This is a genomic window from Tistrella mobilis (assembly GCF_039634785.1).
Taxonomy (GTDB): Bacteria; Pseudomonadota; Alphaproteobacteria; order Tistrellales; family Tistrellaceae; genus Tistrella; species Tistrella mobilis.
Genome location: NZ_JBBIAB010000010.1, coordinates 173,014 through 216,035 on the forward strand (window position 1 = coordinate 173,014; position 43,022 = coordinate 216,035).

Genomic DNA, 43,022 nt, shown 5'->3' on the forward strand with positions numbered 1-43,022 from the left:
CGTGCTCGGGGCCGCCCTCTACGGCTGGGGCCGCTATTCCGGCGTCATCTCCATGGACTGGGTGGGCCTGCTCTGCGGCTGAGCCGCAAGGCCAGGCCCGGCCCCCATCCCTTGGGTCACATCCCTTGGGTCAGACCCTCTCGACAATCAGCGCGATGCCCTGGCCGATGCCGATGCACATCGACACCAGGGCATAGCGCCCGCCGCGACGCTCCAGTTCGCGCAGCGCCGTCAGCGTGATCCGCGCGCCCGAAGCCCCCAGCGGATGGCCGACGGCGATCGCGCCGCCATTGGGGTTCACGCGGGCATCGTCATAGGCCAGATCCAGCTGCTTCAGGCAGCCCAGCACCTGGGTCGCGAAGGCCTCGTTGATTTCGATCACATCCATATCGGCAAGAGAGAGCCCGGCGCGGGCCAGTGCCTTGCGTGCCGCCGGCACCGGCCCCAACCCCATCACCCGGGGCTCCACCCCGGCCACCGCCGCCGCCACGATCCGCGCCCGGGGCTTCAGCCCGAAGCGCGCACCGGCCGCTTCGGTGCCCAGCAGCAGCGCCGCCGCACCGTCATTGATGCCCGAGGCATTGCCCGCCGTGACCACGCCATCGGCCGCCAGCGGCCGAAGCTTCGTCAGCGCCGCCATAGTGCTGTCAGGGCGCGGGTGTTCGTCGGCCGTCACCTCCAGCGCCGGCGCCTTGCGGCCCTGGTCGACGGTGACCGCCGTGATCTCGCCCTCGAAAAAGCCGGCCGCGCGTGCCGCTTCATAGGTCGCCTGCGACCGCGCCGCGAAGGCGTCGCTCTCCTCGCGACCGATGGCCAGGTCGCGGGCGATATTGTCGGCGGTCTCGGGCATGGTGTCGCCGCCATAGGCCGCGATCACCTTCGGGTTCGGGAAGCGGGCGCCGATGGCGCTGTCATAGACCTTGAAGTCGCGGCCGAAAGCCTGTTCCGATTTGGCGACCACGAAGGGCGCGCGGGTCATGCTTTCCACCCCGCCCGCGATCATCAGTTCGCCATCGCCCAGGCGGATGGCACGCGACGCATCGATCACCGCCGCCATGCCGCTGCCGCAAAGCCGGTTGACGGTCTGTGCCGCCACCTCCACCGGCAGGCCGCCCATCAGCGCGCCGTGGCGGGCGACGTTGCGGGCATCCTCGCCGGCCTGGCAGGCGCAGCCGGCGATCACATCCTCGATCGCGGTCGGGTCGACGCCGGTCTTTGCCATCAGCGCCCGGATCACCTGGCCCAGCAGGTCGTCGGGGCGGATGCGCGACAGCACGCCGCCCTGGCGGCCGAAGGCACTGCGCAGGCCGTCGAAGATGAAGGCGTCGGTGGTGGCGGACATGGGAACGGTTCCTCCGGGCTTTTCTCTGGTCTTGTCTCAGGCTTCGTCGCGGGTCAGCGGCAGGCCCAGGCGGGCGCGGCGCGACAGCCAGGGGCTGGGCCGGTAGCGCGGATCGCCGGTGGCCGCCAGCAGCCCGTCCAGCACCGTCAGCACATGGGCAGCCCCCAGACTGTCCCCCAGGCGGAGCGGCCCCTTGGGATAGCCGAGGCCCAGCTCCACCGCCGGGTCGATATCGGCCGGGGCGGCGATGCGCATCTGGGCGATTTCGCAGCCGACATTCACGATCTGGGCGGCGATGCGCTGGGCGACGAAACCGGCACTGTCGCGGATCCGCGTCACCGGCACGCCGCCCTGTTCCAGCCGCACCGCCATGCCCTCTGCCAGCGCTGCATCCGTGGCGGGCGAGGTCATCAGGGTCAGCCGCCGCTCGAAGCCGAACAGCGGGTCGATCGCCAGCGCCCGGGCCGGATCGACCCCCGCCTCCAGCGCCGCCGTGGTGCAGTCGGTTCCAAGCGGCAGCAGCAGGGCGATCGCGCCCTTGCCCGGCCGGTCGCCCGCATCCACCTCCATGCCGGCCCGCGCCACCAGCTCCTGCGCCGCCGCCCGCCAGGCCGGATCGGCGGCGGGCCCCACCCAGACCGGCCCGTCGACCGCGCGGCCGGCCAGCGGGTCGGGCTCGGGGTCCGGCTCGATCCGCGCGCGCCCGTTCTCATACGTATAGAAGCCCGCGCCGGATTTCCGCCCCAGCAACCCGGATTCCATCCGGTTGCGGCCGATCGGCGACGGGCGGAAGCGCGGCTCCTGGAAGAACTGATTGTAGATCGATTCCATCACCGGCTGCGAGACGTCGAGCCCGACCAGATCGAACAGCTCGAACGGCCCCATGCGGAACCCGGCCGCGTCGCGCATGATCCGGTCGATATCCACCGGCCGCGCCACCCCGTCCTGCAGGATGCGCAGCGCCTCCACCCCGAAACCGCGGCCGGCATGATTGACCAGAAAGCCGGGGCTGTCGGTGACATTGGCCGGCAGATGGCCGGTACGGCCCGCCAGATCGGTCAGGGCCGCGGTCACCCAGGGGGCGGTGCGGGCGCCCGCCACCACCTCGACGATCTTCATCAGCGGCACGGGATTGAAGAAATGGAAGCCCGCCACACGCTCGGGCAGCGCGCAGGCCGCCGCGATCGCAGTCACCGACAGCGACGAGGTGTTGGAAGCCAGGATGCAGTCCGGCCCCACCGCCGGTTCCAGATCACGGAACAGCGTGCGCTTGACCTCCAGCGCCTCGACGATCGCCTCGACCACCAGATCGGCGCCTGCGAACGAGGCCGGAACGGCCTCCACAACCTTCAGCCGACCCAGGGTTGCATCGATGTGATCCTGGTCACACTGGCCCTTTGAAGCCTTGCGTGCCAGCATGTCGGCGATGAAGCCGCGTGCCGCATCGGCTGCGCCCGGCTTCGCATCGGCCAGGCGGACCTCGACCCCGGCTTCGGCCAGAACCTGGGCGATGCCGCGGCCCATGGATCCGGTGCCGATCACCCCGGCGATATCGATCCGGCGGGGGGCGGAAGTCTCGGTTCGGGCAGCGAAATCGGTCACGGGCGGGGTCCTCCGGCAGGCGCCGCCATGCGATTTCCGCAGGGCGGACTCATATTCCATCGCGTTGACGGGGAGGTTAGGCAGTGTCAGATTGGCCTGCAACCGCAATCCATCAGCATGCGCATCCGCGGAATTTGCCCGAGACCAAGCTTCGTCCGGACAATTTTCACGGGTAAACGACGGAGCGGCGGGGTATGAATTCCGGCAGACGATCGGAAGCGCCCCAGGGGAGGAAGTTGGGAGTACAGGCATGCGCAAACGTGCCGAGATCGAGCCCATTGCAGAGCTCGACCCGGAAGAAGCCGCCCGCGATCGGAATTTCGTGACGGCATTGGCCCGCGGGCTCGAGGTGCTGCGCGCCTTCCGCGTCGGCAACCAGCCCATGGGCAATCAGGAACTGGCCGAGATCACCGGCCTGCCCAAGCCCACGGTCTCGCGGCTCACCTATACGCTGACCAGGCTGGGCTATCTGTCCTATAACGAGCGGATCGGCAAGTACCGCCTGGGTTCGGCCGTGCTGACGCTGGGCTACAGCATGCTGGCCGGGCTGACGGTGCGCGACATCGCACGTCCCCTGCTGCAGGAGATCGCCGACTATTCCGGCGTGTCGGCAGCCTTGGGCGACCGCGACCGGCTGAACGTGCTCTATGTCGAATGCTGCCGGGCCGATACCGCGGTCACGCTGCGCCTCGACGTGGGCTCGCGGATCCCGATTGCGACCAGCGCCATCGGCCGCGCCTTCCTCGCCGGCCTGCCCGAGCAGGAGCGCGGCTTCCTGATGGAGCACATCCAGCGCCGTTCCGGCGCCGAATGGCCCAAGATCAAGGAAGGTATCGTGCAGGCGCTGGACGAGGTGAATGCCCGCGGCTTCTGCACCTCGATCGGTGAATGGACCACCGGCGTCAATGCCGTGGGCGTGCCGCTGCGCCGGCCCTCGGGCGGACTGATGGCGATCAATTGCGGCGGCCCCAGTTTCATCGTCCATCGCGAGCGGATCGAGAAGGATATCGGCCCCCGTCTGGTGCGCATCGCCCAGCAGATCGAAGCCTCGCTGGTCCGCCGCTGACCGCCACCCCCCCAGGACCGACGCCCCCAGGAGTTGCAGACCCGACATGACCGGACGCCCCACCATCGTCTCGCCCGCCTCCCCGCCCGATGCGGTGGAACTGGCCGCAATCCTGGCCGAGGGTGAGCCGCCGGGGGCCTATAACGGTCTGATCGGCACCAGGCTCGTCCGCTGGCAGCCCGATTACGCCGAGGTCTCGATCGCGCTCGGCCCCCAGCACCTGAACCGTGCCGGCGTGCCCCATGGCGGGGTGATCGCCTCGATGCTCGACAGCGCCTGCGGCTATGCCGGCAATTACTGCCCCGACCCCGCGCGGGCGCGCTATTGCGTCACCCTGTCGCTCACCATCGGCTTCATCTCCCAGACCCGCGGCAGGCTCCTCACCGCCCGCGGCCGGGTGATGGGCGGCGGCCGCAAGATCTTCATGGTCACGGGCGAAGTCACCGACGAGACCGGCGCGCTCATCGCCTCGGCCCAGGGCACCTTCCGCTATCGCGGCGGCAGCGAATCGCTCGAAGGCGTGCCGCGGGGCTGACCGCCGATCAGATCCCCTGAACGATCCGCCTGACCGGCGCCCCATCCAGCCAGGCGGCCACCGCCTCGGCGGTCTGGCGATAGAAGATGCGGAAGTTCTCGGCCGTCACATAGCCCAGATGCGGGGAGACCACCACCGTCGGCAGCTGCCGGAACGGGTGGTCGGCGGGCAGCGGTTCCCGGTCGTAGACATCGAGGCCCGCGCCGGCCAGGCGGCCGGTCGAGAGGGCGTCGATCAGTGCCGCCTCGTCGACGATCGGCCCGCGCGAGGTGTTGATCAGCACCGCCCCCGGTTTCATCATCCCGAGCGCCGCCGCATCGACCAGCCCGCGCGACCGGTCGCCCAGTTTCAGATGGATGGTGACGATATCCGCCGTCGCCAGCAGATCCTCTTTCGAGGTCAGCGCTGCGCCCACCTCCCGGCACCGCGCCTCGGTCAGATTGGGGCTCCAGGCCACGACCTTCATGCCGAAGGCCTGCGCCACCTCTGCCACCCGTCCGCCCAGCCGGCCAAGGCCCAGCACGCCCAGGGTCTTGCCCTCCAGCCCCCGTCCCATCACCGTCTGCCAGGGCTGCCCCGCCTTCATGCGGGCGCTTTCGGCGCCGGCCCCGCGCATCACCTCCAGGATCAGCGCGAAGGTCAGCTCCACCGTGGGTGCCGCCAGGCCTTCGGTGCCGCAGACCGTGATGCCCTGTGCCCCGGCCGCCTCGGTGTCGATCGCGGCATTGTGCATGCCGGTGGTGACTATCAGGCGCAGATCCGGCAGCCGTTCCAGCACCCGTGCCGGCAGGGGCGTGCGCTCGCGCATCACGCAGACGATGTGGAACCCGGCGAGCGCCGCCACCACCGCCTCCTCGTCGGCAAAGCCGGTATGGAAGACCGTCAGCGCCGCCCGGTCTTCCACCGCCGACCAGTCGGCGAAGCCGGTTGCGACATCGTGGTAATCGTCCAGGATCGCGCAGCGATACCGCATCGGTCTTCTCCTGCCTGCAAACGCCACGAACCGCCGCGGCACCGGCCGGCGGCGGTTCGACAGGGATGATACAGGAGATCGGGGCGGAAGGTTCCGGTCAGATGAACAGCTTGCGCAGCTGGCTTGAAATCACGTCCAGCAGGCTGACCATGACGATGATCATGATCATCACCGCGCAGGTCTCGGCGAAATAGAAGCCGCGGATCGCTTCCCACAGCACCACGCCGATGCCGCCGGCACCGACCATGCCGACCACCGTGGCCGAGCGGACATTGCTTTCGAAACGGTAGAGCGAATACGACACCCAGAGCGGCAGAACCTGCGGGATCACGCCATAGATCACTTCGGCCAGCGGCCCGGCACCGGTGGCGCGGATGCCCTCCACCGGCCGCGGGTCGATCGCTTCCACGGCTTCCGAGAACAGCTTGGCCAGCACGCCGGTGGTATGGACGAACAGTGCCAGCACGCCGGCGAAGGGGCCGAGGCCCACCGCCACCACGAACAGCATGGCGAAGACCATTTCGTTGATGGCGCGCAGCGCATCCATCATCCGCCGCACCGGCTGCACCACCCAGACCGGCGCCACGTTCGACGACGACAGGATGCCGAAGGGAATGGCAAAAACAACCGCCAGCACCGTGCCCCAGAGCGCCAGCTGAATGGTGACCAGCAGCTCGTCCAGATAGAAGCGCCACTGGTGGAAATTCGGCGGGAAGAACTCGGCCCCGAACACGCCCATATTGCCGGCATCGCGGAACAGGTCCAGCGGCCGCATCTCGGCGCCGTCCCAGGACCAGACCAGCACGGCGGCGAGCAGGCCATAGGTAACGTAGCGCAGCAGCGATCCCTTGAGGTCGCGCGGCGGCGTGATGCCGGGCGTGCGGGGCTGGGCAAGATCGGTCATGGCGGCCGGAACTTTCAGAGAAAACGACGTCGATGGTCGAGACTGGTCTGACATGAAGAACGACCGGCGGCGCGGGGAGCCGCCGGTCGCTTGAGGCCGATGGATCACGAAGCCTTGGCGGCCTTCTCGATCTCGGCGGCGCGCTTGTTCAGCGCGTCGAGCTGGGCGTCGATCTCGGCGATCTTCTTCGCCTTCTCGTCGGCGGCCATGGCCGTATCGGCCTCGAGCTTCGCCTTCGAGCGGAACAGCTCCAGCTGACGGATCGGGATCAGCTGGTCGTTGCTGCTCTTGCGGAACGGCGCCCAGGTCAGACCCTGCAGAACCGCCTTTTCCTTCTCGGCGTCCGGGCCCTCGACACCATAGGTCAGGAAGAAGCTCGCGATCTTCTCCTTGGCCTCGGCCGGCAGGCTGGTGCGCCACACGATCGGGTCGGCCGGGATCAGCGGCGACTTCCAGATCACCTTGATCTGCTTGGCCTTCTCGGGGAAGGTCTTCTCAAGGCGGGCCATGTTCTCGGTGTTGTTGGTCGCAACGTCGACCTGGCCGTTGGCAACCGCCAGCGCATTGGTCTCGTGGTTCGCCGCCAGCGTCCGCTTGAAGGCGGTGCGGGCATCCACATTGTTCTGGGCGAAGACGTAGTAGCTCGGCACCAGGAAGCCCGAGGTCGAGTTGGGATCGCCGTTGCTGAAGGTCAGATCCTTGGCCTTGGCCAGCATGTCCTCGACCGAGTTCAGGTCGGTGCGGTCGGCCTGGGTGATCAGCAGCGACCAGTAGCCGGGCGACCCGTCGGCCGCAACCGTCTGGGCGAAGATCTCGCCGCCGGCGCGGTCCACCGCTTCCATGGCCGACTTGTTGCCGTACCAGGCGACGTCGACCTTGTCGAAGCGCATGCCCTGGATGATGCCGGCATAGTCAGGCGCAAAGAAGGCCTTCACCTCGACGCCCAGCTTGCGCGACATGTCGGCCAGGAACGGGTCCCACATGGTCTTCAGGTTCTGGGTCGACTCGGTCGAGATGATGCCGAAGTTGATCTCCTTCATCGAGGTGATCTTCATGTCTTCGGCAGCGGCGGCCGGCAGGGCCGAACCGACGGCGATGGCGGCCGCCACGGCCACCTGGGTCAGACGCTTCAGGAACATGGGGTGCATGCCTTCCATGGGGCGTGGGATGCGTGAGGCGGAAGCGTTGGGTGGCAGGGCGCGGCGTCAGACCGCCAGCGCCTGCCCCGCAGAAGCAGAGGCAGCGGCCGGTGCGGCGCGATCGCGCGCAGGCAGGCCGATATCCTCGATCTCGGTCCCGTAAAGACGGGCGAGCATGTCGTTGGTCAGCGCGGCAGACGGGCCGTCATAGACCAGCCTGCCCTTCGAAAGCGCGATCACCCGCGAGCAGTAGCGGAGCGCGTAATCCACCTGGTGCAGCGAGACCACGACGGTGGTGCCGTCCTCGACATTGATCCGGGCGAGCGTGTCCATCACCCGCCGGGCGCTTTCCGGGTCCAGAGACGCGATCGGCTCGTCGGCCATGATCACCTCGGCCTGCTGGACCAGCGCCCGGGCGATCGCCGCCCGCTGCTGCTGGCCGCCCGACAGGGTGGAGGCGCGGCGATGAGCCCATTCGGCGATGCCGACCCGCTCCAGCGACGCCAGCGCCCGCATGCGGTCGTCGCGCCGGAAGCGCCCCGTGATCACCCGCCAGAGCGGCAGGTTGCCGAGCGTGCCGGTCAGCACATTGGTGATCACCGTCAGCCGGCCGACCAGGTTGAACTGCTGGAAGACCACGCCGATCCGGGCGCGGCGCCGGCGGATGTCGCGGGCGATGCGGCCGTTCTTCTGCACCGAACCGCCCAGCATGCGGATCTCGCCGCCTTCCGTGCGGTCCGAGGCGATCAGGCCGGAAAGATGGCGCATCAGCGTCGACTTGCCCGAGCCCGAGGCACCGATCAGGGCGACCATTTCGCCCCGGGCGACCTGGAAGCTCACGCCGTCCAGCGCACGATGGCCACGGAACGTCTTGGTCAGGCGCGCCACCTCGATGGCGGGTGCGCTGGCGCTGTCGGTCATCGCCGGTCGGTCCTTCCGAATGTCCTGCATCGGGGGGCAATGTCGTCCCGCGCAGGGGTTCCCCCCGTCGGATACGTCCCGGTCGGGCCGGCCAGGCGGGTTCAGATCACCTGCGGCCGTACCCCGGGCGGCCACATTGCGCGGCCCCGTCGGCTATCTGATTAGCCGGCTTCGATGACGTTTCGGTGACGACGCGGTAAAGCATTGATGAAGGGCCGCCCCCATGGCATCACGGAGCTGCCGGAGGGCCCCGCCCCCTAGACAAATCCTTGATACACATCCGCAATTCCGGATCTATCCGGAAGGATGTCGCCCCTTGGTCTTCAGGAGATCCGCGCCGATGCCGGTACCGTACCGTGCCGCCCTTTACGTCATGCCCGGCACCTCGGATCCGCTGGGGGCCTTCGGGGCTGCCTGGCTCGGCCGCGCGGCAGATGGCGGGCCCCTGGCGCCGCGCCCGGCGGTACCGGAGAACTGGTCCGTCGACGCCCTCGATGCCGTGACGGCAGAGCCGCGGCGCTATGGCTTCCATGCCACCCTGCGCGCGCCCTTCCGCCCGGCCGAAGGCGTCGATCTGGACGCCATCGAGGCCCGGGCGGCGGAGCTTGCCGCCGCCCTGCCCCGGGTGGTGATCCCGCAAGGGCTGCAGCTCCGCCGGATCGCGCATTTCCTGGCGCTGGTGCCGGCCGCGCGCTCGGACGCGCTGCAGGATTTCGCCGCCCGGATCGTGGAGGGCACCAATGATCTGCGCCGGCCGCTCGATGCCGGGGACCGGGCGAAACGGCTGGCCAAAAGCCGCCTCACCCCGCGGCAGATCGAACTGATGGACCGCTGGGGCTACCCCCATGTGCTGGAGGATTTCCGCTTCCACATGACCCTGACCGGCCGGTTGCCCGAAGACGAGCCGGCGGTTGCCCGGCTGTTCGATGCCCTGGCCGGCGCCACCGCGGCTTTTGCCACCCGGCCCTTCGTCATCGATGCCATTGCAGTCGCCGTGGAAGCCGCGCCGGGCGCGCCCTTCATTTGCCACCGCCGCTTCGCGCTCCGCGGTTGATGCGGCAGACGCAGGATGGGATGCTGACACGTCAACGACAACGACGCAAAAGCGCGACATCCCCCTACCGCATCCGAAGGCAGAATTTCCATGAAGGGCAAGGTCATCGGCTTCGACAGCCGGACGGGCACGGGCGCCATCGAAGGCGAAGACGGCCTGCGCTATGAATTTTCGGGCACCGAATGGCGAAGCGTCATCCGCCCCGAAAGCGGTGTTCCGGTCGATTTCCACCCCGAGGGCCAGATGGCCCAGGCGATCTTTCCGGTGCAGGCGCCGGCCGCCGCCCGGGGCGGGGACGGCTTCTCGTGGTGGGCGTTCTATTTCTCGTTCCGCGGCCGCACCACCCGCAAGCCCTATTGGCTGTATCTGATCCTGCCGGTCTTCGTGATCAGCATCCTGTTGACCCTGCTCGATGTGGGCCTCGGCACCTACAATGCCGAAACCGGGGGCGGGCTGTTCAGCGGGCTGTTCTCTCTGGCCGCAATCTGGCCCAGCCTCGCGATCGGCGCCCGCCGCTGCCATGATCGCGGCCGCAGCGGCTGGTTTCAGCTGATCATGCTGATCCCGCTGATCGGCTGGATCTGGCTGCTGGTCGAAATCGGCTTCCTGCGCGGCACCGAGGGTCCGAACCGGTTCGGTCCCGACCCTCTGCACACCGGCTACTGATACATTACCCGCGGCCGACGCATACAGACGACCGGCAGCCGTCAGCCGTCGATCGCGCGGATGAAGGCGGCAACGGCGTCGTCCAGCGCGCCGCCATTGTCGACCACAACCACATCGGGCCCGGCGGGCATCTCCGCCCGGGCCCGGGCCAGGCGGCGCCGGATATCCTCCGGCGTCTCCCGGCCGCGGGCGGCCAGCCGTTCGGCCAGCACCGCATCAGGGGCATCGACCACCACGATCCTGACCGGCGCCGCCCGCCGCCGGGCATCGTCCAGCACCGCACGCGACACATTGGCGACCACCGTCAGCCCGTCGCGCCGCGCCGCCGCAACCGTCGCCGGAATGCCGTAGCAAAGGCCGTGGGCCTGCCAGTGCAGCAGGAAGTCGCCGGCCGCCGCCCGGGCCTGGAAGCCGGCGACGGTTTCGGGCTCGTGATCCTCGCCCCCGGCATCAGCCGGGCGGGTGATCACCCGCCGGACGAAGAGATGACGGCCGCGCGGGGCCAGTTCGGCCCGCGCGCGCTCCATCAGCGTATCCTTGCCCGCACCCGACGGCCCCACCACCAGGCAGAGCAGGCCCCCGGTCTCACCTTCGGCCGCATCCATGATCAGAGCACCTGCCGGCCGCGCCGCCAGACGTTCCGGATCAGCGGCACATGGCCATCGACCACGGCGAAGCGCACCAGATCGGCCTGTGCGCCGGCCGCGATCCGGCCGCGATCGTCCAGCCCGACCGCGCGTGCCGGAATGTCGGTGACGGTGCGAATGGCGGCTGCCAGCCCCACCCCCTCCACATCCGCCAGCATCATGGCCGCATGCAGCAGGCTCGCCGGCACGTAATCCGACGACAGCACGTCGAGCAGCCCGGCTTCGGCAAGCGCCCGGGCCGAGACATTGCCGGAATGAGAGCCGCCCCGCACCAGATTGGGCGCCCCCATCAGCACCGCCATGCCGGCGGCCTTCGATGCGCGCGCCGCCTCGATGGTGGTCGGGAACTCGGCCACCGAACAGCCATCGGCCTCGGCCTCGGCCACATGGTCGGCCGTGGCGTCGTCGTGAGAGGCGAGCGCATAGCCGCGGGTCCGCGCCTGCGCCACCACATAGGCGCGGTTGGCGGGCGCGTATTCCGCCTGCATGCGCTTCTGGTTGACGATCATCTCCTCGATCTCGTCGGGACCCACACCGTGCTTGCCCATGTAGTATTCGCGGTATTTCGCCTCGTCGACGAACTGCCGCTGGCCGGGGGTGTGGTCCATGATCGACAGCATGCCGGTCAGCGGATGACCGACCAGCGGCTCGACCAGCGCCTGCATCCGTTCATGGGCGATCTCGCAGCGCAGATGCAGAAGATGGTCGACGCGGAGCAGGTCGCGGGCCTTGGCATCGGCCACCGCCTCGATCATGTCGGCCAGATCGCGCGCCCGGTTGCCCTGTTTCAGATCGCCGATGGTCACGGCGTCGAAGACCGTTGTGATGCCGGCCGCAGCCAGTTCCGCATCATGTGCCCGCACGGCCGGCAGCGACGGCCAGCGCACCCCCGGCCGCGGCGCGAAATGCCGCTCCAGATTGTCGGTGTGCAGCTCCACCAGCCCCGGGATCAGATGATCGCCCTCAAGGTCGATCGCGCCGGCAAGGCCCGAAACCCCTTCGGCCAGTTCGACGATACGACCCTCTGCCACCACCACGGTCGCCCGCGGCAGCACGGTTTCGGGCGTCACCACCCGGGCATTGGTCAGGATGGTCTGGGCGGTCATGCGGCGGCTCCGGCGGGGGTGAGGGGCAGAAGGCGGGTCGCCAGGCGGTCGCGCACCGCCCGGTCGTGGAAGATGGCGACGATCGCGGCACCATTGCTGCGGGCGGCTTCGATCAGCCCGCAGGCCGCATCGACATTGCCGGCATCCAGAGAGGCGGTCGGCTCGTCCAGCAGCAGCACCGGATGGCCGGCGGCCAGGCCGCGGGCGATGTTCACCCGCTGCTGCTCGCCGCCCGAGAACGTAGCGGGCGGCAGCGACCACAGCCGTTCGGGCAGGTTCAGCGCCGTCAGCAGTTCGGCCGCGCGCGCCTCGGCCTCGGCCGCCCCCGCCCCGCGCCGACGCAGCGGCTCGGCGACGATCCTGAGGGTTGCGACACGCGGGATCACCCGCAGGAACTGGCTGACATAGCCCATGGTCCGGCGGCGGACATCCAGCACCTCGCGCGGCTCCGCCCTGCACATGTCGACCACATCTGCGCCATGGCGGACCAGAACCCGGCCCTGATCGGCCAGATAATTGGCATAGAGGGTTTTGAGCAGGGTGCTCTTGCCGGTCCCGGAAGGGCCGTCCAGCACCACGCATTCGCCGGGCGCCACTTCCAGATCGACCCGATCGAGCACCGGCAGCCGCACGCCGCCCTGGGTGTGGAGCACGAAGGTCTTGGAGATGCCTTCGGCCTTCAGCCGCCAGCCATCCGCGACCGGCATCGCCGTTCCGGCCAAATCTTGCGTCATCGGGGTCACCATCGGATCAGACCTGGAGCACGGAAGAGACGAGCAGCTGGGTATAGGGGTGCTGCGGGTCGTCGAGGATCTGGTCGGTCAGCCCCTGTTCCACCACCCGGCCGCGGCGCATCACCATCAGCCGGTCGGCGAGCAGACGGGCGACCGCCAGGTCGTGGGTGACGATCAGCACCGACAGGCCCAGATCCTCGTTCAGTTCGCGGATCAGGTCGAGCAGCCGCGCCTGCACCGAAACGTCGAGCCCGCCGGTCGGCTCGTCCATGAACACCAGCCTGGGACCGATCACCAGATTGCGGGCGATCTGCAGGCGCTGCTGCATGCCGCCGGAAAAGGTGCGCGGCAGGTCGTCGATCCGCCCGCCGTCGATTTCCACCCGTCCCAGCCAGTCGAGCGCCCGGTCGCGGATCCGGCCGTAATGCCGCGCACCGGTCGCCATCAGCGGTTCGCCGACATTGGCACCGGCGGAAACATCCAGCCGCAGCCCGTCGCGCGGGTTCTGGTGGACGATGCCCCATTCCTCGCGCGCCAGCCGGCGACGCTCGGCCTCGCCCATGGTCACCACGTCATGGGTGGCGCCGGCGCGGTCGGTGTAAAGCGCCCGTCCGCCATCGGTCTCGATCCGCCCCGACAGCATGCCGAGCAGCGTGGTCTTGCCCGACCCGCTCTCGCCCACGATGCCCAGCACCTCTCCCGGCCACATCCGGAACGAGACGTCGGTGCAGGCGATGGCGGTGCCGTAGCGCTTCTCCAGCCCCTCCACCGCCAGCAGCGGCCGGGCGGGGGACAGGGTCTCGGCGGCCTTTGCGATCGCGTTCATCGCGCGCCCTCCTCGCCCGGATGGAACGGGGCATCCATGCCCGGCCCCTCATGGCCGGCCTCGCGCCGGCTGGTGCAGTGATCGGTGTCGGAACAGACGAAGATACGCCCGCCCCGGTCGTCGACGATCACCTCGTCCAGATAGCTGTCGGTGGCACCGCACAGCGCGCAGGGCCGGTCCCAGCCTTCCACGTCGAAGGGGTGGTCCTCGAAATCCAGGCTGCGCACGGTGGTATGGGGCGGGATCGCATAGATCCGCTTCTCGCGCCCGGCGCCGAACAGCTGCAGGAAGGGCGCATCGTCCAGCTTGGGGTTGTCGAATTTGGGAATGGGCGACGGCCGCGCCAGATGCCGCCCCGCCACCATCACCGGATAGTCATAGGTGGTGGCGATGCGGCCATGGCGGGCGATGTCTTCGTAGAGCTTCACATGCATCGCGCCATATTCCGCCAGCGCATGCATGCGACGGGTCTCGGTCTCGCGCGGCTCCAGCCAGCGCAGCGGTTCCGGGATCGGCACCTGATAGACCAGGATCTGGTCTTCCGTCAGCCGGGCCTCGGGCACGCGGTGGCGGGTCTGGATGATGGTCGCCTCGCGCGTCCGCTCGGTGGTCGCCACCCCGGCGGTGCGGGCGAAGAAGCGGCGGATCGACACGGCGTTGGTGGTATCGTCCGCCCCCTGGTCGATGACCTTGAGCACGTCGTCCCGGCCAAGCACGGCGGCGGTCACCTGGATACCGCCGGTGCCCCAGCCATAGGGCAGCGGCATTTCGCGGCTGGCGAAGGGCACCTGATAGCCGGGGATGGCGACGCCTTTCAGGATCGCCCGGCGGATCATCCGCTTGGTCTGCTCGTCCAGATAGGCGAAGTTGTAGCCGTCGGCGCTGCTGCCATCGGCGTCAGCGGCAAGAACGGTGGTCGTCGCGGGGGAGGTCATTCTGCCGCGTCCCTGTCCTGGTCGTCAGCGTCCTGGTCGTCAGCGTCCTGGTCGTCAGCGTCCTGTCGGCCACCATGCCGCTCGCCATGCGCGCGGCGCAGGCGGCGGACCATGTCGAGTTCCGACTGGAAATCGACGTAATGCGGCAGCTTCAGATGCTGCACGAAGCCCGAGGCTTCGACATTGTCGGCGTGGTAGAGCACGAATTCCGGATCCTGGGCCGGGCCCATCACCGCCTCGCCCAGCTCGCCCGCGCGCATCGCCCGGTCGACCAGCGCCATGGCCATGGCCTTGCGTTCGACCTGGCCGAAGCCCAGCCCGTAGCCGCGGGTGAATTGCGGCGGCGCCGCCGCCGTGCCCCGGAACTGGTTGATCATCTGGCATTCGGTCAGCTCGATCTCGCCGATCTCGACCGCAAAACCCAGCTCTTCGGGGACCATCTCGACGGCGACCCGGCCGATGCGGATCTCGCCCGCGAAGGGATGGCTGTTGGCATAGCCGCGCTGGGTCGAATAGCCGAGCGCCAGCAGAAAACCCTCGTCGCCGCGGGCCAGGCTCTGCAGCCGCAGCGCCCGGTCGGCCGGGAAGTCCAGCGGCTCGCGGGTGAGGTCGGGGACCGTCTCTTCGTCCTCGTCCACGGCGGGCAGCTCGCGCTCGATCAGCCCTTCATGGTTCAGCAGATCGGTGACCCGCGGCATGGCGTCGTCCAGGGGCTCGGCCAGCGGCAGAACCGGTTCCGGGGCGCTGCCGCCCGCCAGCAGGCCGAAATCCAGCAGGCGATGGGTATAGTCGAAGGTCGAGCCCAGCACCTGGCCGCCCGGCAGATCCTTGAAGGTGGCCGAGATGCGCCGGGCGATCGCCATGCGCGCGGTATCGACCGGCTCCGTCGCACCGAAGCGCGGCAGGGTGGTGCGATAGGCCCTGAGCAGGAAGATCGCTTCGACCAGGTCGCCCTGGGCCTGTTTGATGGCGAGCCCGGCGAGTTCGGGATCATAGACCGAGCCTTCGGTCATCACCCGGTCGACCGCCCGGCCCAGCTGGCCGGTGATCTGGTCGACGCCAAGCTCCGCCACCTGCGGGTCGCCGCGGCGGTCTTCCGCCAGCAGCCGGTGGGCATTGGCGATCGCCGCCTCGCCGCCCTTGACCGCAACATACATCGGATCAGCCCTCCGGGGTGATGCGGGTGGTGCGCGGCAGGGCCGCCAGCCGGTCGCCCGCCGTCAGCACGATATCCAGGCCGCGGGGATAGAGCGGCGCCAGCGCCGCGCGGGCGGCAACGAAGCCGGCCGGCAGCCCGGTCACAGCCAGATGCGCCGCCCCGTCGATACCGGGCCCTTCCAGCCGCCAGCCGGCGGCCGTTGCGGTCGACAGCGTCTCGACCTCGATCACCAGCGTGGTGGAGCGGTCGGGATAGGCATCGGTGCCGAGGGCGAAACGATCGGGCGCCGGCATCGTCTCGGGATCGCCGATCACCGCGAAGGCCGCCTTGTCGGGGGCGACCGCCAGCGGTGCGCCGGTGTGAAAGCGCAGATAAGGCAGCGCCGGGGCCGAGACCCGGTCCAGCCAGACGGGGGTGTCGTGATCGGCCAGCGCCAGCAGCACGGCGGCGGCGGCGCGCGACAGCGGCCGGTCCAGCCCCGGCACCGCCGTCACCCTGGCGATACGGCCGGGGCGGGCCATGGCGTCCAGCACGGCGCGAAAGGTGGTCTGGGCATCGCCGACCGGGTCGGGGAAGCCGGGGGCAAGGCTGGCGAGCGGGGCCGCCGCCGGCATGTCAGGGCTCAGGCTCATCCGTGTCACTCCCCGCGCACCATGGTGAAGAACTCCACCCGGCTCGCCGCCGCCTTGCGTGAGGCCAGGGCCCGGGCTGCGGCCTGTTCCGCCGCCAGCGGCTCGACCAGGTCGCGCATCAGCTGCGGGCCGTGGGACCCGGTCTGGAGCAGCGCGTCCAGAACCGCCACCAGTTCGGCCTTCACCCGGTCGCGCCCGGCGACATAACCGACCCCGGCCTCACCGTCCTTCAGCCGCACCACGGCGCGCGAGACGGTCATCTCGCCCAGATTGAACCGGGCCCCTGCCCCGCCCGCGCGGCCGCGGACCATGGCCAGACCGGTTTCCGGGCGGCGCAGGGCCACCGCCCCCGCCAGCACACCGGCCCGGCCGCCGGGCAGATCATCCAGCGCCGCCTGCAACCGGCCACGATCGGCACGGGCCAGCACCGCCAGCCAGCGCCTGCGCGCCACCTGATCCGCCGCCTCGCCGGCCGTTTCCGCCGTGCCGCCGGCCGTTTCCGCCGTGCCGCCGGCCATTCCCGCCGTCATCGTCATCGGACTTGTTCCTTCCGTACCCGCGTCGAAGCGGATGTCGACAACCTGGTATATTTGTATAGACATCCGTATCTCTTATGGGCATGATGCCTCCATCACCGCCCGAGGGCAAGCCCGGGAGGGTGACGTTTGCATGACGCTGCGGTACCGCAGCAGGACCAGAAGGGGGATCGGATGGCCATCGACCGGGAACCGGGGGTGACGCTCTGGCGGCAGATCGAACGGGTGCTCGCCGACGAGATTCAGCGCGGCATCATGACGCCGGGTGCCCAGCTCGCCACCGAACACCAGCTGGCGGAACGCTTCGGGGCCAACCGCCACACCGTCCGCCGCGCGATCCGCGAATTGAAGACCCGCGGCTTGATCCGGGTGGAACAGGGTCGCGGCACCTTCGTGCATGAAAACGTGATGGACTACGCCCTGGGGCCCCGCACCCGGTTCAGCGCCAATCTGAAAGCGCAGGAGCGGCGCCCCGCCGGCATGCTGCTGGAAGCGGCCGCCGTTGCCGCCACCGGCCGCATCGCCGAGGGGCTGGGCGTTCCGGAAGGGGCGCCGCTGATCTATCTCACCACCCTCTCCTTCGCCGACAACGTGCCGGTCAGCCTGGGGCGGCATTACCTGGATTTCGAACGCTTCCGCGGCATCGACGAGGTGTTCCGCGAGACGCCCTCCATGACCCTCGCCCTCACCCGTTTCGACATCCACGACTATACCCGCGGCCGCACCCGCATCACCGCGCGCATGCCCTCCGCCGAAGAGGCCGGCCTGCTGCGCCAGCCGCCGAACCGGCCGGTGCTCAAGACGGAATACATCGACGTCGATGTAAATGGCCGCCCCGTCCAGTACGGCATCACCCTGTTTGCCGGCGATCGGGTTCAGATCGTCACCGACCCGCGCCATCCGGACGCCGCAGACAGAACCGATGCATCGACATCGATGTAAATCGCCCGCAACGCCGCCGACCGCGGCATGACCCCGGAGAATTTCCCGCCCCGGGTCAATAACTTACGGCAGATCCCCGCAGCGAATTTCGGTCCACGGGTTGGTTTCGGCGTGCCGATCCCCTATATTTCGCTCGAACCCGCCACAACGACCATGATCAGGACCCCTCGCTTGGTGACGATCAGCCGACGCGCGGCCCTCGGCCTTCTTGCCGGCGCCGCAGCTGCCACGGGTATCGCAGGAAACGCCCTGGCCCAGACCAACCCGGCCCCCGCAGGGGCACCGGATCCCGAGAACACCCTGGTCATGACCCTTGCGTCGGGCAAGGTTCTGATCCGCCTGCGTCCGGACATCGCGCCGGGGCATGTGGCGCGGATCAAGGAACTCACCCGGCAGGGTTTCTATGACGGCGTGGTTTTTCACCGCGTCATCCCCGGCTTCATGGCCCAGACCGGCGACCCCACCGGCACCGGCCGTGGCGGGTCGGGCAAGAAGCTGAAGGCGGAACTGTCGAACACGCCCTTCCGGCGCGGCACCGTGGGCATGGCCCGCGGCAGCGACCTGGACAGCGGCGACAGCCAGTTCTTCATCTGCTACGACCGCGCCGGCCACCTCGACGGCAGCTATACCGTCTGGGGTGAAGTGGTCGAAGGCATGGATCTCGTCGACCGCATCGCGCCCGGCGAACCGCCGCGGCGCCCCGACCGCATCGAGAAGATGCAGGTCCTGGCCGACGCAGCCCCGAAGTAATCCCACAGCCGCGGCGGCCCGAAAGGCCGCCGCGGGCCGTTCCATCTGTCCGTTTATCAACTCGAAGTTGATAGGTGATGCAGCAGACTTTCCGGATCAACAAGCAAGGAGGATCTCCCATGAACAGCGGCCGTCCCGATACCAGTCTCTGGGGCCCCGGCAAGGCCATGTTCGATGATGTGTACAACCTCTCGGATCCGGCAGCGTACTGGCAGCGCCTGGCACCTCTCGATTACCAGACCCCCGAGATCGCCGCAGGCTTCTACCGCTCGCTGCTCGGCAGCCTGGCGGTGGCACGTGGCCGCGGGTCGCTGAAGCTGATCGATCTGTGCAGCGGCTACGGCGCGCTGCCGATGATGTTGAACCACGACCTGCAGCCTGGCACGCTGCACCGGCTCTATACCGATCCCAAGCGCGCAGCCCAGCCTGATGATGCGGGCCGTATCGCCTATGACCGCAACATGCTCCAGCGCCGCAAGGCGGCGGCCCAGCACCGCATCGCCGGTGTCGACGTGGCCGAAAATGCGCTGCGCTATTCCCGCACCGTCGGCCTGATCGAACGGGCCTTCGTCGAGGATCTGGAGGCGGCGGCGCCGAGCGACGAGCTGGCCCGCTGGGCGGCCGATACCGACGTGATCGTCGAGGCCGGCGGCATGGGCTATGTCGGCGAGGCGACCATCGCCAGGCTGATTTCGGCGGCCGAAGACGGCCGCAAGCCCTGGGTGCTGTCGATGCCGGTGCGCACGGTCGACACACGCGACCTGGAAGAAATGCTGGCCGATCACGGCTATGCGGTGGAACACAGCTCCAAGACGTTCCGCCACCGCCGCTTCCACGATCAGAGCGAGCAGACCGCCGCGCTCGACCGCCTGGCCGATTTCGGCATCGACACCGGCGGCGCCGAAATCGACGGCTTCTACCGCGCCCGCCTGCTGGTCGCCCGCCCGACGGCGGAAGCCGCAGCCTGGCCCATCCAGGCCCTGCTGCCGGCAGCCTGACCTGCAGGATACGGCCCGGCTTTCAGCCGGCCAGAACGACGACGGGTGATCGCCACAGGCGGTCACCCGTTTTTTGTGGGGTGCGCCCCGCTACCAGGCCGGCAAGTGCCGGTCGGGGGCGGACAGTCTGCAGCAGGCCGCTCGTTTGCCCCTGCGCTCGCAGCTGATATGATCGGACCTAAGAGAGGTGCGATCATGTCCAATGTCCATCTGACGGAACCGATGCGGGACTATGTCGACGGCCTGATCAGGTCGGGGGCCTATGCCAATCTCAGTGAAGTTGTACGCGCAGGGATCCGCCTGTTGATGGAGAAGGACGACGCCCGGCAGTTTTATGCGTTGAAAGCCGAGCTTGGAACCGCCGCTGCTGCGGCGGAGGGTGGAGCTTGCGTCGAATTCGACCCACGAGGATTCGAACCCGATGCCTTCAAGCGCTGATCGTCTGAATGGCGGTCAACCTCTCTGATCTCGCCCTGCGGGGTCGGAGAACAGTGGCTTCTATATCCGGACCTTTCGACGCATTCCGCCGCCGATGCCCGCGACCGCACACCTCACCGCCGCCGCCTTTTTCACCCCTCCGGCTTTTTCGCTCGCATCGGCGGATGATCGGGCTAGGATGGGGCGCGTCAGCGGTGAACCCGGTTGCGGGTGGTGCCGTATGGCTTTTTGACGATCCTGCATCCACATCCTTCCGACCACCCGTTACGGAGCCCTCCGCTCATGACCGACACCGCGCTCGACCCCGAGAACACGCTGGTGATGACCCTGGACCACGGGACGGTGGTGATCCGCCTGCGTCCCGACCTCGCGCCCGGCCATGTCGCCCGCATGAAGGAACTTGCGCGCGAAGGCTTCTATGACGGCATCGTCTTCCATCGCGTGATCGAGGGCTTCATGGCCCAGACCGGCGACCCCACCGGCACCGGCCGGGGCGGTTCGGGCAAGAAGCTCAAGGCCGAGTTCACCAAGACCCCGTTCGAGCGCGGCGTGATCGGTGCGGCCCGCACCCCCGATCCGGACAGCGCCGACAGCCAGTTCTTCATCTGCTTCGCCCCCGCCCGCTTCCTCGACGGCCAGTACACCGTCTGGGGTGAGGTGGTCGAGGGCATGGAGGCGATCGACAAGATCGCCCGTGGCGAGCCGCCGCGGAAGCCGGATGCGATCAAGAGCCTGAAGGTCAAGGCCGACATCCAGGGCTGACGCGCAACCTTGGATACGCCAGACACCACGTCCGGGGGCGGCAACGCCCCGGACATCACGACCGGTTCGAAGGCCGCGACGCGCGACCCGGCCGAAGTCCTGCACGAGGTCTTCGGCTACAAGGCGTTCCGCGGCCTTCAGGCCGAGATCGTGGACCACGTCACCCGGGGCGGCGACGCCCTGGTGCTGATGCCGACCGGCGGCGGCAAGTCGCTCTGCTACCAGATCCCGGCGCTCTGCCGGCCGGGGGTCGGCATCGTGGTCTCGCCGCTGATCGCGCTGATGCAGGATCAGGTGGAGGCGCTGCGGCAGCTGGGCGTGCGCGCCGCCGCACTCAACTCCACCATCCCCTTCCGCGAGGCGATGGCGATCGAGCAGGCGATGCGCCGGGGCGAGATCGACCTGGTCTATGTCGCGCCCGAACGCCTGCTGACCGAACCCTTCCTGCGCCTGCTCGACGAGATCGAGATCGCGCTGTTCGCGATCGACGAGGCGCATTGCGTCTCGCAATGGGGCCACGACTTCCGGCCGGAATACCGCCGGCTGACGGTGCTGCACGAACAGTGGCGTCATGTCCCCCGGGTGGCGCTGACCGCCACCGCCGACGCCCCCACCCGCGCCGATATCCAGACCCATCTGGACCTTGGCCAGGGCCGGGTGTTCCTGTCGAGCTTCGACCGCCCCAACATCCGCTACCGCGTGGCGCCCAAAGAGACGCCGCGCCAGCAGATCAAGGATTTCCTGGATCGCCACCAGGGCGAGGCCGGCATCATCTACTGCATGTCGCGGGCCAAGGTGGAAGAGACCGCAACCTGGCTGACATCCGAGGGCATCGACGCCCTGCCCTATCATGCCGGGCTCGACAAGGATGCCCGCGCCCGCAACCAGGACCGGTTCCTGAAGGAAGACGGGCTGGTGATGGTCGCGACCATCGCCTTCGGCATGGGCATCGACAAGCCGGATGTGCGCTTCGTCATCCACCTGGACCTGCCGAAATCGCTGGAAGCCTATTATCAGGAAACCGGTCGCGCCGGCCGCGACGGGCTGGCATCGGAAGTGCTGATGCTCTACGGCACGCCCGATATCGCCCGGATCTATCAGCTGATCGAGGCGTCGGAAGCGGCCGACACCCAGAAACGGGTGGAGCGGCGCAAGGTCGATGCCCTGGTCGGCTTCTGCGAGACCACGCGCTGCCGGCGTCAGGTACTGCTGGACTATTTCGACGAGCACGGCACCCAGCCTTGCGGCAATTGCGACACCTGCCTTGAGCCGGCCCGCACCTTCGACGGCACGGTCATCGCGCAGAAGGCGCTGTCGGCGGTGTATCGCACCGGCCAGCTGTTCGGCGCCGCCCATGTCATCGACGTGCTGACCGGCACAACCACCGACAAAGTCCGCCAGTTCGGCCATGACAAGCTCAGCGTCTTCGGCATCGGCAGCGAGTTGGACAAGCGCGGCTGGAAAGCGGTGTTCCGTCAGCTGGTCGCCCATCGCCTGCTGGTGGTCGACACCGCCGGCCATGGCGGGCTCAGGCTGGGCGACAACGAGACCTGCCGGCCGCTGCTGCGCGGCGAGACCAGCCTGACGCTGCGCGAAGACCCGGCACCGCGTCGCCGCGGCCGGGGCCCCGCCCGCGACCGCAGCCGGCCCGAACGCCCGAGCCTGGCGGGCGAGGACGAGACCATGTTCCAGGCACTGCGCCGGCTGCGCCTGGCGCTTGCCCGCGCCCAGGGCGTGCCGCCCTATGTGATCTTCCACGACGCGACCCTGGTCGAGATGGCCCGCAACCGGCCGCTGGACGAACGCGCGCTGGCCGAAATCCCGGGCGTCGCCTCTACCAAGCTCAGCCGCTATGGCGACGCCTTCCTGGCGGTGCTGCAGGGCGAGGATCCCGAGACGGTCGCCGACGGGTTCTGACCCGCCCGGACCGATCCGGCGATGAAATCCCGGTTCAGTTCGCGAAGTCTCGGTTCAGGCGATGAAATCGCGGTTCAGGTGATGAAATCCCGGGCCGGCACCGGCCGGCCGAAGAACCAGCCCTGCCCCAGCGCATCGGGATGTTCCACCGCCAGATGGCAGGCCTGGGCCTCGGTCTCGATGCCTTCGACGATCACCTCGGCCCCCAGAAGACCCGCAAGCGCGAAGATCTGCGGCACGATCGAGGCGCTGATCGCGCCGGTGCCGATCGCCCGGGTGAACAGCCGGTCGATCTTGATCGCATCCACCGGCAGCTCGCCCAGATGGGCCAGGCTGGAATAGCCGGTACCGAAATCGTCGATATGAATGCGATAGCCGCGGTGGCGATACCGGGCCGCCGCCGGCGCCAGCTGCTGATATTCCGCGGTCGATCGCTCGGTGATCTCCAGCGCGATCCGCTCGGGCGCGATGCCGAGCCGGCGGGTCTCCGTCTCCAGCAGATCGAAGATGTCCGGATCGAGCAGATCCATGGTGGTGACGTTGAGTGCCAGGCGGAAATCGCCCGGCCCTTTCAGATGCGGTGCCATTTCATCCAGCGCCCGGATCAGAACATAGCGGGCAAGCTCGCCACTCAACCCCGTCCGTTCGGCAACCGGCACGAAGATATCGGGCGGGATCTCGCCGCCATCGGGCCGGTCCCAGCGGATCAGCCCTTCGGCCCCCACGACCCCCCCGTCGCGGACCCGCACCACCGGCTGATAGACCAGCCGCAGACGCCCGGCGGCCAGCGCCCGGCGCAGATCCTGTTCGATCGACCCGCCCGGCCGGCGCCATTGGGTCATGGCCAGGGCCGAGGCGGCACCGGCCAGCGCCCCCAGCAGCCCCACCCCGGCCACCACCGGCATCGGCTGGCCCAGCATGCCGCGATCACCCGAGGCGATGGCGACGCAGATATCGAACCGTCGCGAGCAGGCGGCGGGATAGATGCGGCCTTCCAGCAACACCCCGCCCGCCGTCGGGCGCACGTTCAGGCTGCGGGTCGGCGTGCCGTCGCCGGTGCGGAAAACCCGGCCGGTGCTGCGGGCATAGCTGAAAACCAGCCGACCTTCATCGCGCATGAAGTCGTAGGCGGCATCCGAGATGAACACGATCGTCCGCCCGAGACTGACCATGTCGGTGGTGATGCGCCGGGCCGCCGGATTGCGGGAGGCGGTCCAGACCCGCGCGCCGCTCGGCGCTTCGTAATCCGGCGGATCCAGCGGGGTCGGCAGGTCCAGCTGCCCCCAGGCTGCCGTGCACAGGATCCGGTCGCCATCCAACCGGCCGACATCGCGGATGAAGCGCGAAACGAAGATCCGCTCGCGCAGCAGGGCCAGATCGAGCTCGGAACAGGCGGCCGCCATATCCGTGTTGGCGGCCACCAGCATCCGCGCCGCCTCGTCGGCGATCTCGTCCGATCGGGCCACCATCTCGGTCAGATGTGTCTCAAGCGTCGCATCCGACATTCGCCGGGCGACGAATTCTCCGCCCGCGAGCGCAAGCGCCGCCCCGGCCAGGGCCGCGGCGAACAGAAGCGGCATCAGCCAGCTGCGGCGAGCCCCCGTCCGATCGATCCATCCATAAAGACCCCGCGACAGCAGTGACACCTTAAACCCCTCGCCCCCGGATCGAGCACCGTTGCATCCTGCAACCCGGTGGCTCGCGATTGGGAGTGTATATGTATAGATGCCGGAACGTACAGAGGCAGGCAATGGAATTTATGGAGAATTTTCTTAAAAACCAATCGAAATCCATTATTCATCCGCGACGCGCAAGGCGAACACCTGTAATAACCACAGCTGCACCCAAAAGACGGGCGAGGGTCAGCTCTTCCCCCAGCAGCAGAACCGCAACCGCAACCGCGATCACCGGGGTCAGATAGGTGAAGACCATGGCCCGGGCGACACCCAGCCGGGCGATACCTTCGTACCACCAGACGAAGGCAAGGGCAGAGGCGAAGACGACGCTGAACCCCCAGGCGGCCCAATCGGCGGCCCCAAGCGCCGCCCAGGGCTGATCGGCCAGCCCCGGCAGCGCCAGCAGACAGAGCGCCAGGGCGCCGAACAGCATGGTCCAGGCGGTCACTGCCAGGGCGCCCAGCCGCGCCAGCAGGTGGCGCGACAGCGCCGAATACAGCGCCCAGGCCGCGGCGGCCCCCAGCATCACCAGATCGCCGGCCAGATCACCGGTTTCGAGATGAAGCCCCGTCAGGCTGTTGTTGACCACCAGCGCCACACCGGCAAAGGCGACGAGAATGCCGGCCCAGGCCCGCGGCCCCGCCTTCTGGCCGGTCAGATGGCCGAAGATCGCCCCGAAGATCGGCGCGGCCGACATCACGATCGCGGCACTCGACGCGCTGGTCATGTGCAGGCCGGTGGCCCAGAAGCCCTGAAACGCGGTGATGCCCACCAGCCCCAGCCCGATCAGCGGCAGAATATCGCGCCGCTGCAGATGCAGACGCACGCCGCGCAGCCGCAGCAGGATCAGCAGCAGCACCGCGCCGGTGATATAGCGGGTCGCCGAGAAGGCGAGCGGAGACATCTGATCCAGTACCGATTTCGCGATCGGAAAATTGACCCCCCAGATCGCCGCGACCGTCAGAACCTGCAGAACCCCACTCTGGAACGGCCCGAGCCTGTCGCTGTCCGATGCGCCGGCGGCTTCTGCCCGCATCGCCCCTTTGCCCTCCATGAGTCTCTCCTCCCGATCCTGTTGGTTGCCTGCTTGTTGGTCGCGCGCGTGGTCATCGACCGCGGCGACGGGTGATCCTGGGCCGCGCCCGACCAGGGCGTCAAGCAAACGTATGATCGGTGAATCAGCGCCGGACGCGACCGGCGGCTGGCGGATGTCTCTTCAAGGTCACAGCGGGCGGGGTTTTGACACGCCCAGGGCACGGTCTGCCGGGGCATGATCATCCCGATGGTGAGCGGTCGATATGCCTCGCCCGGCAATCGACCCTGACCGCGACGCCGACCAGGCCGAGTGGACGCACGCTCTCCAGCAAGCCTCAACCCTGTCGCCTCTCGCGGCGGCCGCATTGCGCGGCCGCCGTTTTTTTTTTGGGGAAATGACGGGCGGCGATGGTTGCGGCACAGCCACAACCCGTGGCATTCCGGGCGCGGGCTCACCAGCAGACTTTGCACGACCCCCCGTCTGCGCCTATATCGCTTGGGTCAGCTTTCGTGCCGCAATGCGGCACCCGGGTTCCGGCGGTTTCCGGGACGATGAGGGGCAGGAACGACCGCATGACCGACCGCGCGCCCGACCGCCGGGTCAGAGACCATGTCGACGATCCGGTGGGTGACACTGCGCAGGTGACGGATGGCCGGCACCGCCCGCAGACCCATGCCGAGCGCGAGGCGCGCTCTCCCGCAAAGACCCGACCGATCACACTGGCGCTCCAGGGCGGCGGATCGCATGGCGCCTATACCTGGGGCGTGCTCGACCGGCTGCTGGAAGACGACCGTTTCGGCGTCGAAGCCGTCAGCGGCACCAGCGCCGGGGCGCTGAACGGGGCGGCCCTGGTCGCAGGATTTGCGACCGGCGGCCGCCAGGGCGCCCGCGACGCCCTGAACCGGCTGTGGGAGGCGGTGATGGAGGCCGGGCGCTACAGCCCGCTTCGCCGCACCCTGCTCGACCGGCTGATGGGCGGCTGGAACATGGATATGAGCCCGGCGCGGATGCTGTTCGATCTGACCAGCCGGGTGCTGTCGCCCTATCAGCTGAACCCGCTCAACATCAACCCGTTGCGCGATGTGGTCTCGGAGGCGATCGACCTCGATGCCGTGCGCAAATGCGGGGCGATGAAGCTGTTCGTGTCCGCAACCAACGTCCGCACCGGCAAGATCAAGGTGTTCGAGAACGAGGCCATCACCGCCGAAGCCCTGCTCGCCTCCGCCTGCCTGCCCTATGTCTTCCAGGCGGTCGAAATGGACGGCGACGCCTATTGGGATGGCGGCTATATGGGCAATCCGGCGATCTTTCCGCTGATCTACGGCGCCCGCAGCGCCGATGTGGTGATCGTACAGGTCACCCCGATCAATCGCGACGAGATCCCCAAGACCGCGACCGAGATCTGGGAACGCGTCAACGAGATCAGCTTCAATTCATCGCTGATGCGGGAAATGCGCGCGATCGGCTTCGTCGCCCGCCTGCTCGACGAGAACCGCCTGGATCCGCAGCGCTATAAGCGCATGCGGGTTCACTGGATCGACGGCGAACAGGAGATGGTGCCGCTGGGCAGTTTCTCTAAGATGAATGCCGATCGGGACTTCATTCTGCATCTTCGCGACATCGGCCGCGCCTCTGCCGACACGTGGCTGACCGCCAATGCCGATCTGGTCGGCAAGCGGTCGAGCATCGACCTTGTGGAGAAATTCCTGTGACCACGGTCCCTGCCGCTCTCCGATATCTGACCGCCGCCGCCCTGATCGCCGCCGCGGTCGGCGCCGCCATGCCTGCCCAGGCCCAAGGCGTTGCCGCAGGCGCCACGGGGGCCGCCGCGCAAAAGGCGGCGGCGGCAAAGCCCGTGCCCCAGGGACCGCGCGGCATCATCGGCCGGATCGAGACGCTGACCGCGAAGCATGAAGACACGCTGGTCGATCTGGCCCGCACGCTGGGCATCGGCTATGTCGAACTGCTGGCGGCCAATCCGGGCGTCGAGCCCTGGCTGCCGGGCGAAGGCACGAAGATCACGGTGCCGGCCGCCCATCTGCTGCCCGATGTGCCGCGCGAAGGCATCGTGGTCAATATGGGCGACCTCAGGCTCTATTACTTCCCGAAGGGCGGCGGGGCGCCGCTCAGCTTCCCGATCGGCATCGGCCGCGAAGGCTTCGCCACCCCCTATGGCGTAACCCGCGTCACCATGAAGCGCGACGGGCCGACCTGGACGCCGACGCCGTCGATGCGCGCCCGCAACCCCAACCTGCCCGCCTTCGTCGGCCCCGGCCCGAACAACCCGCTGGGCACGCATGCGATGAATCTGGGCTGGCAGAACTATGTGATCCATGGCACCAACCGGCCCTATGGCGTGGGCCGCCGGGTCAGCCAGGGCTGCGTGCGGCTTTACCCCGAAGACATCATCAAGCTGTTCGGCATGACCGAAAGCGGCACCAAGGTGACGGTGATCGACCAGCCGGCCAAGGTGCAGGTGATCGACGGCCAGCTTTATCTTGAGGTCCACCCGACCCAGCTGCAGGTCGATCAGATCGAGGAAGTCGGCCGCTTCACCCCGGAAGCCATGCCCGAGGTGGAGCCCAAGGTGGCCGCTGCCGCAACCAGGGCCGGCATCAAGGTCGATTGGGAAGCCGTGACCCGCGCCGTCATCGAGCGCACCGGTCTGCCGGTGAAGGTGAGCGTCGGCGGCGGCACGATCCCCGAACTGGCGGCACTGCCCGTCAATCCGGTGCGGACGCCGGTTGAAAAGACCCTGCCCGGCCAGCAGTCGGTGCCGGCGGAAGATGGCGGACCGGCACGGATGACGCCGGTCTCGGCCACCGCGGCCCCCCAGGCACCCGCGGGCAGCCTGCCCAAGCCGGCGGTCGATCCGCGGAAGGATCCGCTGACGGCCCATACCTTCCCGGCCGAGCTGAAGCCCGCACAGCCGATCGCCCGACCGGCGGAGCCTGCCAATGTGGTGACGCTGAGCGTCTCTCCCGCGGCACGCGCCGCAGCCGAAGCCCGGGCAGTGCAGCCGGTGGCGGCACCCACCACCGCCCCCTTTCCGGCGGCCGCCGCCATCCCGCCCGTCACCGCCAATGCCGCACCGATCACGCAGCCGGCACAGCCGGCGGACATCGACACCCGCATCCCGCGCGGCGCGCCGGTGCAGCTGATCCAGCCGGTCGCGGACTGATCGGGACTGCCCCGGTTGCAGCCTTGCGACACGGGGCAGATCAGCCTCTGGAAACAAGAAGGGCCGGCGGAACATGTCCGCCGGCCCTTCTTTTCGTCGACGTCCGGTGATACCCGGATCCGGTGGACGTCCTCCGCCGCAGCGGAAACCGGATCCAAGCGAAACCCCCGGCAGAACCAGGTCTGACCGGGGGCTTCCGTCGCGCCGGTTACCCGGCGCGAGCGATCACTTGCGCTGGCCGGCGCTGAAGGCGCGCTCGGCGCGCTCGGCGGCCCGCTCGGCGCGATCGGCCGAAGCGGCAGAGGCCTGGGCGCTGCGGGCGCTCTCGGCGGCCGAAGCGCGCGAGGCATCGGCGCTCTGCTTCGCCGAGGTGGCGGCAGCCTTCGCCTCGTTGAGGAGCATACGATCCTCGTCCGAGAGGTTCGCGCAGCCGGCGACCGCGATCAGGGCGGTGGCGCCGAAGAGGGGCAGCGCAACGCGCTTGATACGGTTCATGGTCATGGCACATCTCCAGTTGTCTGGGCAGCATGTGGCGCACCCACATGCGTACCGAGGCGACCGTAGCACAACACCCGTCACGTTTCACCGGTCTGCGGAGGGCGGACCGCACGGCATCGCATCACACCCGGGCTCTGTTGCCCGGATGCAACAGGACTGCGGCATCTGTAGCAAATGTCCGTTTATACTGTGGACGCAGGGCGTCTGAGACCACACCCTCATATGCCGCTGATAAGTCTGCCGGTGGTCATCATCACGGCCCGACCCGCCAGGCGCACCGCGGAAATCCCGGTGTGGTCCAGATCGATCTCCAGATCCAGACGGCTGGGGCGGCCCATCGCCTCGCCCTGCAGGATGGTCCAGGCGACGGTTCCGGGCACCAGAACCGGCTCGATCCCCGCCAGCCAGGCCGCCAGCGCCATCGCCGCCGATCCGGTGGCAGGATCCTCGCCGATGCCGGCGGCGGCCCCGAACATCCGGGCGCGGACCCGCCGCGCCGCCCGATCCACCACCATCGGATAGATCAGCCGCGAGGGCGCGCCCTCTGGCAGCAGCCGGGCCGCGGCCGCGGCATCCGGCCGGCAGCGGTCCAGATCGGCATCCTGCGCCAGCGGCACGAACAGGAAGGGCATGCCGGCGGAGGCGACCAGCGCCCCATCGGCAATCGCACGCTCCGGCAGCGACAGAAGTGCGGCCAGATCCGCGCGCGCCGGGGCATCGGCTACCGGCTCGGGCCGGCGCGGCGCGCCCATCACCGCCCGCGGCAGACCGCCCCCGCCATCGGCCAGGATGTCGACCGGCACGGGGCCCGCCGCTTCCTCGATCACCACCCGGACGGGGCTGCCGTCACCGGGGGGGCTGATCCGCCCCAGATGGACCAGCGCCAGCACGCCGCCGATGGTCGGGTGCCCCGCGAAGGGCAGCTCGATTTCAGGCGTGAAGATCCGGAAGCGCAGATCGCAATCCGGCCGGGTCGGCGGCAGGACGAAGGTCGTCTCCGACAGGTTGAATTCGCGCGCAATCCGCTGCATCGCCCCCTCGTCCAGCCCGTCGGCATCGGGCAGCACCGCCAGCGGATTGCCGCCGAAGGGCTGATCGGTGAAGACGTCGGCAGTCAGAAAGGCGCGCCCCGGGACGTCGGCAGCGGACATGGGCTTCTCCCCTTATGGTGGATGGCGAGGCAGGACGAACGCGCCGATCTTGCACCGGCCGCGCGATCCGCGCCACCCCGTCCCGCCAGCTTCCGCGCTGGCCGCGCCACCGGGAGCGTGGTTTACTCGACGGCCGCCCGAAAATGCGGGTGACGGGATGAATGGTCCGCCATACGGACCCGGTGTGATTGGACGGATGACGATGACGACGATGACCGCGCGCGTGTCCTGGCTGGACGGCATGATGTTCGTGGGCGAAAGCGGCTCGGGACATACGGTGGTGATGGACGGGGCCGCCCAGCATGGCGGCCGCGATCACGGGATCCGGCCGATGGAGATGCTGCTGCTCGGCATGGGCGGCTGCAGCGCCTTCGATGTCGTCCAGATCCTGAAGAAGGGTCGCCAGCCGATCCAGGGCTGCCGGCTGGAGATCGAGGGCGACCGCGCCGAGACCGACCCCAAGGTCTATACGAAGATCACCGTGCGCTATGTGGTCTATGGCGACGGGCTGGACCCGGCCAAGGTCGACCGGGCAATCAAGCTGTCGGCCGAGAAATACTGCTCGGCCTCGATCATGATGGGCAAGACCGCCGAAATCGAGCACGTCTTCGAGATACGGCCGGCAGCGGCAGCCCGCGATGCCGAGGTCTGACACACCGCCCGAACTGCGTGCAGCGACCGTCGGCGGCCCGGCGGACGGCAGGCCGGGTCGCGACGCGCCGCTCTGGATCCTGGTGGTCATCACCGCGATCGGGCCGGTGGCGCTCAACCTGTTCGTGCCGTCGATGCCGGCGGCGCAGCGCGGGCTGGGCCTCAGCGATGCCGCGATCCAGCTGACGCTCACCCTTTATCTGGTGGCGCTGGCCGGGGCCCAGCTGATCTATGGCCCGGTCTCCGACCGCTTCGGCCGCAAGCCGCCGCTGATCTTCGGCATGCTGTGCCTGGCGCTGGGCAGTGTCGTCGCGGGCTTTGCCGAAGATGCCGTGCAGCTGGTCAGCGGCCGGGTGCTGCAGGCGATCGGCGGCTGTTCCGGGCTGGTGCTGGGGCGGGCGATGATCCGCGACCGCCATGATCCGTCCGAGGCGGCGTCGCGGATCGCCACCGTCACGCTCGCCATGATGCTGGCGCCGATGCTGACCCCCGCGGTCGGCGGCTATGCCGATCAATGGCTGGGCTGGCGGGCCGGGTTCTGGGTCATCACCTCGATCGCCGCCGCGATCTTCCTGGCGGTGACCCTGCGCCTGCCCGAAACCCATCACGACCGCCGGCCGATGCCGGGGCTGGCGCCCATGCTGCGCGCCTATCGCGGCCTTCTGGCCGATCGCGGCTTCCTGGGCCATGCCGGCGCCGCCGGTTTCGGCACCGCCGCCTTCTTCGCCTTCGTCGCCGGCGCGCCCTATGTGATCATCGAACTGATGGGCCGCACCCCGGCCGAATTCGGGCTCTGGTATATCGTCGCCTCGGGCGGCTACATGATCGGCAACATCATCACCGCGCGTCTGGCCTCGCGCGTCGGGCCGATGCGCATGCTGGCCGCGGGCGCGATTGCGGCGGTTGCCGGCTACGGCTCGCTGATCCTGGCAGCCGGCCTGCTGCCGATGGCGCCGATGACCATCTTCCTGCCGATGACCGGCATCGCACTCGCCAACGGCATCATCCTGCCCAATGCCACCGCCCGCGCGCTGGTGGCGGGCGGCACCGGCAATGTCGGTGCGGCGGCGGGGCTGGCCGGGTTCCTTCAGATGGGCGGCGGCGCCGTGGCCTCTCAGGTGATCGGCTGGACCCGCGGCGACGATGCCTGGCCGCTGGTCTTCGTGCTGGTCGGCTGCGGGGTCGGCACGCTTCTCTGCACCCGGATCGCCTGGGGCGCAGAGCGCCGTCCCGCCTGAAAACACGATCCACATAAAAAAAGGGACCGCACCGAGCCAGAAGGTGCGGTCCCCGAAGTGTCGGCCGCGCCGGTGGTCCGGTAGACCGGCGGCGACCGGAGACGTGGGTCACGAGAGACAAGATGCCGCCTTGCGTGGGTGCCGGCTTTGACCTGTATCAAGAACCCGGGACATTCCTGAAAAATTCCGGCGATCCCGTCCCGGGCCGGTCACCGCCGGGCTTGCCGCCCCTTTCGCACTGCGCGACGATGCAGGCCAGAGCCAAGCGCCGCGGCAGAACGGCGCCGGAAGGACCCGGGGGAAATGCGCGAGATCGAACTCAGGCTGGCGGTCGTCTGCTTCGGCGGCATCTCGCTCGCCGTCTATATTCATGGCGTCACCCGCGAACTGGCCGGGCTGGTCAGGGCGTCGGAACGTGTCGGCGCCGCCCGCCACGGCCGGCCTGAGGGGCGTCTCGACCCGGTCGAACAGGTCTATGCCGGGCTGCTGGCGGATATCGGCCGCGACCGGCCGATCCGGGTGGTGATCGACATCCTGTCCGGCGCTTCGGCCGGCGGCGTCAATGCCGTCACCCTGGCCCGCGCGCTTGCCCATGACCTGACGCTGGAGCCCCTGCGCGCGCTCTGGCTGGACGGGGCGGATGTCGATGCGCTGACGGCCGAGCGCAACCGCGCCGGCCCGTTTTCCAAGCTGGTGCTGCGACCACTGCTGCCGATCGCCCGGCGGCTGGCGCTCGGCCCCTCGGCCGCGGCGGAAGCCGATTTCGCCGAAAAGCTCTCGCGCTTCCTGCGGGCCCGCTGGTTCGAACCGCCTTTCGACGGACCGGGCCTCGCCGGCCGGTTCTTCGATGCCCTGACCGCCCAGACCCCGGCCGATCCGCATCTGGTCGCCGCCGGTGCGGCGCCATCGCTGATGCCGCGGGGCGTGCCGCTCGATCTGGTCGTCACCGCCACCGATTTCCACGGCCATCCCCGCCGGGTGGCGGTGGGCGACCCGCCCTGGGTGACCGAGCGCGACCACCGCCACCGGCTGGGTTTCGCCTATCTGCAGGACGGCAGCGGCGTGCGGCGCGATGATTTCGGCCCGGGCAGCCTGCCGGCGCTCGCCTTCGCCATGCGCGCGACATCATCCTTCCCCGGCGCCTTTCCGCCCGCCCATCTGGCCGAAATCGACGAGGCGCTCGCCGCCCGCGGCCTCGGCTGGCCCGACCGGCAGCGCTTCGTCGCCGGCTGCTTTGCGGCCCAGGCGCGCGGCGGGGTGGACCCTGAAAAGATCTGGCTGATCGACGGGGCCGTGCTCGACAACAAGCCTTTCGGTGCGGCGATCGAGCGGATCCCGGTCCATCCCGCAACCCGGCCGGTGGACCGGCGGCTGGTCTATGTCGACCCGCATCCCCGCGACCATCTGGCGCTGGAAAACGGCCATCTGCGGGCGCCGGGCTTCCTGGGGGCGATGAAGGCGGCAATGACCGACATCCCCCGCCACGAGCCGATCCGCGACGAGCTGGAGCACATCGCCGAAGGCAACCGCCGCGCCATCGAGATACAGGATGCACTGAGCCGGACCTGGCGGCGGATCGAGGCCCGGGTCCATGACGTCGCAGGGCCGGCGCTGGACGCCGGATCCGATGCCGAAGCGGTGGCGATCGCCCGCGAGGCCGGCCACGAGGCCGCGCGTGCCGATGCCGGTTTTACTTATGACGCCTATCTGCGGCTCAAGACCGGCCGCGAGATCGAGACGCTGGCCCTGCTGATCGCCCGCATTTCCGGGCTGGCGGGCGATGATGCCGCACCCCTTGCCGGCACGGCACGGGCCGAGCTGGTCCCCGCCGTGCGCGCCCTGGCCGAGCGCGACGGGCCGGTCGCCTTTCTTCGCCGCTTCGATGCGGCCTTCGCGGGGCGGCGGCTGCGCTTCCTGCTGCGGGTGGTGAACATGATCGCCGATGGCGACAACCCGCCGCCGCCCGACGCCCTCGCCGGCCTGAAAGCCGATCTTTATGCCCTGCTCGCCCGGATCGAGCGCAGCGCCGGCGGCGGCGAGGCGGCGGCCGGGGTTGCGGGCCTGACGCCGGAAGAGGCGGCGGGCGAAGTGGCGGGGATGCTGGCGCTGATCGACGCCACCCGGGCGCTGGATGCGCGGCTGGCCGCGCTGGATGCCGGCAAGGGCTTCGGCCTGATCCACCGCCGCCGGCTGATCGCCGCCCATGTCGGTTTCGCCTGGCTGGACGTGCTGCTGCTGCCGCTGCTGGACGGCGCCGAACAGGATCCGTCGCAGACCGTGGGCGTGATGCGGATCAGCCCCGACGATGCCCGGCTGCTGGAGCCGGGCGGCGCCGCCGCCACGCTGAAGGGCATCGGCATGCAGCATTTCGGCGCCTTCTTCAGCCGGGCCTGGCGCGAGAACGATTATCTGTGGGGCCGGCTGCATGGGGCAGAACGCATGGTCGACCTGCTGGTCGATGCCGCGACCAAAGCCGGTGTCGCAACGCCCCCCGATCCGGTGCAGGCGAAATGCCGGCTGTTTCGTGCAATCCTGGAGATGGAAGCCCCCCATCTGCCGCAGGCGGCCGATCTGATCCGCGACCTGCGTATCCGCATCGATCAGATCGAGGACAGCCGCGCATGACCGACGACCGCCACCGATCGAGCCTCTCTGCCGCCGATGCCGAAGCCTTCGTGGCCGGCGCCACGCTTGCCGCAGCACCGCCGCTGCTGCCCGAAATCCGCTTGCATCTGGCAAGCGAGATAACCCCACTTTGGGAGGCGACCGAGACCCGGCTGGCCGAAGCCGGCCTGCCGCCGCCCTTCTGGGCCTTCGCCTGGGCCGGCGGCCAGGCCGTGGCCCGGCTGGTGCTGGACCGGCCCGAGCTGGTGCGGGGCCGGCGGGTGATGGATTTCGCGACCGGCGGCGGGGTTGCCGCGATCGCGGCCGCCCTTGCCGGCGCGGCACGGGTCGATGCGGTCGACATCGACCCCTTCGCCACGGCGGCGGCGCGGCTGAATGCCCGCATCAACGGCGCCGACATCGCCACGCTGACCGAAGATCTGGTCGGGCAGCTGCCGCCGCCGGGCAGGCCCGAGGTCGTGATGGCGGGCGATGTCTGCTACGAAAAGCCGATGGCGGAACGGGTTTTCGCCTGGCTGCGGGCGCTGGCCGGCGATGGCGTTCTGGTGCTGCTGGGCGATCCCGCCCGCGCCTATGCCCCGCGCGACGGGGTGGAGGCGCTGGCGGTGATCGACGTGCCAACGGTGATCGAGATCGAGGACAAACCCCAGCGCCGGACCACGGTCTGGCGGGTGCTGCCCGCCCCCATGGGCTGACGACGTCGCAAACATTCCCGCGGCACCAGATTGCGCAGCCGGACCTGAATGCCTAAATATCAGGCGACAGCTCGCGCCGGCAGGCGACGCGCGCCATACCGTGCGGACAGATCCGTCCGGCGGCTGGCCGCGCGGCACCGCCCGTTCACCGGGAGGCCCCGCCAGGGGCACCCGGCAGGGGATGCAGCCCGCCGGCACGCACGCATGGCTTTGACACGAGAGAGCATGAGGAGCATCGAGCGGTGAGCCGGATCCTGTACGACCGTCTGGGCGTCGCGTCGACCGCGAGTGATGCCGAGATCAAATCCGCCTATCGCAAACTGGCCAAGAAATATCACCCGGACAGCCGCCCGGGTGACAAGGCGGCCGAAGAGAAATTCAAGCAGATCAGCGCCGCCTGGCACATCCTGGGCGACCCGGCGCAGCGCAAGCGCTATGACGCGGGCGAGATCGACGAGGAAGGCCGCGAGCGCGTTGCCGCCGGTTTCGGTGGCGGCGGATTCGGAGCCGGCGGCTTCGGCGGTGGACGCAATGCCGGGTTCAGCGGCTTCGAGACCCATTTCGACGGCCGCAATGGCGGCTTCGGCGGCGGGTTCGCCGACCTGTTCGAGGAAATCCTGGGCGGGCGCGGGCCGCGCGCCGGTGGATTTTCGGACATGGGAGGTGCCGGCATGGGCGGTGCCGGAATGGGCGGTCCCGGAAGGGGTGGTCCCGGTATGGGCGGCAGCGTGCCCGACACGGAAGCGCGGATCACGGTCAGCTTCACCGAGGCGGCGCTGGGCGCCACCCGGCGGATTTCGCTGAGCGGGGCCGGTGAGCTGGACCTGAAGATCCCCGCCGGCGCCACCGACGGCACCAGGCTGCGCCTGCGCGGCAAGGGCCAGGGCGGCGGCGACCTGATCGTGCGCCTGGAGGTGGCCCACCATCCGACCTTCCGGCGCGAGGGCAACGACATCCATCTGGACCTGCCGGTGACGCTCGCCGAAGCGGTGCTGGGGGCCAAGGTCGACGTGCCCACCCTGGACGGCCAGGCCCGGATCACCGTGCCGCCCTTCAGCAGCAGCGGTCGCAAGCTACGGCTGAAGGGCAAGGGCGTGCCGGCACGCAGCGGCGCGGGCGATCTGTACGTGCATCTGAAGATCGTGCTGCCCGACCAGCCCGACCCGGCGCTTCAGGCCGCGGTCAAGGACTGGGCCGAGGCCCATCCCCAGCCCGACCCGCGGCGCAACCTTAAGGGCTGACCACCGGCGGTCACGCCCCCTGCCCCTCGCGCCCCTCGTGATCCACGATCACGGGGGGCCGTTTCGTTGCAGCCAGCGCCAGAACGATCCGCGGCTTTGCATAGGCACGGTCGGCAAAGGCGCCGAGCGCAGGGCGCGAGCCCAGGCCCAGCCCGACCCAGTCGGCCCGGTGCAGCCAGGCCATCAGCCGCATGTCGGCGACCGACCAGCGCCCGGCCAGGGTCGGCCCGTCTTCGAGCGCCGCCTCGACCCGGGCCACCCGGTCCTTCAGCACCTGGCGGGCCTGCTCGATCGCCTCGGGCAGATGGCGGGGCGCCAGGCGGCGGAGTGCGATCGACGCCATCATCGGCGGCACCAGATCGGTCTCGATCCAGGCCGACCAGTGTTCGGCCACCGCCCGCTCGGCCGGACGCCGCGGCAGCAGCTTCGACGGCTCCGCCGCGGCCAGGGCCACCAGGATCGCCGCCGCACCGACGATCGGCGCGCCGCCTGCGATCGCCACCACCGGCGGCCGGAAGGCCATGGGGCAGTCGCCCATGAAGGCCGCGACCGCCGGGTCGATCACCGGATCGGCCGGCGCCAGATCGACCACCGGCCGGCGCAGTTCGGCAAGCGCGAGCGAGACCGCCCCGCCATCGGGCGTGTCGCCCGGATGAAAGGCGATCGCGCGTGCAGGATTGGCACGGGCGGCGTCGGCAGGCTTGCGGGTCATGACGGGAAAGCGGTCCTCAGAGCGGCCAGAACAGAAGTAGCAGCGGCACCGAGACCGCCGCGACAACGATCTCCAGCGGCAGGCCGACCCGCCAGTAATCGCCGAAATGATAGCCGCCCGGGCCCATGACCAGGGCGTTGTTCTGGTGCCCGATGGGGGTGAGGAAAGACGAAGACGCGCCGATCGCCACCGCCATCAGGAAGGGATCGGGCGAGACGTCGATGCCCTGGGCGACCGCGATCGAAATCGGCGCCATGATCACCGCGGTCGCGGCATTGTTCAGAATGTCGGACAGCGTCATGGTCACGACCAGCAGGGCGGCGAGCAGAACCCAGACCGGCACGTCGCCGCCGAGACCGACGATGCCGTCGGCGATCAGCCCGGTCACGCCCGTGCTTTCCAGCGCCGCCCCCAGCGGGATCATCGCGCCCAGCAGCACGATCACCGGCCATTCGATACCGGTATAGAGTTCGCGCACCGGCAGGGCATTGGTCACCACCAGCCCCAGCACGACCATGGCGAAGGCGACCGCCGCCGGCAGCAGGCCCGAGGCGGCAAGCGCAATGCCGGCGCCGAACAGACCGAGCGCGATCCGTCCCCGGCGCTGGTCGTGCTTGATGATGTCGCGTTCCACCAGCGGCAGGCAGCGCAGATCGGCCATCACCGCCTGAAGCCGGCGGGAATCGCCCTGCAGCAGCAGCACGTCGCCGATCTGCATCCGCACCCGTCCGAGACGGGAGCGGATGGCGGCGCCTTCGCGCGACAGCGCCAGCAGGTTGATGCCATAGGTCTCGCGCAGGCCCAGCTCGCCCGCATGGCGGCCGATCAGCGGCGAGCCGACACCCACCACCACTTCGGCCATCACGACATCCTGGGACTGAAGATGTTCGGCCGAGGGGCGTTCGGACGCCGCGAAATCCAGCCCCGCCGCCCGGGCGCGGCGGGTGATCGCCTCGCTTTCGCCGCGGACCAGCAGCACGTCGCCGGTTGAAATCTTCTGCCGGGCCATGGCGCCGAAAATCCGCCGGTCGTCGCGGATCAGGCCCACCACCGTCAGATCGCTGTCGGTCCAGGATGCCTCGGCCTCGCCCACCGTCCGGTCGATCAGGCTGGAGCCGGGCTTGACGGTCAGTTCGGTCATATAGGCACCGACATCCATCAGATCGGCGACGGCCCCCTTGCCCATCCGGTCGCCCGGGATCAGCCGCCAGCCGAGCAGCGCCATATAGACCAGCCCCGCCAGCGCCGCCGGCAGGCCGACCCAGGCGAAATCGAGCAGATGATAGGGCTCCCCCATCGCCTGGGCGCGAAAACCCGAGACGATGACGTTGGGGGGCGTGCCGATCAGCGTGACCATGCCGCCCAGCACCGTGGAGAAGGCGAGCGGCATCAGCACGCCGGCCGGCGACCGCCCGGCCTTGGTGGTGCTCTGGATGGCGATCGGCATCAGCAGGGCCAATGCGCCCACATTGTTCATGAAGGCCGAAATCACCGCGCCGATGCCGCAGAGAACCAGGATATGGGTAACGGTGTTGGCCGAGGCCTTGCGCACCAGCCCGGTGAGCGGTTCCAGCGCCCCGGTCAGGGCCAGCGCCCTGCTGATCGCCAGCACGGCGGCGACGGTGATCACCGCGTCATGGCCGAAGCCCGAGAAGGCCTCTTTGGCCGGGACCAGCCCCAGCACCACGCCTGTCAGCAGCGTGCCCAGGGCTACGAGGTCGTAGCGCGGCCGCCCGAGCACGAACAGGACCAGCGCGATGACGAGCAGCGCACTGATCAGGATCTGGTCCAGGGTCATTCAGGTGTCTTTCCGGGCGGCCATGCTTGGGTTCGAGGGTTGCCGATGCGCCGTCTTCGGTCAACGCTGTTGTGCCGGACGGCTGCTTGTCGCAGGCTTGGCGCACCTCATCTCCCTCTGCAGTTCCATCGAATTCTCGCGAGGATCGCATGACCAGCCCGATCGACCTGTTCTACTGGCCGACCCCCAATGGATGGAAGATCTCCATCGCGCTTGAGGAACTGGGCCTGCCCTATACGGTCAGGCCGGTCAACATCGGTGCCGGTGATCAGTTCCAGCCCGACTTTCTGAAATTCAGCCCGAACAACAAGATGCCGGCGATCATTGATCCCGAGGGTCCGGAAGGCCGGCCGATCTCCATCTTCGAATCCGGGGCGATCCTGATCTATCTGGCCGAGAAGACCGGCCGGTTGATGCCGGCCGCCCCCCGCGGCCGCTATGCCGTGCTGGAGTGGCTGATGTTCCAGATGGGCGGCGTCGGGCCGATGCTGGGCCAGGCACATCATTTCCGCCAGTACGCGCCCGAGAAGATCCAGTATGCCATCGACCGCTACACCAACGAGGCAGGCCGGCTTTACAACGTGCTGGACAAGCGGCTCTCGGAAACCGAATGGGTCGCGGGCGACGATTATTCCATCGCCGACATCGCGATCTTCCCCTGGATCGTGCCGCATGAGCGCCAGGGCCAGTCTTTCGACGAGCGCCCGCATCTGAAGCGCTGGTACGAGACCATGAAGGCACGGCCCGCGGTCTCCAAGGGGCTGGACGTCGGCAAGGAGCTGCGCAGCGGCAGCGCCACCGACCCCAAGGCCTTCCAGACCCTGTTCGGTGCCGCCCAGTATCAGAAGCGTTGATATCAGAAGCGTTGATGGCCGGCGCGCTGATCCGGGCCCCCGATGACGGCGTAAGTTGAGTGAGACGGTTCGGGGTGTGCCGATCGTCACCATCCTGCCTCATCTCCTGGTGCAGGATGGACAGGCCCACCCCACCTCTCTTATCCATCGTCCCGTCGCTGTCCGACCAGGCCGGAGCCCGCGCATGACCGATCGATCGACCGCCCCTGCCCGCCGCCGCCGGCCGTTCCGCCGGCCCGCCGGCAGGCGCGCCCGCACCTTCGCGGCCCTGGCGGCCCTGATCCTGCCGGGCTGCGCGGCGCTCGACCCCAGGCCGGTCACGGTCGATCAGCGCATCGCCGCCTTCCCGACCACGGGGCTCGACCTGGAACGGCCGGTCACGCTGCGCTGGTCGGACGAACAGGTGCCGTTCATCGAGGCCGAAACCGATCGCGACCTGGCCTATACGCTGGGTCTGGTCCATGCCCATCTGCGCCTGGCGCAGATCAGCCTGATGAAGCGGGTATCGCAGGGCCGGCTGTCGGAAATGGGCGGGCCGGTCGCCAACGACATCGACCATGCGCTGCGCATCCTGGGCTTCGGCCGCGGCTCGGCCGCGACCGCGCAGGCGCTCGCGCCCGATACCCGCATCTGGGTCGAGGCCTTCGTGAAGGGGCTGAACGACTATCAGGACCGCCTGGCCCGGGCCGGTGGCCCCTGGCCGCCGGAATTCGGCCTGCTGGGCATCCGGGCCGAGCCCTGGACGGTGGAAGACGTCCTCACCATCGGCCGGCTGGCCGGCACCGACATCAACTGGCTGGCCTGGGCCGGGCTGCTGCGCGAGCGCGCCCGCAACGGCCCGCAGGATCCGCGCTGGCGCGAAACCTGGGCCCGCGCCACCGATGCCGGCCATGGCAGCGTGGTCAGCTTTCCCGCAAACGAGACCCATGCGCGGCTGGAACGTCTGCTGACCGAACTCGCCGGCCTGTCGCGTACCGGATCGAATTCGGTGGCCGTTTCGGGGCAGATGACCGAAAGCGGATCGGCGATCATCGCCAACGACCCGCATCTGGGCATGAGCCTGCCGAATTTCTGGCTCCTGGCGGGCATGCGCTCCCCCTCCTACCAGGCGGTGGGCATGATGCCGCCGGGGCTGCCCTTCGTCGCCGTCGGCCGCAGCCCCTGGCTCGCCTGGGGCGGCACCAATATGCGGGCGCTGTCGAGCGAGCTGTACGATGTGTCGGCCCTGCCCGCCGATGCCTTCCGGACCGAGACCCACACCATCCGCACCCGCTTCTGGTTCGATAAGACCGTGACCGTCCGCGTCTCGCCCTATGGCCCGGTCGTGTCCGACAGCGAGATGATCCCGTCGCGCCCGGGCGAGGCGATCGCGCTGCGTTGGCTGGGCCATGACGTCTCGGACGAGATCGGCGCCCTGCTCGGCGCCATGCGCGCCCGAACCGGCGAGGAATTCCGGGCGGCCTTTGCCGGCCGCTATGCGGTTTCGGCGCAGAACATGCTGTGGGTGGACACCGACGGCCATGTCGGCCAGGTGCTGGCGGCCCGGCTGCCGGTCCGGCCCGACGGCATCCCCCAGGATCTGGTGGCGCGCGCCGGCGACCCGGATCGCGACTGGGCACGCTTCGTCGATGCCGGCGAACTGCCGGCGGCCCGCGACCCCGCGGCAGGGTTCCTGGCCAGCGCCAACAACCGGCCGACCGATACCGACCGGCTGGTGCCGATCGGGCTGTTCTTCTCGGCCGATGAACGGGTGCGGCGCCTGCAGAGCGTGGTGCGCGACACCACGCCGGTGTCGGTCGACGATCTGAAGCGGTTGCAGCAGGACGTGACCTCGGATTTCGCCGAAGCGCTGGCGGCGATGCTGGCCGCAGCCGCGCGTGACGCCGGTGTCGCCGGCGATCACCGCAGCCTGGAGCTGATCACCGGCTGGGACGGCGCCTATGCCGCCGATGCCGCGGCACCGGTCGCCTTCGAAGTGCTGCTCTCACGCGTGGCGGCGGGGGTCTATGGCGGGGCCGAGGCGAGTGACGGCCGCTTTGCCTTCGCCTCCAGCTGGACCCAGCTCAACCGCTATCTGGCGGCCGACCTGGCGGCCCTGCCCGAAGCCGAACGCCGCCGGATCCTGGAGGACGGCCTCGCCGCCGCCGATGCGGCGCTGGACGACTATCCCGCCTGGGGCGACATGCACCGGTTGCGCCTGTCGCATCTGCTGGGCCAGGCGCCGATGATCGGCAGCTTCTTCACCTATGGCGACTGGCCGGTCGGCGGATCGCGCGAGACGCCGATGAAGACCGCCCATGATCTGGTGGAAGAGCTGCACGCCGCCCGCTATGGCGCCCAGTCGCGCCATGTCTCGGACATGGGCGACCCGGATGCCAACTGGTTCGTGCTTCTGGGCGGCCAGGACGGCTGGCTCGGCTCCAGCACCTTCGCCGATCAGGTGCCGCTCTGGCGCGGGGGCGACTATCTGAAACTGCCGCTGACCCCGCCCGCCGTGGCCGAACGCTTCCCGCGGCGGCTGGACCTCACCCCCGATCAGAGTTGATCGGCAATAACCAGTCTGGCAGCGATCAGCGCTTCGCCCGATAGCCAGGCTCCCACGGCGCTGGCCGCCTGAGCAATTCGGCTATGTCGGCAACCGGCTCGGCCGGACGGGACAGCGCGGCCAAAAAGTCGGCAAGAGAATCCGGTGTCATGCCGATTATCCCCCGGTCCAGGGCCGAATCCTGGGTCACGAGCGGACTCGCCCGCATCAAGAAGTCCTTATGGTCATGGGCATTCATGGTCGCCTCCTTCCTGCCGAAGGATGCCCCTCCGTCTCGCTGAACGCAATACGGGCAGGCTGCCGCCCCAGGGCAATCGGGTGAAACTGTGCGTGACAGGACGGAAAAAGTCTGAATCTCTCATTGTCGACGTTGTTGGCTTGGGAGGGATGGATGGAACCGTGTGGGGCCTTGGGCGAAGCGATTGGGTTTCTTGAGCATTTTGAGGAGCTTCCGGACGGGCGGCAAGCTGGCAAGATTGTGTATCCGCTTGATGAGGTTCTGCTTCTGAGCCTTCTGGCGGTGCTGGCGGGAGCGGA

42 protein-coding genes (1 of these 42 running past the window's edge) are annotated in these 43,022 nt (G+C 69.1%); 21 read left to right on the forward strand and 21 right to left on the reverse strand.

All coding sequences use genetic code 11. From position 1 onward, the window contains the following. On the forward strand, positions 1 to 82 hold the 3' end of the coding sequence (locus WI697_RS16190; protein WP_345959157.1) for a hypothetical protein. It extends 125 nt beyond the left edge of the window; only the last 82 of its 207 coding nucleotides appear in the window; its start codon lies off the left edge, out of view; it ends in the stop codon at positions 80 to 82. A 48-nt stretch (positions 83 to 130) separates the two neighbouring features. Here WI697_RS16190 and WI697_RS16195 read toward each other — a convergent pair whose 3' ends face one another. Together WI697_RS16195 and WI697_RS16200 are read right to left on the reverse strand one after the other, a co-directional pair. Next, positions 131 to 1,342 carry a 3-oxoadipyl-CoA thiolase gene (locus WI697_RS16195; protein WP_062762795.1) on the reverse strand — a complete coding sequence of 404 codons (1,212 nt, stop codon included), beginning with the start codon at positions 1,340 to 1,342 and terminating at the stop codon, positions 131 to 133. Positions 1,343 to 1,378: 36 nt separating this feature from the next. Further along, positions 1,379 to 2,944, reverse strand: a complete 1,566-nt coding sequence (locus WI697_RS16200; RefSeq protein WP_345959158.1) for a 3-hydroxyacyl-CoA dehydrogenase — start codon at positions 2,942 to 2,944, stop codon at positions 1,379 to 1,381. Between the two features lie 250 nt (positions 2,945 to 3,194). Between WI697_RS16200 and WI697_RS16205 the strand changes: the two genes are divergently transcribed. After that, positions 3,195 to 4,010 (forward strand): IclR family transcriptional regulator, encoded by an 816-nt coding sequence (locus WI697_RS16205; protein WP_062762798.1) that lies wholly within the window; start codon positions 3,195 to 3,197, stop codon positions 4,008 to 4,010. Between the two features lie 46 nt (positions 4,011 to 4,056). Beyond that, entirely contained in the window at positions 4,057 to 4,545 is a 489-nt protein-coding gene (locus tag WI697_RS16210) for a PaaI family thioesterase (RefSeq protein ID WP_062762801.1), read from the forward strand. Between the two features lie 7 nt (positions 4,546 to 4,552). Here the strand turns inward: WI697_RS16210 and WI697_RS16215 are convergent, their stop codons facing one another. The 4 genes from WI697_RS16215 to phnC form a co-directional block, all read right to left on the reverse strand. Further along, on the reverse strand, positions 4,553 to 5,518 hold the full coding sequence (locus WI697_RS16215; RefSeq protein ID WP_062762804.1) for a D-2-hydroxyacid dehydrogenase family protein: 966 nt from the start codon (positions 5,516 to 5,518) through the stop codon (positions 4,553 to 4,555). A 97-nt stretch (positions 5,519 to 5,615) separates the two neighbouring features. Continuing rightward, positions 5,616 to 6,422 carry a phosphonate ABC transporter, permease protein PhnE gene (phnE, locus tag WI697_RS16220; protein ID WP_014745606.1) on the reverse strand — a complete coding sequence of 269 codons (807 nt, stop codon included), beginning with the start codon at positions 6,420 to 6,422 and terminating at the stop codon, positions 5,616 to 5,618. Positions 6,423 to 6,526: 104 nt separating this feature from the next. After that, positions 6,527 to 7,561, reverse strand: a complete 1,035-nt coding sequence (phnD, locus tag WI697_RS16225) for a phosphonate ABC transporter substrate-binding protein (protein WP_062762807.1) — start codon at positions 7,559 to 7,561, stop codon at positions 6,527 to 6,529. Between the two features lie 66 nt (positions 7,562 to 7,627). Next, positions 7,628 to 8,482: a phosphonate ABC transporter ATP-binding protein gene (gene phnC / locus WI697_RS16230; RefSeq protein WP_345959159.1), complete on the reverse strand. Its 855-nt coding sequence runs from the start codon at positions 8,480 to 8,482 to the stop codon at positions 7,628 to 7,630. Between the two features lie 340 nt (positions 8,483 to 8,822). Between phnC and WI697_RS16235 the strand changes: the two genes are divergently transcribed. Together WI697_RS16235 and WI697_RS16240 are read left to right on the forward strand one after the other, a co-directional pair. After that, positions 8,823 to 9,536, forward strand: a complete 714-nt coding sequence (locus WI697_RS16235) for a DUF1045 domain-containing protein (RefSeq protein ID WP_345959160.1) — start codon at positions 8,823 to 8,825, stop codon at positions 9,534 to 9,536. A 90-nt stretch (positions 9,537 to 9,626) separates the two neighbouring features. Further along, positions 9,627 to 10,202, forward strand: coding sequence for a DUF805 domain-containing protein (locus tag WI697_RS16240; RefSeq protein WP_156503083.1), 576 nt, complete (start codon positions 9,627 to 9,629; stop codon positions 10,200 to 10,202). 41 nt (positions 10,203 to 10,243) lie between these two features. On the opposite strand, the gene phnN is transcribed toward WI697_RS16240, so the two are convergent. The 8 genes from phnN to phnG are packed head-to-tail and all read right to left on the reverse strand — an operon-like array spanning position 10,244 to position 16,777. Continuing rightward, on the reverse strand, positions 10,244 to 10,807 hold the full coding sequence (phnN, locus tag WI697_RS16245; protein ID WP_345959161.1) for a phosphonate metabolism protein/1,5-bisphosphokinase (PRPP-forming) PhnN: 564 nt from the start codon (positions 10,805 to 10,807) through the stop codon (positions 10,244 to 10,246). Between the two features lie 2 nt (positions 10,808 to 10,809). Continuing rightward, positions 10,810 to 11,955 carry an alpha-D-ribose 1-methylphosphonate 5-triphosphate diphosphatase gene (locus WI697_RS16250; RefSeq protein ID WP_345959163.1) on the reverse strand — a complete coding sequence of 382 codons (1,146 nt, stop codon included), beginning with the start codon at positions 11,953 to 11,955 and terminating at the stop codon, positions 10,810 to 10,812. After that, the gene (phnL, locus tag WI697_RS16255; RefSeq protein ID WP_345959164.1) at positions 11,952 to 12,689 is read right to left on the reverse strand and encodes a phosphonate C-P lyase system protein PhnL; all 738 of its coding nucleotides are present in this window, start codon (positions 12,687 to 12,689) and stop codon (positions 11,952 to 11,954) included. Before phnL ends, WI697_RS16250 begins: the two co-directional genes overlap by 4 nt. Positions 12,690 to 12,705: 16 nt before the next feature. Then, positions 12,706 to 13,515: a phosphonate C-P lyase system protein PhnK gene (gene phnK, locus WI697_RS16260; protein WP_345959165.1), complete on the reverse strand. Its 810-nt coding sequence runs from the start codon at positions 13,513 to 13,515 to the stop codon at positions 12,706 to 12,708. Beyond that, positions 13,512 to 14,450, reverse strand: coding sequence for an alpha-D-ribose 1-methylphosphonate 5-phosphate C-P-lyase PhnJ (locus WI697_RS16265; RefSeq protein WP_014745615.1), 939 nt, complete (start codon positions 14,448 to 14,450; stop codon positions 13,512 to 13,514). Before WI697_RS16265 ends, phnK begins: the two co-directional genes overlap by 4 nt. Next, positions 14,447 to 15,607 (reverse strand): carbon-phosphorus lyase complex subunit PhnI, encoded by a 1,161-nt coding sequence (locus WI697_RS16270; RefSeq protein ID WP_345959166.1) that lies wholly within the window; start codon positions 15,605 to 15,607, stop codon positions 14,447 to 14,449. The genes WI697_RS16265 and WI697_RS16270 overlap by 4 nt, the downstream gene beginning before the upstream one ends. A 4-nt stretch (positions 15,608 to 15,611) precedes the next feature. Next, complete coding sequence (gene phnH, locus WI697_RS16275) at positions 15,612 to 16,241, reverse strand: phosphonate C-P lyase system protein PhnH (protein ID WP_082828367.1); 630 nt, start codon at positions 16,239 to 16,241, stop codon at positions 15,612 to 15,614. Between the two features lie 5 nt (positions 16,242 to 16,246). Beyond that, positions 16,247 to 16,777 carry a phosphonate C-P lyase system protein PhnG gene (gene phnG / locus WI697_RS16280; protein WP_345959167.1) on the reverse strand — a complete coding sequence of 177 codons (531 nt, stop codon included), beginning with the start codon at positions 16,775 to 16,777 and terminating at the stop codon, positions 16,247 to 16,249. Between the two features lie 174 nt (positions 16,778 to 16,951). Here phnG and phnF point away from each other — a divergent pair, with 174 nt between their 5' ends. The 6 genes from phnF to recQ all read left to right on the forward strand — a co-directional run bounded on the left by phnF (position 16,952) and on the right by recQ (position 22,584). Beyond that, entirely contained in the window at positions 16,952 to 17,719 is a 768-nt protein-coding gene (gene phnF, locus WI697_RS16285; protein WP_345959169.1) for a phosphonate metabolism transcriptional regulator PhnF, read from the forward strand. Between the two features lie 174 nt (positions 17,720 to 17,893). Beyond that, on the forward strand, positions 17,894 to 18,469 hold the full coding sequence (locus WI697_RS16290; RefSeq protein WP_345959170.1) for a peptidylprolyl isomerase: 576 nt from the start codon (positions 17,894 to 17,896) through the stop codon (positions 18,467 to 18,469). 119 nt (positions 18,470 to 18,588) lie between these two features. Further along, the gene (locus WI697_RS16295; RefSeq protein WP_345959171.1) at positions 18,589 to 19,467 is read left to right on the forward strand and encodes a hypothetical protein; all 879 of its coding nucleotides are present in this window, start codon (positions 18,589 to 18,591) and stop codon (positions 19,465 to 19,467) included. A gap of 195 nt (positions 19,468 to 19,662) precedes the next feature. Continuing rightward, positions 19,663 to 19,905, forward strand: a complete 243-nt coding sequence (locus WI697_RS16300; protein ID WP_345959172.1) for a type II toxin-antitoxin system ParD family antitoxin — start codon at positions 19,663 to 19,665, stop codon at positions 19,903 to 19,905. Positions 19,906 to 20,187: 282 nt separating this feature from the next. Next, positions 20,188 to 20,667, forward strand: a complete 480-nt coding sequence (locus WI697_RS16305) for a peptidylprolyl isomerase (RefSeq protein WP_062762839.1) — start codon at positions 20,188 to 20,190, stop codon at positions 20,665 to 20,667. 54 nt (positions 20,668 to 20,721) lie between these two features. Next, a complete protein-coding gene (recQ, locus tag WI697_RS16310; protein WP_062762865.1) occupies positions 20,722 to 22,584 on the forward strand; it encodes a DNA helicase RecQ in 1,863 nt (620 codons plus the stop codon). Between the two features lie 74 nt (positions 22,585 to 22,658). Here the strand turns inward: recQ and WI697_RS16315 are convergent, their stop codons facing one another. Together WI697_RS16315 and WI697_RS16320 are read right to left on the reverse strand one after the other, a co-directional pair. Further along, the gene (locus WI697_RS16315) at positions 22,659 to 24,164 is read right to left on the reverse strand and encodes an EAL domain-containing protein (protein ID WP_345959174.1); all 1,506 of its coding nucleotides are present in this window, start codon (positions 24,162 to 24,164) and stop codon (positions 22,659 to 22,661) included. Positions 24,165 to 24,381: 217 nt separating this feature from the next. After that, positions 24,382 to 25,314 (reverse strand): DMT family transporter, encoded by a 933-nt coding sequence (locus WI697_RS16320; RefSeq protein ID WP_345959175.1) that lies wholly within the window; start codon positions 25,312 to 25,314, stop codon positions 24,382 to 24,384. Between the two features lie 554 nt (positions 25,315 to 25,868). Here WI697_RS16320 and WI697_RS16325 point away from each other — a divergent pair. Together WI697_RS16325 and WI697_RS16330 are read left to right on the forward strand one after the other, a co-directional pair. Beyond that, positions 25,869 to 27,008 carry a patatin-like phospholipase family protein gene (locus tag WI697_RS16325; RefSeq protein ID WP_345959176.1) on the forward strand — a complete coding sequence of 380 codons (1,140 nt, stop codon included), beginning with the start codon at positions 25,869 to 25,871 and terminating at the stop codon, positions 27,006 to 27,008. After that, positions 27,005 to 28,477, forward strand: a complete 1,473-nt coding sequence (locus WI697_RS16330) for a L,D-transpeptidase family protein (protein ID WP_345959177.1) — start codon at positions 27,005 to 27,007, stop codon at positions 28,475 to 28,477. The genes WI697_RS16325 and WI697_RS16330 overlap by 4 nt, the downstream gene beginning before the upstream one ends. Positions 28,478 to 28,702: 225 nt before the next feature. On the opposite strand, the gene WI697_RS16335 is transcribed toward WI697_RS16330, so the two are convergent. After that, on the reverse strand, positions 28,703 to 28,978 hold the full coding sequence (locus WI697_RS16335) for a hypothetical protein (RefSeq protein ID WP_345959178.1): 276 nt from the start codon (positions 28,976 to 28,978) through the stop codon (positions 28,703 to 28,705). A gap of 215 nt (positions 28,979 to 29,193) precedes the next feature. Further along, positions 29,194 to 30,126: a PhzF family phenazine biosynthesis protein gene (locus WI697_RS16340; RefSeq protein WP_345959179.1), complete on the reverse strand. Its 933-nt coding sequence runs from the start codon at positions 30,124 to 30,126 to the stop codon at positions 29,194 to 29,196. Between the two features lie 211 nt (positions 30,127 to 30,337). Here WI697_RS16340 and WI697_RS16345 point away from each other — a divergent pair, with 211 nt between their 5' ends. The 5 genes from WI697_RS16345 to WI697_RS16365 all read left to right on the forward strand — a co-directional run bounded on the left by WI697_RS16345 (position 30,338) and on the right by WI697_RS16365 (position 36,576). Then, positions 30,338 to 30,778, forward strand: a complete 441-nt coding sequence (locus WI697_RS16345; RefSeq protein WP_322111412.1) for an OsmC family protein — start codon at positions 30,338 to 30,340, stop codon at positions 30,776 to 30,778. Further along, on the forward strand, positions 30,765 to 32,015 hold the full coding sequence (locus WI697_RS16350) for a multidrug effflux MFS transporter (protein WP_345959180.1): 1,251 nt from the start codon (positions 30,765 to 30,767) through the stop codon (positions 32,013 to 32,015). Before WI697_RS16345 ends, WI697_RS16350 begins: the two co-directional genes overlap by 14 nt. 303 nt (positions 32,016 to 32,318) lie before the next feature. Further along, on the forward strand, positions 32,319 to 34,640 hold the full coding sequence (locus tag WI697_RS16355) for a patatin-like protein (protein WP_345959181.1): 2,322 nt from the start codon (positions 32,319 to 32,321) through the stop codon (positions 34,638 to 34,640). Continuing rightward, complete coding sequence (locus tag WI697_RS16360) at positions 34,637 to 35,335, forward strand: class I SAM-dependent methyltransferase (protein WP_345959182.1); 699 nt, start codon at positions 34,637 to 34,639, stop codon at positions 35,333 to 35,335. Before WI697_RS16355 ends, WI697_RS16360 begins: the two co-directional genes overlap by 4 nt. A gap of 242 nt (positions 35,336 to 35,577) precedes the next feature. Then, positions 35,578 to 36,576 (forward strand): J domain-containing protein, encoded by a 999-nt coding sequence (locus WI697_RS16365; RefSeq protein WP_345959183.1) that lies wholly within the window; start codon positions 35,578 to 35,580, stop codon positions 36,574 to 36,576. 10 nt (positions 36,577 to 36,586) lie between these two features. Here the strand turns inward: WI697_RS16365 and WI697_RS16370 are convergent, their stop codons facing one another. Then, positions 36,587 to 37,288 carry a glutathione S-transferase family protein gene (locus tag WI697_RS16370; protein WP_345959184.1) on the reverse strand — a complete coding sequence of 234 codons (702 nt, stop codon included), beginning with the start codon at positions 37,286 to 37,288 and terminating at the stop codon, positions 36,587 to 36,589. A 16-nt stretch (positions 37,289 to 37,304) separates the two neighbouring features. After that, positions 37,305 to 39,086, reverse strand: coding sequence for an SLC13 family permease (locus WI697_RS16375; RefSeq protein ID WP_345959185.1), 1,782 nt, complete (start codon positions 39,084 to 39,086; stop codon positions 37,305 to 37,307). A gap of 149 nt (positions 39,087 to 39,235) precedes the next feature. On the opposite strand from WI697_RS16375, the gene WI697_RS16380 reads away from it, so the two are divergent. Continuing rightward, the gene (locus WI697_RS16380; protein ID WP_345959186.1) at positions 39,236 to 39,940 is read left to right on the forward strand and encodes a glutathione S-transferase family protein; all 705 of its coding nucleotides are present in this window, start codon (positions 39,236 to 39,238) and stop codon (positions 39,938 to 39,940) included. A gap of 184 nt (positions 39,941 to 40,124) precedes the next feature. Continuing rightward, complete coding sequence (locus WI697_RS16385) at positions 40,125 to 42,485, forward strand: penicillin acylase family protein (protein WP_345959187.1); 2,361 nt, start codon at positions 40,125 to 40,127, stop codon at positions 42,483 to 42,485. 25 nt (positions 42,486 to 42,510) lie between these two features. On the opposite strand, the gene WI697_RS16390 is transcribed toward WI697_RS16385, so the two are convergent. Next, positions 42,511 to 42,723, reverse strand: a complete 213-nt coding sequence (locus tag WI697_RS16390) for a type II toxin-antitoxin system TacA family antitoxin (RefSeq protein ID WP_345959188.1) — start codon at positions 42,721 to 42,723, stop codon at positions 42,511 to 42,513. Positions 42,724 to 42,876: 153 nt separating this feature from the next. On the opposite strand from WI697_RS16390, the gene WI697_RS16395 reads away from it, so the two are divergent. Next, positions 42,877 to 43,022, forward strand: a 146-nt coding sequence (locus tag WI697_RS16395; protein WP_345959191.1) for a transposase family protein, incomplete at its 3' end; no start/stop codon positions are given.

What these genes read in the sequence shown, in the direction of transcription:
- WI697_RS16195 (WP_062762795.1), bottom strand. Translation starts at nt 1,342, where the DNA reads ATGTCCGCCACCACCGACGCCTTCATCTTCGACGGCCTGCGCAGTGCC.
- WI697_RS16205 (WP_062762798.1), top strand. Translation starts at nt 3,195, where the DNA reads ATGCGCAAACGTGCCGAGATCGAGCCCATTGCAGAGCTCGACCCGGAA.
- WI697_RS16210 (WP_062762801.1), top strand. Translation starts at nt 4,057, where the DNA reads ATGACCGGACGCCCCACCATCGTCTCGCCCGCCTCCCCGCCCGATGCG.
- WI697_RS16215 (WP_062762804.1), bottom strand. Translation starts at nt 5,518, where the DNA reads ATGCGGTATCGCTGCGCGATCCTGGACGATTACCACGATGTCGCAACC.
- phnE (WP_014745606.1), bottom strand. Translation starts at nt 6,422, where the DNA reads ATGACCGATCTTGCCCAGCCCCGCACGCCCGGCATCACGCCGCCGCGC.
- phnD (WP_062762807.1), bottom strand. Translation starts at nt 7,561, where the DNA reads ATGTTCCTGAAGCGTCTGACCCAGGTGGCCGTGGCGGCCGCCATCGCC.
- phnC (WP_345959159.1), bottom strand. Translation starts at nt 8,482, where the DNA reads ATGACCGACAGCGCCAGCGCACCCGCCATCGAGGTGGCGCGCCTGACC.
- WI697_RS16235 (WP_345959160.1), top strand. Translation starts at nt 8,823, where the DNA reads ATGCCGGTACCGTACCGTGCCGCCCTTTACGTCATGCCCGGCACCTCG.
- WI697_RS16240 (WP_156503083.1), top strand. Translation starts at nt 9,627, where the DNA reads ATGAAGGGCAAGGTCATCGGCTTCGACAGCCGGACGGGCACGGGCGCC.
- phnN (WP_345959161.1), bottom strand. Translation starts at nt 10,807, where the DNA reads ATGGATGCGGCCGAAGGTGAGACCGGGGGCCTGCTCTGCCTGGTGGTG.
- WI697_RS16250 (WP_345959163.1), bottom strand. Translation starts at nt 11,955, where the DNA reads ATGACCGCCCAGACCATCCTGACCAATGCCCGGGTGGTGACGCCCGAA.
- phnL (WP_345959164.1), bottom strand. Translation starts at nt 12,689, where the DNA reads ATGACGCAAGATTTGGCCGGAACGGCGATGCCGGTCGCGGATGGCTGG.
- phnK (WP_345959165.1), bottom strand. Translation starts at nt 13,515, where the DNA reads ATGAACGCGATCGCAAAGGCCGCCGAGACCCTGTCCCCCGCCCGGCCG.
- WI697_RS16265 (WP_014745615.1), bottom strand. Translation starts at nt 14,450, where the DNA reads ATGACCTCCCCCGCGACGACCACCGTTCTTGCCGCTGACGCCGATGGC.
- WI697_RS16270 (WP_345959166.1), bottom strand. Translation starts at nt 15,607, where the DNA reads ATGTATGTTGCGGTCAAGGGCGGCGAGGCGGCGATCGCCAATGCCCAC.
- phnH (WP_082828367.1), bottom strand. Translation starts at nt 16,241, where the DNA reads ATGAGCCTGAGCCCTGACATGCCGGCGGCGGCCCCGCTCGCCAGCCTT.
- phnG (WP_345959167.1), bottom strand. Translation starts at nt 16,777, where the DNA reads ATGACGATGACGGCGGGAATGGCCGGCGGCACGGCGGAAACGGCCGGC.
- phnF (WP_345959169.1), top strand. Translation starts at nt 16,952, where the DNA reads ATGGCCATCGACCGGGAACCGGGGGTGACGCTCTGGCGGCAGATCGAA.
- WI697_RS16295 (WP_345959171.1), top strand. Translation starts at nt 18,589, where the DNA reads ATGAACAGCGGCCGTCCCGATACCAGTCTCTGGGGCCCCGGCAAGGCC.
- WI697_RS16300 (WP_345959172.1), top strand. Translation starts at nt 19,663, where the DNA reads ATGTCCAATGTCCATCTGACGGAACCGATGCGGGACTATGTCGACGGC.
- WI697_RS16305 (WP_062762839.1), top strand. Translation starts at nt 20,188, where the DNA reads ATGACCGACACCGCGCTCGACCCCGAGAACACGCTGGTGATGACCCTG.
- WI697_RS16315 (WP_345959174.1), bottom strand. Translation starts at nt 24,164, where the DNA reads ATGCCGCTTCTGTTCGCCGCGGCCCTGGCCGGGGCGGCGCTTGCGCTC.
- WI697_RS16320 (WP_345959175.1), bottom strand. Translation starts at nt 25,314, where the DNA reads ATGGAGGGCAAAGGGGCGATGCGGGCAGAAGCCGCCGGCGCATCGGAC.
- WI697_RS16325 (WP_345959176.1), top strand. Translation starts at nt 25,869, where the DNA reads ATGACCGACCGCGCGCCCGACCGCCGGGTCAGAGACCATGTCGACGAT.
- WI697_RS16335 (WP_345959178.1), bottom strand. Translation starts at nt 28,978, where the DNA reads ATGACCATGAACCGTATCAAGCGCGTTGCGCTGCCCCTCTTCGGCGCC.
- WI697_RS16340 (WP_345959179.1), bottom strand. Translation starts at nt 30,126, where the DNA reads ATGTCCGCTGCCGACGTCCCGGGGCGCGCCTTTCTGACTGCCGACGTC.
- WI697_RS16345 (WP_322111412.1), top strand. Translation starts at nt 30,338, where the DNA reads ATGACCGCGCGCGTGTCCTGGCTGGACGGCATGATGTTCGTGGGCGAA.
- WI697_RS16350 (WP_345959180.1), top strand. Translation starts at nt 30,765, where the DNA reads ATGCCGAGGTCTGACACACCGCCCGAACTGCGTGCAGCGACCGTCGGC.
- WI697_RS16355 (WP_345959181.1), top strand. Translation starts at nt 32,319, where the DNA reads ATGCGCGAGATCGAACTCAGGCTGGCGGTCGTCTGCTTCGGCGGCATC.
- WI697_RS16360 (WP_345959182.1), top strand. Translation starts at nt 34,637, where the DNA reads ATGACCGACGACCGCCACCGATCGAGCCTCTCTGCCGCCGATGCCGAA.
- WI697_RS16370 (WP_345959184.1), bottom strand. Translation starts at nt 37,288, where the DNA reads ATGACCCGCAAGCCTGCCGACGCCGCCCGTGCCAATCCTGCACGCGCG.
- WI697_RS16375 (WP_345959185.1), bottom strand. Translation starts at nt 39,086, where the DNA reads ATGACCCTGGACCAGATCCTGATCAGTGCGCTGCTCGTCATCGCGCTG.
- WI697_RS16380 (WP_345959186.1), top strand. Translation starts at nt 39,236, where the DNA reads ATGACCAGCCCGATCGACCTGTTCTACTGGCCGACCCCCAATGGATGG.
- WI697_RS16385 (WP_345959187.1), top strand. Translation starts at nt 40,125, where the DNA reads ATGACCGATCGATCGACCGCCCCTGCCCGCCGCCGCCGGCCGTTCCGC.
- WI697_RS16390 (WP_345959188.1), bottom strand. Translation starts at nt 42,723, where the DNA reads ATGAATGCCCATGACCATAAGGACTTCTTGATGCGGGCGAGTCCGCTC.